This is a genomic window from Paenibacillus sp. sgz302190, assembly GCF_059820445.1.
The window spans coordinates 1-55,373 of sequence record NZ_JBZYAO010000007.1; the positions used below are offsets into that span (position 1 = coordinate 1).

Annotated in this window: 61 protein-coding genes, 1 pseudogene and 2 riboswitches (1 of these 64 running past the window's edge); of the genes and pseudogenes, 42 read left to right on the forward strand and 20 right to left on the reverse strand. The window is 51.0% G+C overall.

The features are described from left to right. Both AC6RNO_RS10335 and AC6RNO_RS10340 read left to right on the forward strand, forming a co-directional pair. The coding region (locus AC6RNO_RS10335; protein WP_497105397.1) for a hypothetical protein at positions 1-180 on the forward strand (180 nt) is incomplete at its 5' end. Further along, on the forward strand, positions 173-286 hold the full coding sequence (locus tag AC6RNO_RS10340; protein WP_497105398.1) for a stalk domain-containing protein: 114 nt from the start codon (positions 173-175) through the stop codon (positions 284-286). The genes AC6RNO_RS10335 and AC6RNO_RS10340, both read left to right, overlap by 8 nt. Before the next feature lie 233 nt (positions 287-519). Here the strand turns inward: AC6RNO_RS10340 and AC6RNO_RS10345 are convergent, their stop codons facing one another. The 3 genes from AC6RNO_RS10345 to AC6RNO_RS10355 form a co-directional block, all read right to left on the reverse strand. Then, positions 520-729 carry a type II toxin-antitoxin system antitoxin gene (locus AC6RNO_RS10345; protein WP_474680089.1) on the reverse strand — a complete coding sequence of 70 codons (210 nt, stop codon included), beginning with the start codon at positions 727-729 and terminating at the stop codon, positions 520-522. 12 nt (positions 730-741) lie between these two features. Continuing rightward, entirely contained in the window at positions 742-1,581 is an 840-nt protein-coding gene (locus tag AC6RNO_RS10350; protein WP_497105399.1) for an SPFH domain-containing protein, read from the reverse strand. A gap of 215 nt (positions 1,582-1,796) precedes the next feature. Next, positions 1,797-1,949, reverse strand: a complete 153-nt coding sequence (locus tag AC6RNO_RS10355; RefSeq protein WP_474680091.1) for a DUF1540 domain-containing protein — start codon at positions 1,947-1,949, stop codon at positions 1,797-1,799. Between the two features lie 255 nt (positions 1,950-2,204). Here AC6RNO_RS10355 and AC6RNO_RS10360 point away from each other — a divergent pair, with 255 nt between their 5' ends. The 6 genes from AC6RNO_RS10360 (at position 2,205) to AC6RNO_RS10385 (ending at position 6,468) form a co-directional block, all read left to right on the forward strand. Next, entirely contained in the window at positions 2,205-2,549 is a 345-nt protein-coding gene (locus AC6RNO_RS10360) for a thioredoxin family protein (protein WP_474680092.1), read from the forward strand. 235 nt (positions 2,550-2,784) lie between these two features. Next, positions 2,785-3,696 carry a COX15/CtaA family protein gene (locus tag AC6RNO_RS10365; protein ID WP_488435211.1) on the forward strand — a complete coding sequence of 304 codons (912 nt, stop codon included), beginning with the start codon at positions 2,785-2,787 and terminating at the stop codon, positions 3,694-3,696. Positions 3,697-3,782: 86 nt separating this feature from the next. Next, complete coding sequence (locus tag AC6RNO_RS10370; RefSeq protein WP_474680266.1) at positions 3,783-3,968, forward strand: hypothetical protein; 186 nt, start codon at positions 3,783-3,785, stop codon at positions 3,966-3,968. Next, complete coding sequence (locus AC6RNO_RS10375; RefSeq protein ID WP_497105400.1) at positions 3,965-4,918, forward strand: EamA family transporter; 954 nt, start codon at positions 3,965-3,967, stop codon at positions 4,916-4,918. The genes AC6RNO_RS10370 and AC6RNO_RS10375 overlap by 4 nt, the downstream gene beginning before the upstream one ends. Positions 4,919-4,952: 34 nt before the next feature. Further along, positions 4,953-5,663 carry a Cthe_2314 family HEPN domain-containing protein gene (locus AC6RNO_RS10380; RefSeq protein WP_488435209.1) on the forward strand — a complete coding sequence of 237 codons (711 nt, stop codon included), beginning with the start codon at positions 4,953-4,955 and terminating at the stop codon, positions 5,661-5,663. A 7-nt stretch (positions 5,664-5,670) separates the two neighbouring features. Further along, positions 5,671-6,468, forward strand: a complete 798-nt coding sequence (locus AC6RNO_RS10385) for an SDR family oxidoreductase (RefSeq protein WP_474680096.1) — start codon at positions 5,671-5,673, stop codon at positions 6,466-6,468. Between the two features lie 184 nt (positions 6,469-6,652). Here AC6RNO_RS10385 and AC6RNO_RS10390 read toward each other — a convergent pair whose 3' ends face one another. Further along, the gene (locus AC6RNO_RS10390) at positions 6,653-6,898 is read right to left on the reverse strand and encodes a NifU family protein (protein ID WP_134751012.1); all 246 of its coding nucleotides are present in this window, start codon (positions 6,896-6,898) and stop codon (positions 6,653-6,655) included. A 101-nt stretch (positions 6,899-6,999) separates the two neighbouring features. Between AC6RNO_RS10390 and AC6RNO_RS10395 the strand changes: the two genes are divergently transcribed. Further along, positions 7,000-7,254, forward strand: coding sequence for a YuzB family protein (locus AC6RNO_RS10395; protein WP_474680097.1), 255 nt, complete (start codon positions 7,000-7,002; stop codon positions 7,252-7,254). Between the two features lie 3 nt (positions 7,255-7,257). On the opposite strand, the gene AC6RNO_RS10400 is transcribed toward AC6RNO_RS10395, so the two are convergent. Then, positions 7,258-8,322 carry an NAD(P)/FAD-dependent oxidoreductase gene (locus tag AC6RNO_RS10400; RefSeq protein ID WP_474680098.1) on the reverse strand — a complete coding sequence of 355 codons (1,065 nt, stop codon included), beginning with the start codon at positions 8,320-8,322 and terminating at the stop codon, positions 7,258-7,260. A 48-nt stretch (positions 8,323-8,370) separates the two neighbouring features. Then, on the reverse strand, positions 8,371-9,471 hold the full coding sequence (mqnE, locus tag AC6RNO_RS10405; protein WP_474680099.1) for an aminofutalosine synthase MqnE: 1,101 nt from the start codon (positions 9,469-9,471) through the stop codon (positions 8,371-8,373). A 201-nt stretch (positions 9,472-9,672) separates the two neighbouring features. On the opposite strand from mqnE, the gene AC6RNO_RS10410 reads away from it, so the two are divergent. From AC6RNO_RS10410 to AC6RNO_RS10440, 7 genes are all read left to right on the forward strand, one after another. Beyond that, positions 9,673-9,855 (forward strand): aspartyl-phosphate phosphatase Spo0E family protein, encoded by a 183-nt coding sequence (locus AC6RNO_RS10410; protein WP_474680100.1) that lies wholly within the window; start codon positions 9,673-9,675, stop codon positions 9,853-9,855. A gap of 87 nt (positions 9,856-9,942) precedes the next feature. Then, complete coding sequence (locus tag AC6RNO_RS10415; RefSeq protein WP_474680101.1) at positions 9,943-10,305, forward strand: HesB/IscA family protein; 363 nt, start codon at positions 9,943-9,945, stop codon at positions 10,303-10,305. Between the two features lie 773 nt (positions 10,306-11,078). Next, positions 11,079-11,600, forward strand: coding sequence for a GNAT family N-acetyltransferase (locus tag AC6RNO_RS10420; protein ID WP_474680103.1), 522 nt, complete (start codon positions 11,079-11,081; stop codon positions 11,598-11,600). Positions 11,601-12,062: 462 nt separating this feature from the next. After that, entirely contained in the window at positions 12,063-13,454 is a 1,392-nt protein-coding gene (gene fumC, locus AC6RNO_RS10425; protein ID WP_497105401.1) for a class II fumarate hydratase, read from the forward strand. Positions 13,455-13,460: 6 nt separating this feature from the next. Next, on the forward strand, positions 13,461-13,835 hold the full coding sequence (locus AC6RNO_RS10430; RefSeq protein WP_488435205.1) for a hypothetical protein: 375 nt from the start codon (positions 13,461-13,463) through the stop codon (positions 13,833-13,835). Between the two features lie 68 nt (positions 13,836-13,903). Continuing rightward, complete coding sequence (locus tag AC6RNO_RS10435; RefSeq protein WP_488435204.1) at positions 13,904-14,077, forward strand: hypothetical protein; 174 nt, start codon at positions 13,904-13,906, stop codon at positions 14,075-14,077. Positions 14,078-14,153: 76 nt separating this feature from the next. Continuing rightward, positions 14,154-14,717, forward strand: coding sequence for a hypothetical protein (locus AC6RNO_RS10440; RefSeq protein ID WP_488435203.1), 564 nt, complete (start codon positions 14,154-14,156; stop codon positions 14,715-14,717). 55 nt (positions 14,718-14,772) lie between these two features. Here the strand turns inward: AC6RNO_RS10440 and AC6RNO_RS10445 are convergent, their stop codons facing one another. Next, the gene (locus AC6RNO_RS10445) at positions 14,773-14,934 is read right to left on the reverse strand and encodes a mechanosensitive ion channel protein MscL (RefSeq protein ID WP_474680108.1); all 162 of its coding nucleotides are present in this window, start codon (positions 14,932-14,934) and stop codon (positions 14,773-14,775) included. Between the two features lie 348 nt (positions 14,935-15,282). On the opposite strand from AC6RNO_RS10445, the gene sda reads away from it, so the two are divergent. After that, positions 15,283-15,438 (forward strand): sporulation histidine kinase inhibitor Sda, encoded by a 156-nt coding sequence (sda, locus tag AC6RNO_RS10450; RefSeq protein WP_474680109.1) that lies wholly within the window; start codon positions 15,283-15,285, stop codon positions 15,436-15,438. A 24-nt stretch (positions 15,439-15,462) separates the two neighbouring features. Here the strand turns inward: sda and AC6RNO_RS10455 are convergent, their stop codons facing one another. Beyond that, a complete protein-coding gene (locus tag AC6RNO_RS10455; RefSeq protein WP_488435202.1) occupies positions 15,463-15,705 on the reverse strand; it encodes a hypothetical protein in 243 nt (80 codons plus the stop codon). Between the two features lie 62 nt (positions 15,706-15,767). Then, a complete protein-coding gene (locus tag AC6RNO_RS10460) occupies positions 15,768-16,769 on the reverse strand; it encodes an FAD-dependent oxidoreductase (RefSeq protein WP_497105402.1) in 1,002 nt (333 codons plus the stop codon). Positions 16,770-17,167: 398 nt separating this feature from the next. Here AC6RNO_RS10460 and AC6RNO_RS10465 point away from each other — a divergent pair, with 398 nt between their 5' ends. Then, positions 17,168-18,358: an NAD(P)/FAD-dependent oxidoreductase gene (locus AC6RNO_RS10465; RefSeq protein ID WP_474680112.1), complete on the forward strand. Its 1,191-nt coding sequence runs from the start codon at positions 17,168-17,170 to the stop codon at positions 18,356-18,358. Positions 18,359-18,391: 33 nt separating this feature from the next. Next, positions 18,392-18,676, forward strand: a complete 285-nt coding sequence (locus AC6RNO_RS10470; RefSeq protein ID WP_474680113.1) for a hypothetical protein — start codon at positions 18,392-18,394, stop codon at positions 18,674-18,676. 80 nt (positions 18,677-18,756) lie between these two features. Here the strand turns inward: AC6RNO_RS10470 and hemQ are convergent, their stop codons facing one another. Continuing rightward, positions 18,757-19,503: a hydrogen peroxide-dependent heme synthase gene (gene hemQ, locus AC6RNO_RS10475; RefSeq protein WP_474680114.1), complete on the reverse strand. Its 747-nt coding sequence runs from the start codon at positions 19,501-19,503 to the stop codon at positions 18,757-18,759. A gap of 166 nt (positions 19,504-19,669) precedes the next feature. Here hemQ and AC6RNO_RS10480 point away from each other — a divergent pair, with 166 nt between their 5' ends. The 4 genes from AC6RNO_RS10480 to dnaI all read left to right on the forward strand — a co-directional run bounded on the left by AC6RNO_RS10480 (position 19,670) and on the right by dnaI (position 23,554). Beyond that, on the forward strand, positions 19,670-19,954 hold the full coding sequence (locus AC6RNO_RS10480; protein ID WP_474680115.1) for a YuiB family protein: 285 nt from the start codon (positions 19,670-19,672) through the stop codon (positions 19,952-19,954). Positions 19,955-20,007: 53 nt separating this feature from the next. Continuing rightward, a complete protein-coding gene (locus tag AC6RNO_RS10485; RefSeq protein ID WP_488435200.1) occupies positions 20,008-20,883 on the forward strand; it encodes an alpha/beta fold hydrolase in 876 nt (291 codons plus the stop codon). A 168-nt stretch (positions 20,884-21,051) separates the two neighbouring features. Then, a complete protein-coding gene (locus tag AC6RNO_RS10490) occupies positions 21,052-22,569 on the forward strand; it encodes a replication initiation and membrane attachment family protein (RefSeq protein ID WP_488435199.1) in 1,518 nt (505 codons plus the stop codon). Positions 22,570-22,600: 31 nt separating this feature from the next. Next, complete coding sequence (dnaI, locus tag AC6RNO_RS10495) at positions 22,601-23,554, forward strand: primosomal protein DnaI (RefSeq protein WP_474680118.1); 954 nt, start codon at positions 22,601-22,603, stop codon at positions 23,552-23,554. A gap of 77 nt (positions 23,555-23,631) precedes the next feature. On the opposite strand, the gene AC6RNO_RS10500 is transcribed toward dnaI, so the two are convergent. Beyond that, entirely contained in the window at positions 23,632-24,636 is a 1,005-nt protein-coding gene (locus tag AC6RNO_RS10500; protein WP_497105403.1) for a protoglobin domain-containing protein, read from the reverse strand. Between the two features lie 172 nt (positions 24,637-24,808). After that, positions 24,809-24,955, reverse strand: a complete 147-nt coding sequence (locus tag AC6RNO_RS10505) for a YqzM family protein (protein ID WP_474680120.1) — start codon at positions 24,953-24,955, stop codon at positions 24,809-24,811. A gap of 201 nt (positions 24,956-25,156) precedes the next feature. Here AC6RNO_RS10505 and AC6RNO_RS10510 point away from each other — a divergent pair, with 201 nt between their 5' ends. From AC6RNO_RS10510 to uvrC, 3 genes are all read left to right on the forward strand, one after another. Then, the gene (locus AC6RNO_RS10510; protein WP_474680121.1) at positions 25,157-25,546 is read left to right on the forward strand and encodes a MerR family transcriptional regulator; all 390 of its coding nucleotides are present in this window, start codon (positions 25,157-25,159) and stop codon (positions 25,544-25,546) included. Between the two features lie 137 nt (positions 25,547-25,683). Further along, complete coding sequence (gene trxA, locus AC6RNO_RS10515) at positions 25,684-25,998, forward strand: thioredoxin (RefSeq protein ID WP_474680122.1); 315 nt, start codon at positions 25,684-25,686, stop codon at positions 25,996-25,998. Between the two features lie 206 nt (positions 25,999-26,204). Further along, the gene (gene uvrC / locus AC6RNO_RS10520) at positions 26,205-28,463 is read left to right on the forward strand and encodes an excinuclease ABC subunit UvrC (protein ID WP_497105404.1); all 2,259 of its coding nucleotides are present in this window, start codon (positions 26,205-26,207) and stop codon (positions 28,461-28,463) included. A gap of 981 nt (positions 28,464-29,444) precedes the next feature. Here the strand turns inward: uvrC and AC6RNO_RS10525 are convergent. Continuing rightward, positions 29,445-31,040 (reverse strand): CPBP family glutamic-type intramembrane protease, encoded by a 1,596-nt coding sequence (locus AC6RNO_RS10525; RefSeq protein WP_497105405.1) that lies wholly within the window; start codon positions 31,038-31,040, stop codon positions 29,445-29,447. A 238-nt stretch (positions 31,041-31,278) separates the two neighbouring features. Then, positions 31,279-31,428, forward strand: a riboswitch (cyclic di-AMP (ydaO/yuaA leader). A 69-nt stretch (positions 31,429-31,497) separates the two neighbouring features. Between AC6RNO_RS10525 and AC6RNO_RS10530 the strand changes: the two genes are divergently transcribed. The 4 genes from AC6RNO_RS10530 to AC6RNO_RS10545 all read left to right on the forward strand — a co-directional run bounded on the left by AC6RNO_RS10530 (position 31,498) and on the right by AC6RNO_RS10545 (position 35,719). Next, a complete protein-coding gene (locus AC6RNO_RS10530) occupies positions 31,498-32,847 on the forward strand; it encodes a TrkH family potassium uptake protein (RefSeq protein ID WP_497105406.1) in 1,350 nt (449 codons plus the stop codon). A gap of 12 nt (positions 32,848-32,859) precedes the next feature. Next, positions 32,860-33,522 (forward strand): potassium channel family protein, encoded by a 663-nt coding sequence (locus AC6RNO_RS10535; protein WP_474680126.1) that lies wholly within the window; start codon positions 32,860-32,862, stop codon positions 33,520-33,522. After that, positions 33,522-34,772, forward strand: coding sequence for a cation:proton antiporter domain-containing protein (locus tag AC6RNO_RS10540; RefSeq protein WP_497105407.1), 1,251 nt, complete (start codon positions 33,522-33,524; stop codon positions 34,770-34,772). Before AC6RNO_RS10535 ends, AC6RNO_RS10540 begins: the two co-directional genes overlap by 1 nt. Before the next feature lie 224 nt (positions 34,773-34,996). Then, positions 34,997-35,719, forward strand: a complete 723-nt coding sequence (locus AC6RNO_RS10545; protein WP_474680128.1) for a response regulator transcription factor — start codon at positions 34,997-34,999, stop codon at positions 35,717-35,719. A gap of 62 nt (positions 35,720-35,781) precedes the next feature. Here AC6RNO_RS10545 and AC6RNO_RS10550 read toward each other — a convergent pair whose 3' ends face one another. Further along, positions 35,782-36,678, reverse strand: a complete 897-nt coding sequence (locus AC6RNO_RS10550) for a LysR family transcriptional regulator (RefSeq protein WP_474680129.1) — start codon at positions 36,676-36,678, stop codon at positions 35,782-35,784. Positions 36,679-36,946: 268 nt separating this feature from the next. Here AC6RNO_RS10550 and AC6RNO_RS10555 point away from each other — a divergent pair, with 268 nt between their 5' ends. The 5 genes from AC6RNO_RS10555 to AC6RNO_RS10575 all read left to right on the forward strand — a co-directional run bounded on the left by AC6RNO_RS10555 (position 36,947) and on the right by AC6RNO_RS10575 (position 42,443). Then, complete coding sequence (locus tag AC6RNO_RS10555) at positions 36,947-37,606, forward strand: succinate dehydrogenase cytochrome b558 subunit (protein WP_474680130.1); 660 nt, start codon at positions 36,947-36,949, stop codon at positions 37,604-37,606. Positions 37,607-37,622: 16 nt separating this feature from the next. Next, positions 37,623-39,386 (forward strand): succinate dehydrogenase flavoprotein subunit, encoded by a 1,764-nt coding sequence (gene sdhA / locus AC6RNO_RS10560; protein WP_497105408.1) that lies wholly within the window; start codon positions 37,623-37,625, stop codon positions 39,384-39,386. Positions 39,387-39,388: 2 nt separating this feature from the next. Further along, positions 39,389-40,153, forward strand: coding sequence for a succinate dehydrogenase iron-sulfur subunit (gene sdhB / locus AC6RNO_RS10565; protein WP_474680132.1), 765 nt, complete (start codon positions 39,389-39,391; stop codon positions 40,151-40,153). Positions 40,154-40,273: 120 nt separating this feature from the next. Next, the gene (locus AC6RNO_RS10570) at positions 40,274-40,831 is read left to right on the forward strand and encodes an RNA polymerase sigma factor (protein ID WP_474680133.1); all 558 of its coding nucleotides are present in this window, start codon (positions 40,274-40,276) and stop codon (positions 40,829-40,831) included. After that, positions 40,767-42,443, forward strand: coding sequence for a DUF4179 domain-containing protein (locus AC6RNO_RS10575; RefSeq protein WP_488435191.1), 1,677 nt, complete (start codon positions 40,767-40,769; stop codon positions 42,441-42,443). Before AC6RNO_RS10570 ends, AC6RNO_RS10575 begins: the two co-directional genes overlap by 65 nt. Before the next feature lie 128 nt (positions 42,444-42,571). On the opposite strand, the gene AC6RNO_RS10580 is transcribed toward AC6RNO_RS10575, so the two are convergent. Both AC6RNO_RS10580 and AC6RNO_RS10585 read right to left on the reverse strand, forming a co-directional pair. Next, entirely contained in the window at positions 42,572-42,739 is a 168-nt protein-coding gene (locus tag AC6RNO_RS10580) for a hypothetical protein (RefSeq protein ID WP_474680135.1), read from the reverse strand. Positions 42,740-43,538: 799 nt separating this feature from the next. Next, positions 43,539-44,411 carry an NAD(P)-binding domain-containing protein gene (locus AC6RNO_RS10585; protein WP_497105409.1) on the reverse strand — a complete coding sequence of 291 codons (873 nt, stop codon included), beginning with the start codon at positions 44,409-44,411 and terminating at the stop codon, positions 43,539-43,541. A 90-nt stretch (positions 44,412-44,501) separates the two neighbouring features. Between AC6RNO_RS10585 and AC6RNO_RS10590 the strand changes: the two genes are divergently transcribed. The 4 genes from AC6RNO_RS10590 to AC6RNO_RS10605 all read left to right on the forward strand — a co-directional run bounded on the left by AC6RNO_RS10590 (position 44,502) and on the right by AC6RNO_RS10605 (position 48,198). Continuing rightward, positions 44,502-44,879, forward strand: coding sequence for a MerR family transcriptional regulator (locus tag AC6RNO_RS10590; protein ID WP_497105410.1), 378 nt, complete (start codon positions 44,502-44,504; stop codon positions 44,877-44,879). 467 nt (positions 44,880-45,346) lie between these two features. Continuing rightward, positions 45,347-45,463: riboswitch (guanidine-I (ykkC/yxkD leader) on the forward strand. Positions 45,464-45,522: 59 nt separating this feature from the next. Then, entirely contained in the window at positions 45,523-46,545 is a 1,023-nt protein-coding gene (locus tag AC6RNO_RS10595; protein ID WP_497105411.1) for an aliphatic sulfonate ABC transporter substrate-binding protein, read from the forward strand. A 21-nt stretch (positions 46,546-46,566) separates the two neighbouring features. Next, positions 46,567-47,385, forward strand: a complete 819-nt coding sequence (locus tag AC6RNO_RS10600) for an ABC transporter permease subunit (protein ID WP_497105412.1) — start codon at positions 46,567-46,569, stop codon at positions 47,383-47,385. A gap of 3 nt (positions 47,386-47,388) precedes the next feature. Further along, positions 47,389-48,198, forward strand: coding sequence for an ATP-binding cassette domain-containing protein (locus AC6RNO_RS10605; RefSeq protein WP_497105413.1), 810 nt, complete (start codon positions 47,389-47,391; stop codon positions 48,196-48,198). Between the two features lie 11 nt (positions 48,199-48,209). Here AC6RNO_RS10605 and AC6RNO_RS10610 read toward each other — a convergent pair whose 3' ends face one another. Both AC6RNO_RS10610 and AC6RNO_RS10615 read right to left on the reverse strand, forming a co-directional pair. Further along, a complete protein-coding gene (locus AC6RNO_RS10610; protein WP_497105414.1) occupies positions 48,210-48,683 on the reverse strand; it encodes an EamA family transporter in 474 nt (157 codons plus the stop codon). Further along, a complete protein-coding gene (locus AC6RNO_RS10615; RefSeq protein ID WP_497105415.1) occupies positions 48,680-49,090 on the reverse strand; it encodes an EamA family transporter in 411 nt (136 codons plus the stop codon). The genes AC6RNO_RS10610 and AC6RNO_RS10615 overlap by 4 nt, the downstream gene beginning before the upstream one ends. Positions 49,091-49,209: 119 nt before the next feature. Here AC6RNO_RS10615 and AC6RNO_RS10620 point away from each other — a divergent pair, with 119 nt between their 5' ends. Then, positions 49,210-50,265: a substrate-binding domain-containing protein gene (locus AC6RNO_RS10620; RefSeq protein WP_497105416.1), complete on the forward strand. Its 1,056-nt coding sequence runs from the start codon at positions 49,210-49,212 to the stop codon at positions 50,263-50,265. A 51-nt stretch (positions 50,266-50,316) separates the two neighbouring features. Here the strand turns inward: AC6RNO_RS10620 and AC6RNO_RS10625 are convergent, their stop codons facing one another. Further along, positions 50,317-51,282 (reverse strand): cation diffusion facilitator family transporter, encoded by a 966-nt coding sequence (locus tag AC6RNO_RS10625; RefSeq protein WP_497105417.1) that lies wholly within the window; start codon positions 51,280-51,282, stop codon positions 50,317-50,319. A 395-nt stretch (positions 51,283-51,677) separates the two neighbouring features. Further along, positions 51,678-51,869: pseudogene (locus AC6RNO_RS10630) on the reverse strand (tyrosine-type recombinase/integrase); the annotation flags it as partial. 480 nt (positions 51,870-52,349) lie between these two features. On the opposite strand from AC6RNO_RS10630, the gene AC6RNO_RS10635 reads away from it, so the two are divergent. Both AC6RNO_RS10635 and AC6RNO_RS10640 read left to right on the forward strand, forming a co-directional pair. After that, complete coding sequence (locus tag AC6RNO_RS10635) at positions 52,350-54,509, forward strand: CHAT domain-containing protein (RefSeq protein ID WP_497105418.1); 2,160 nt, start codon at positions 52,350-52,352, stop codon at positions 54,507-54,509. Positions 54,510-54,907: 398 nt separating this feature from the next. Next, positions 54,908-55,373 carry the beginning of a GmrSD restriction endonuclease domain-containing protein gene (locus AC6RNO_RS10640; protein ID WP_497105419.1) on the forward strand. It continues 650 nt past the right edge of the window, so only the first 466 of its 1,116 coding nucleotides appear in the window; the start codon lies at positions 54,908-54,910; its stop codon lies beyond the right edge, outside the window.

Below are 55,373 nucleotides of genomic sequence, written 5' to 3' on the forward strand. Positions count from 1 at the left end.
TACAGACCTCATTCAAACCCTCATTTCCCCTCCCTGAAATACTTTTTTTCCCAAATGATTCGTTATGCTTTCGTAAACAAACAGGGGTTTCTCAACAGCCTGACTTTTGCAGGTTTTTCCCGCCAAGCCGCTTTGTCCTCCCACTTCAGGGCTGCAACCTGTGCAGTATCCAATGATTAAAAACGATCTGACATTCTTGCCTGTCAGACAACTTGCAGAAATACTGGGTGTTAAAGTTGACTGGGATGGAAGCACAAGGACCGCAATGTTTGCGAAAAAAGAATAGATTTATTTCGAATTTACCAGTCTCTCTAAACGCAAAATAAACCTCCATCCCCACTTTTAAGCGCACCGTTCGCAATCACGCTAACGCAACGCGCACGGTTCTCGCGACCCGCGGTTCTCGCAAGCGTAACGCGCACGGCTCTCACGGCGAGCGGTGGGGCGCTGCATGATGGCGGCTGGCCGCATGCAGTGGTTTTGGAGATTTATTCGTTGTTTCCGGACAGCGCAGGTACGCTACTCGGTGTCGTCGGATGGGCGCGAAGCTGGAGCCGCCGTATCGGGAACAGCTCCCGGCTTCGGCAGGCGGCCCGCGCGATGGAGCGCGTCGCGCAGCACGTATTCGATATGGCCGTTCACGCTGCGGAATTCATCTGTAGCCCATCGCTCCAATGCTTCGTACAATTTTGGATCGAGCCGGAGCGGGAAATTCTTTTTTGGAGCCATAGCTCTGTACCGTTAGTACAGCGTACCGGTATTGATGACCGGGCTCGCCGAGCGGTCGGATACGATCGCCACGAGCAAATTGTTGATCATCGCCGCTTTTTTCTCTTCGTCGAGATGTAATCCTTCGGCTTCCAACTGGCTGATCGCCATTTGAACCATGCCTACCGCGCCTTCCACGATTTTTTGCCGTGCGGAGAGAATGGCGGAAGCTTGCTGGCGCTGAAGCATGGCGCTGGCGATTTCCGTCGAGTAGGCCAGATGGGTAAGACGGGCCTCCACCACTTCGACGCCTGCGACGGAGAGTCGTTCCTGCAGCTCCAGGCTCAGTTCGGCTGCGACTTCGTCGGCATTGCCGCGCAGCGAATAGCCCTCGCCTTCATAGCGGTCGTACGGGTATTTGCTGGCGACGTGGCGCAAAGCGGCTTCGCTTTGAATTTCCACGAACTTGTCGTAACTGTCGACTTCGAACAAAGCTTTGTACGTGTCGACAACTTTAAACACGACGACGGCCGCAATCTCGATCGGATTTCCTTCGACATCGTTGACTTTCAGCTTCACGCTGTTAAAGTTGCGGACCCGCAGCGAAATTTTCTTTCTTGTCGAGAAAGGAACGATGAGCCAAAGCCCGCTTTTGCGGATCGTGCCGGAATATTTGCCGAAAAAAGTAATGACGGACGCCTCATTCGGCTGAACGATCGTGATCGTCGTGCTGAACAGGAAGCCGAGGATGGAAACAATGATGCCGGGAGCGACCGATCCCAGGGCGAGCAGCACGATGCCGATACCAACAGCAATCAACGACAAAACGAAACCAAGAAATCCGTTTACAGACCAAGCTTTTGCTTCTTTCATGAGTTCCAACTCCTTATGCAATAAAGTTTATATTAATTTGATATTTTAATGATATCACTTTTTACTTTTAATGTAAATACACCAAAAATAATTTAAGTAATTGTGATAATAATTATCATTCTTGATTACACTATGAGGTAGACATAGAATGCGGATTTTACCGACGCAGTAAAAAGAAAGAAGGAACCACGAGGTCCCTTCTGACGGATTCCATCTTATTTAGTTTCAAAAGTTTTGCAGTCGGTTTCTCCGGAAGTGTCCGCGTTTTTTGCAGCGTGGTTCACAATGTAAATGGACGATGCGGTGCATTTGTTCTGGTTAGCCCAGTAGCGGCAGGAATCTACTTCGCACAAAACGTCTTTGGCCATAATCGCTCACCTCCTCGCGCCAAAAGCTGCAGCACAAAACGTTCTTCCCGAACCAGGTGGCTCTGATTCGTACAGGCGATTTTGCGCTGTATATAGTATGGACAAAATGACACATAAAAATAGGATCATTTGTAAATTTTTAAAAAGAAGAAGCCGCTTGTCCTTTCTGGGGCTCCATTCCCGGCTTCAATCCCTTGACACTGCCGTTCGGTCGTGATATACCTAAGTAAATTCCAATGCAATGAGGTGGATATCATGCGTAAAATTTCGAACGAACAACAGTTTCAGGAGCTGATCGCTCAGCCTTCCTTAACCGTAGCCGTTTTCAAAACTACCTGGTGCAAAGATTGCCATTATATCGAACCTTTTATGCCGGACATCGAGCAAGCATATGCGGACCGCATTGCTTTTATCGAGCTGGATCGCGATGAGGTGCCGGATTTGTGCGAGCAATTGAACATTCTCGGCATTCCGAGCTTTATCGCTTTCCGCGAAGGGCAGGAATTGGTTCGCTTTGTCAGCAAGCTGCGCAAAACCCGGGAAGAGATCGAGCAGTTCCTGGACCGCGCCGTAGAAGTATCGGGTGCGCTGGCCAAATAAGGCGCCTGCTGCCCGGATCATATGGAAAGACGGCTCCCGGAAGGAGCGTCCGCTATCGATGCATGATTGTCGGCGGACGGTTCCCGGGGCCGTCTTTCTTTATTTTTCGCGGCCTGACGGTTTCAAGGCTTTGTAACATTTGCGAATGGATTTGCCCGTCAATTAAGGCTATAATTGAAAACGGATAGTACGATTCGACACATCTTTTGGAACAATGACATTCAAAGTAGGTGCCATGATGCAGCAAAAAATAATTCAAAGATTTGCGAATCTCTCGGCAATCGGCATGTTTCTGATTCTGGCCATGGGCGCGCTTGTTACTAAAGCCGATGCAGGCAGAGGCTGCGGAGACGAATGGCCGTTATGCCACGGGCAATTTGTGCCGGCGCACACGATCTCTTCGTTTATCGAATACAGCCACAGGCTCGTTGTCGGCATCGTTACGCTGGTGCTGATCGTTACGTTTTACCTCGTATTTCGCTATGTGAAGCGCAGCGACGCCAAATGGTTCATTACCGGCACAGTCGTGATGACGCTGATCCAGGCGGCTATGGGAGCTATGGCTGTCGTTTGGCCGCAGTCTTCCGTCGTGCTGGCGCTCCATTTCGGGCTCTCGCTCCTGGCCTTCGCTTTCTCGCTGCTGCTCGCTCTTGTATTTACGCCTTACGGGCAGTATCAAGGCAAGGGAATCGTCAAAAGCGGGTTTACAGCGCTTGTCTGGGTAACGACCGTGTATACTTATGTCGTCGTATATTTGGGAGCTTTCGTGCGCCATACGACATCGTCCGGAGGCTGTACCGGCTGGCCGCTGTGCAACGGTCAGGTCATTCCCGAGCTCAGCGGAGCGACCGCCATCGTCTTTGCCCACCGCGTAGCCGCGCTGCTGCTGTTCATATGCATTTTGGTTCTGTACCTTCGGGCGAAAAGACAGTATGGCGAAGCGGATACGATGTTTCTAGGCAGCAAATGGGCGCTGATTTTCGTCCTGCTGCAAATACTAAGCGGCGCCGTAGTTACCTGGTCGATGGGCAACGAGCTTGCTTACTTATTGACCGGCATGGTCCATGCGGTTATCGTAGCCTGTTTGTTCGGTTTCCTCAGTTATCTATGTGTTTTGACGCTTTATTACCGCAAAGAGAAAAACTAAGCCGTGCCATGGAAGCCTTCGTAAGAAGGCTATTTCCATGCTAAGGCGAATAAATTGTGCTAAAAGTCGAAAAGGTGGGAACATAGATGGTACCTACAAATTTACGAGCCTACCTCGAAATTTTACGCCGGGAAAATCAGTTGATCGAAATATCGGCTCAGGCGCCAATCGTCATCGATGCCCGCATGAAGCCCGGTTACCCGGATGAGCTTGTGCCTCGGGAAGATATCGTGGAACTGGTAGACAACCGCTGGAAGGAATATTTTGCATGAATTCCGGTGATTCGAGCAAGCTTCTCCCACATTTGGGGTTCGTCCTTGTTTACATTCTCTGGGGAATTAACCTGTCTTCGATGAAAATCGGGGGACAGGAATGGGACCCTCTCGTGTTCAACGGGCTCCGTTTTGCGAGTATGATTCCGATTTTGTGGGTATATACTTATTTCTATTATCGATCGCGGAGGCTCAAAGCGCATATCGCCGGCCGCGACTTGCTGCTGATATGCGGTCTGGGCGTTCTGAACGCCGTCGGAATGGAAGCGATGCTGCAGTATGCGCTGCAGTTTTCCAATTCCGCCAACGGCGCTGTGCTGGGCCGGGGCTTTATGCCGGTTATTACCGTGATCATTGCTCTGGTAGCCAGGCAGGTGAAGCTGACATGGCGGATCGCGGTCGGCATACCGCTTGCCCTTTGCAGCGTGATCATTATCGTATCCGGCGGCGCGGAAGGCTTTCATCTGGGCGCGGATACGCTGCGCGGCGACATTTTGCTCCTGATGCGGAGCGGGATGGGGGCCGTTTATTTGATCGGCATGAACCGGCTGGTGCAGCGCTATCCGCTGCCGCTGCTGATTTCGCTGGAAATGACGGCCGGCGCCGTGTCGCTGCTGCCTTTCGTGCTGTGGAACGTCGATGGCGCCTACTTGGCCGGCATATCGCAGACCGGATGGATCAGTCTGATCTACACTTCGTTGCTGGCTACGGCGTTAGGTTTTTCCATCCATAACTGGAGTCTGGGCCGTCTGGGACCGTTCAAGTCATCGGCTTACGGATACTTGCTTCCCGTGACGGCGGCGGTGGGGGGAATATTTTTACTGAACGAATCCATCTCCCTGAATCAGTACATCGGCGGTGCAGGCGTGCTTGTTGCAATGTATTTGGTGCAGCGCGACCGCGGCCGCGCCGGCAAAGTTTCTTCCGCGCCCCAAAGCGCGAAGCTTTAAAACAACATGGAATCTGAACAATGGGGTGAGGGGTATGCTTAGAATGTTATTTGGCGAGCCCAAACGTTCGGATAGCGGGCTGTTGCTCGAAGCAGGCGATGCGGTGAGGAGCTATATCCGCTCCCTGCAGGCCGGAGGCCGCGATGGACATGCTGTTTCAAGCAAAAAGCATCACCGGCTGTCAATCTGGAGCAAAGGGTTCCTGGACGCGCTGGATGAGCTTGAGCAAAGCAAGTACTGCTGTGAACGCTATGCGGCGAACATTCATAAAGCCTATTTGGAGGAAATGAACCCGCAGGAGCTCGAAGATTACCGCCGTTTCGTTTACTTCTACAAAAATGCATTCATTCGCGTGTTTTCCATATTGGACAAGCTGGGAACGTTTATGAACGATTTGTTCGACATGAAGACCGAAGCTGTCAAAAGCCGGTTTTCCTATTTTACCGTCCTGCGGCGCATGCATGAGAACCATATCCACAGCTCGCTTGAGCTCCAACTCTACAATTTGAAAATGGAATATAAAAGCCCTCTGGACCGCCTGCGGAATCAGCGCAACATGGAGATTCACTACATTAATGCGGAAATGCTGGATGATTTGATGCAAAAGGAGCCTGTTCCGGGCGACCGCATTCACGTAGAAAATGTGAAATCGAACGTGGACGATCTCCAGCAAGGGTTTGACATGGTGTGCCGCACGTTGATCGTGGCTTTTTCGTATATAACGGCAAAGATCGCAAAGGGGTAAGATAACCATGGAACTGAGAGGGCGAACAGCTCTGATTACAGGCAGTGCCAAAGGGCTCGGGAAAATGACCGCGCTTGCGCTTGCGGCGCAAGGCTGCGACGTTGCCGTCAACTATGTAACCAGCGAGGCGGAAGCATCCCGGCTCGTTCAGGAACTGACGCAGCTCGGCGTTCGGAGCATTGCCGTTCAAGGGGACGTCGCCAAGCGCGAGGATATCGTGCGAATTGTGGAAACGGCGGCCTCCGGACTGGGGCCGATCGATATTCTTGTGAACAATGCCGGGCCCTTTTACAGAGAAAGGCGCTTTTTTGCCGACTATAGCATGGACGAGATCGAATATTTGACGCGCGGCAACCTGCTGGGGGTCATGGAGCTCGATCATCTCGTTCTGCCGATGATGAGAGCGCGCCGATGGGGGCGGATCATTCATTTCGGCTTCGGCAAAGCCGCGGAGGCCAGAGGCTGGACGCACCGGGCCGTCTATGCGGCCGCCAAGGTAGGACTCGTTTCCTTCACGAAGACGCTGGCGGAAGAGGAGGCCGAAAGCGGCATCACGGTAAATATGATATGTCCGGGCGATATTCGCGGCCATAACAAAGAGCGGACGATGCAGCAGGCCCGCCTGGAAGCGGACGGCGAAACGCCGGTCGGACGTCCGGGAACGGGCGAAGATGTCGCCCGGGCCATTTCCTTCCTGTGCTCGCCGGACTCGGACTTTATTACCGGCAACATCATGGACATTTCCGGCGGGCTGGACCCGATCCAGCCGCTCCCCGTTTTAAAGCAGCGCAAGCTGGACTCCTAGGAGTCTGTCCGATGCACCACGTAGAAGGTATATATACATGCAAAATGACAGTAATTATGCAGCGTGAACGGAAATATAAGGGTCATTATTCACACCGGCATGCACAAAAGCAGCTCCGCCCGCCAGACTCCTAGCCGCAGCAAAAAGAGCTTACCGCAGAGGTAAGCTCTCTTAATTTTAAAGCTTAGAATACTTGTACGACTTCTTGAACGCCTTCGACTTCTTCAACCAGCGCTCTTTCGATACCGGCTTTGAGCGTGATCGTGGAGCTCGGGCAGCTGCCGCAGGCACCCATCAGCTTCAGCTTAACGATTCCGTCTTCCACGTCGACCAGCTCAACGTCACCGCCGTCGCGTTGGAGAAAAGGACGAAGCTTATCTAAAACTTCAAGGACTTCATCATACATTGTTTCTTTTGTATTTTCAGTCATATTGAATCATCTCCTTTCTTTTATTATTATAGTACAATAAAGTACAAATGAAAATGGTTTTCAAGAAGCATGGAAAATCAAAAGTTAGGTGGATTTGTCCAATGAGACCGATTATTGAATTTTGCGCCAGCAACATGCACCACGGCACAGATAAAGTTATGAAAGCACTTGAGCAAAATCCGGAATACGATGTCGTCGAATACGGCTGTCTTGGCAATTGCGGGCAGTGCTATATGGAACCTTACGCGTTGGTGAATGGCGAAATCGTCGCCGCGGAAAGCGCGGAACGCCTTCTTGACGTTATTATACAAAAAATCGGCGAGCTCGAAGCGATGTACGATCTTCTCGGCGAATAAACGTCAGCCGAAGTGGTGCTTGGATTTCCAGAGCACACCGCTTTTAATCGCCCGGGCAATTTTGCCGGTCATGAGGGTGCGCTTGCCCATGATGCCGAATCCTGCTTTTTTGCCGAGCGAACCGAGAACCCCTTTGAGCTTGATTTTGCCGAGCCGAGGGGTATCGCCGTTCCAAATCGCCAGCATAACCTCGGCAATTTGCCTGCCCTGCGCTTCGGCCGCCTGAGCGCTCGGAGCGAACGGGAGCGAGGCGCAGTCGCCGACGACGTACACGTCCGGATAATCCGGGATCTGATGGTACCCGTTGAGGATCACACGGCCCTGCTTGTCTTTGGGAACGTTCATAGCTTGAACGATCGGGCTTGGCTGGATGCCTGCGGTCCAGACCGTCACATCGGTTTTGATGATTTCGTCCTGATTGTACAGATCTCCGCCGTCCAGCCGGACAAGCGACACATTCGGTCTGAGCTCAATGTCATGCTCTACCATCCAGTCTCTTACATACTGCTGCAGATTGTTAGGGAAGGAAGACAACAGACTAGCTCCGCGGTCGATCAGACGGATGTTCAGGTCCGGTCTGCTCTCGCGAAGCTCGGATGCCATTTCGACACCGCTTAATCCGCCGCCGATAATCGAGATTTGACCGTATGGCGCGACATCGTTCACCTTTTGATAAGTAGCCCGTGTCTGGCAGAAAGTCTGAATGCTGCAAGAATTCTCCTGGGCGCCGGCGATACCGTGATAACTGTCTACGCAGCCCAAGCCGACAACAAGCCAATCATACGTTAACGGTTCTTTGTCGGCAAACAGTACCTGCTTCTGATCCAAATCCACTTCCGTTACCTCTCCGTAAGTAAGAATCAGGCGAGGATCCACCGGATAGGCAACACGTACGTGTGTCTCTGCAACGGTGCCTGAAGCAAGCGCATAATATTCCGTTTTTAAACCTTGAAATGGACTGCGATCCACCAACACGACAACCGTATCATCGGGCAGCTTCTTTTCCAGCAATTGTAAGGCTATGGTCAACCCGCCATAACCCCCACCGAGAATGACAAACTTTTTCATCTGTGCCAATATCCCTTCTAGTCTCTAGATCTACGTATAATATTATGACTAATAAACCTTAATTTCATTATAAAAGGTATCGCGTTCCACCGGAATGCGGCCGGCGCCTTTGATCAGCCAGACAAGATCGTCCTTGGTCAAGCCCTCGGGCGACGTGGCCCCGGCCGCGTGCGAGATCCGTTCCTTCACGATCGTACCGTGCGCATCGGATGCGCCGAAAGCGAACGACAATTGGGTCAGCTTGGTGCCGATATTAATGAAATAAGCCTTGATGTGCGGGAAATTATCGAGCATCAAGCGGCTGATAGCGATCGTCTTCAGCTCGTCAAAAGCCGGCACGCGGCGCTTAATTCCGGCATTTTTGCTGGCCGGCTGAATCGAATTCGGAATAAATACGAGGAATCCGCCCGTCTCGTCCTGCAGCTCGCGCAGCAGCGTCATATGATGAACGCGCTCCTCCAACGTTTCAATCGAGCCGTACAGCATGGTCGCATGAGTTTTCATGCCAAGCTGGTGCGCTGTACGGTGCACTTCAAGCCATTCTTCCGAAGAGGCTTTTTCCACCCTCATCTTGGACCGGTAGCGCTCGGTTAAAATTTCCGCGCCGCCTCCAGGCAGCGTCGAAAGCCCCGCATCCATCAGCGTCTTCAGCACGTCGCGGTAGCTGAGCCCGCTGATCCGCGAGAAAAATTCAATTTCCGCCGCGGTATGCGCCTTAATGGTAACATCGGGATAAGCCTGCTTCAGCTGGCGGATGCAATCCACATAGTATTCGAACGGTACGTGGGGATTATGCCCCTGGCTAATGTGAAACTCCCGCAGCTCCGGATGATAATGCTCCGCAACATACTCCAGCATTTGTCCGGGCGTAAGCGTATAAGCCCCTTCCTCACCCTCATCGCGGCGGAAATGGCAAAATGCGCAGTGCTCCTCGCAAACGTTGGTGAAGTAGAGGCTCATATTCTCGACAAAGTAAACCTTTTTTCCGTTCAAGCGCAGGTTCACTTTATTTGCTAATTGACCAATGGTCGGAAGATCGTCCGACTGATAAAGGAACAAGCCGTCTTCCAGCGATAAGCGTTCTCCGTGCTCCACTTTATCGGCGATTTCGGCCATCCGTTTTTCAGGGTTCGTGATCACGACACTCATGATTTTTCCCTCCCCATCTCAATATAAACCTTTATTATTATAAACCTATGGGCAGAGAGGGGCAATATGTACAGGGCGATAATCTGGCGGCAGACCCCAAACTATTAGCCTTTCCACAACCTGCCATGAAGATATTCCCAATAAGTGAAGATTCCTGTATACTAAATTATTGTGAGAATGTTAGATTAAGGTGATAAAATCGTGCTAACGACTTTCCTAACCGAACCGCAGGAGCGGCTTCATATACAAATCGAACAGCTTAGAGACCAGATGGTGCGGCTTGGCAGTCGGCACGGCCTTATGCATCCCGAAGTTCTGCAGTGCAGCAGAAACCTGGATCAATTGCTGCTCCAGTATTACGCGCTAAGCCGAAACAACAAATGAAGGAACGAAGGACGCCCGAGCCCTTGAGCATTCTTCTCATTAGGAGTATACTTGTTAGTAAGCAATACGAATAGGAGGGATTTCCTAATGATCACGATCAGCGAATCAGCGTGCGATAAAATTAAAGATCTTTTGGCTTCTGAAGAATCACCGAACCTGTTCCTGCGCGTCGGCGTCAAAGCCGGAGGCTGCAGCGGCTACTCTTACGGGATGGGGTTCGACGACGATCAGAAGGATGACGATAAAGTAATGACCATTCATGGCCTGAAGGTCGTCGTAGACGAAGACAGCGCGAAGTACTTGTACGGCGTCGAAATCGACTACCAAGACTCCGGCATGGGCGGCGGCTTCACCATCAACAATCCGAATGCGGTAGCATCCTGCGGCTGCGGACAGTCGTTCCGCACGAAGGAAGAGGACGCGGCGTTAGCGCAGCCTTGCGAGGATTAAGGGTTGTCCTTCTGACACTGAGGCGATAACCGAGGCACCTAGCGATTACGGCCTCCTGACGAAATATTCTACGTGAATATTCCATCAGGAGGTTTTTGTTTTTACATCCGCGGTTAGTTTATTTCAAAGTTGGCAATTGGCGGAAAGTAGGAAACGCGCTTGCAAATGGTTGGCTTATCAAGGTTAAGCGTAACGTGAAATTTGCACTATACATGCGTGATGAGTAGTTTTCGCCCTGAAATCGGCCGAATAACGCCAAAAGCTTAACGCTGTTAAGGCGATAGCAGAAAAACTCGCTAGCCAGGACATCGTCTGGCGGCTGACGGAGCATTTGCGCAGAAAAACTGCAAAAGTGCAGGAATTTTCGGCCGTAGTGGCACGATTGGGAGAAAAGCCTGCGATTGTGCAGGAATTTTTGCCGAAAACGGGTCTGAGCAAGAGTTTGGGCGGAAAAGCCTGCACATTTGCAGGAATATTTTGCATCGAGCCCATCGAGGACGTAAAAAGATGTACTTTTGCAGGTTTTTGCGTGCGGTGCTGATCAGTAATGCGTTAGTGCAGGATTTCTCCGTGATGCTCGATCGGGAAGTGCTGGCGGGTGAGGGGGCGGAAGCGTGGCATGGGACTAGTGAGGGTATGTATGGCGAAAGCTGTGCCCGGTTACGTTATGATTGGGCGAAGAAAAACAAAGTTCCTGTAAAAAATACCATTTTTATAGTTGAATTTTGCAGGTGCGGCAGGATGCAAGCCCCAAGTGTTGGGAGGATTTTTAGTTGGGAGAACTTTTAATGGTAGAAATACGTAAATTGACTATTCGGGATGCCGAAGCTTTTCGGGACATTCGTTTGCAGGCGCTTGGGGATTATCCCGAATCTTTCGGTTCTTCCCTGGAGGAAGAGCAGCATGTTACCGCCGAGAACTTGAGGGAGCGCTGGAATCGAACTCATTCGGACAACAATTTTATTTCGGGAGCTTTTGAAAATGGCGAATTAATAGGCGTTGCCGGATTTTTTCAATATCATCAAAACAAATCCAAGCATAAAGGTTATATTTGGGGTATGTATGTCAAATCCGACGCGCAAGGAAATGGAATCGGCACGCAAATCATGGAGTTTGTCCTGCACTATGCCAGGCAGGTTTCAGGGTTAGAACAAGTGCATTTATCAGTCGTAGGCAATCAGAAGGCAAAATTGCTTTACGAGAAAATAGGATTTAAAACATATGCTGTTGAAGAACGCGCCCTAAAAATAAACGGCCAATATTTCGATGAGCATCACATGGTCTATTTTCTGTGAAAATCATAAATTGCAGACGCTCCGGGCCGCGGTCCTGAGCGTCTTTTTGCGCGGAAAAAGCTTCCGGGATCACGTTTAAGACTTGTACGGTTCGTTGCAGTTTGATCGTATGCTTGTCTATGAATCTGTGTGTTTTTTCATATACAATTTGTCGGAATCGACAGAAATGAGGAATTCTATGCGATTTTTCGTACAGATTTTCGATTCCGGCTTTCCAAGGCTAAATTGTGCACGAATTTTCATACACAATCCCCGCCCATATACCAAGATCAGCGTTTGGATGGTTCCGTCATCATCGTAGGCGACGTATTTCCGTCAGGATGGCTCTGGTTTACTGGCGCGCATTACTGTAGGCGAGCGGTCATCGCCATCTTCAATTTGACAATGATAATCATTATCATTTATCATAAAACCAACATCGATGTCATACATAACACAGAAGTCTATATCAGGAGGTTAACGATGGATTATCGTATTGAAAAAGATACATTAGGGGAAGTTCAGGTTCCGGCGGATAAATTATGGGCCGCTCAAACGCAAAGAAGTTTCGTCAATTTTCAAATCGGCACGGAAAAAATGCCGCTGCCGCTCATCCGGGCGTTCGGCATTTTGAAGCGGAGCGCCGCAGCGGTGAACGCACAGCTCGGCAAGCTGAACGCCGATAAAGCGACGGCGATTCAAGCGGCGGCGGACGAGATTATTTCCGGCACGCTGAACGAGCATTTTCCGCTTGTCGTTTGGCAGACGGGCAGCGGCACGCAGACGAATATGAACGTCAACGAAGTTATTGCGAACCGCGGCAATCAGCTGCTGGAGCAGCAAGGGCTTGACGGGCGTATTCATCCGAACGACGACGTCAACCGCTCGCAAAGCTCGAATGACACGTTCCCGGCCGCGATGCATATCGCCGCGATGCTGGCCGTGGAGGATGAGCTGCTGCCCGCGATCGGAGCCCTTCAGGCAACGCTTCGCGCCAAGAGCGAGAGCTATGCGGCCGTCATCAAAATCGGCCGCACCCACCTGCAGGATGCGACGCCGATCACGCTCGGACAGGAGATCAGCGGCTGGGTCCGCATGCTGGAAAAATCGGAGGCGATGCTTCGCCAAAGCCTGGAGTTTTTGCGCGAGCTGGCTATCGGCGGGACGGCCGTCGGCACGGGGATTAACGCCCATCCCCGGTTCGGCGAGCTGGTCGCCCAGGAGATCGGCCGGCTGACAGGCAAAACATTTGTTAGCGCCGCGAACAAATTCCATGCCTTAACGAGCCATGACGAGCTCGTGCACGTTCATGGCGCTTTCAAGGCGTTGGCGGCCGATCTGATGAAGATCGCCAACGATGTGAGATGGCTCGCCAGCGGGCCGCGCAGCGGGATCGGCGAGCTGACCATCCCGGCCAATGAGCCGGGAAGCTCGATCATGCCTGGCAAAGTGAACCCGACGCAGAGCGAAGCGCTGACGATGGTGGTGTGCCAGGTCATGGGCAACGATGCGGCTATCGGTTTTGCAGCGAGCCAGGGCAATTTTGAGCTGAACGTTTTCAAGCCGGTCATCATCTACAATTTCCTGCAGTCAGCCCGGCTGTTGGCTGACAGCATCCGTTCTTTCAACGAGCATTGCGCGGTTGGCATCGAACCGAACCTTGCGGTCATCAGCGGCCATCTGGAGCGCTCCTTAATGCTCGTTACGGCATTAAATCCGCATATCGGCTATGATAACGCGGCCGCCGTCGCCAAACTGGCCCACAAAGAAGGCATTACGCTAAAAGAAGCCGTTCTCAAGAACCATGTTTTGAGCGAAGAGCAGTTCGACCGGATCGTCCGTCCTGAACTTATGATCGAACCGAAAGCGGAGTGAGCAGCGATGTGGAATGCAATAGCAATATCGGATACTCTGTACGGATTTCAACTGGAGCAAGGCTATCTGGAGCCTTGGGGCGCCGTAGGGCAAGTATCGGCCGGAGCGGGACGCTTGGAGCTTTGCGTCGATCTTTATTTGCTTGAACTGGAGTCGGAAGATCAGTTCGAGAAGCTGCTGGACGCGATTCGGCAGTTTGCCGGACATAAGGCCGAGCAGCTCGGTTGTTCGGCTTGCCGGGTCGTATTTTCGTGCAAAGGGCTGGTCGAAGCCGACGCGAATCTTCCGCTTCCTTCCGCGCCGCATTCCAGCGGTTTGCTGGCCGTCGATTATCAATTTGCCGAAGAAATCGCCATGGACAACCGTTTGTTGAGCAAATAAGTATAGTCAATCTTATGATTTCACACATATAATTAACGAATTCATTTTTAGATGGAAGGTGATCTTGTTTGGGCATGTTGTATGAAATCGTCTGCCGCTCGAAGCAGCAGCCGGGCGATTATCATGATTTTGATGACAAAGGAGCGGAATTAGAGGTCGAGGCTATTATGCGCCTTAGCCATGATATTGCGGATCAAAAGTTGAAAGCTTTTATTTTGGAGGAAACAGAAGTTCTGAAATAACTGGGGTTTTTGCCTGGAGCAACAAAATCGCCTTCATCTGCGTTTAAAAGTAAACGTTAGATTGGAGGCTTTTACCATGCGAAAAATTGTGTATGCCATGCTTGTGCTTGGTCTGCTGCTGCCATGGCTGGATGTTCGTCAGGCTCATGCCTGCTCCTGTGCGCAGCCTCCGGAACCGGCGGTGGCATTGGCAAAGGCGAACGCCGTATTTTCGGGAAAAGTGCTGCGGGTGGAAGAAGGAAGCCCGTTCAGATTGATGCGCAGCTCGGCGGATCCGGTTCGGGTCGTCTTCGAAGTTGCCGGCAATTGGAAAGGGGCGGAGGATTCGCAGATGGCCGTTTATACGGCGATGAGTTCAAGCTCCTGCGGGGCTGAGTTTGTCAAGGGACAGTCGTATTTGGTGTACGCCTACGAGAATGAGGAGCGCCGTCTCGCCACCGGATTGTGCACCAGGACGACGGAGCTTTCTTTGGCTTCTGCCGATCTGCAAAAGCTGGGACAAAGTTCAGCGCCAACTCATCGTGTGAACTTGGCGGGTTATGGGGGGGCTTGGGGCTATTTTGCCATCATCGCCGTTGTGCTGCTCGGCTTGTTTGGAATCGGCGTGCTGATCAAGCGGAAATGGGGCGCGTCCAAGTAAAAAGCCCCATGATGCGAAAAAAGAAAGGCCGTAGTGCCAGGGGAACTGCATTTCCCTAATACACCATGCGGCCTTTAATTTTTACGTTTTCGCCGTATTTGGCTCTCATCAGTTTGCTTTGCTCCAGCATGTATGCGTAAATTTCTTTCAGACGGCTTTTGCGAGGTTTGATAGTTTCCTTGATTTCCCCATTCAGTACGATATCGTACACGATCATTGCTCATTCACTCCTTTCCTGGAAAATTACCTTATGGACTTATTGTATGCGGACAATATTAAATGACGATTAAATTAATTTTTCAAATTTGTGAACAAGATTACGGTTTTGTTAATTCTATGTTGATTGGTTCCTGTAGAACTGATCATTTTTTTTTATCGGATGAGCGAATCCACCGGCTGTGAATAACTTTATTCACATTATCCCCTTTGCCAGCAGACAGTTTATGACACCTATCAACATGTTACCCACAGGTTATTCACAATCTTCTGTGGATAACGGAACGCTTGTTCTAATGTTAAGCCCATGATAATATAATTACAAATTCTAGGAATAAAGGTGATTGCGGTGAGATTAATTAGTGATGAAACGTTGATCGACTCTTACTACAAGGCACTGGATTTAAAATTGGAAGCGGATTTCGTAGACTTGCTCTTTGCGGAAATCAAGAGGCGCAACTTGAAGCTGGATATATACTTGAAGGATGAGGCTCCGCTGAACTGAGCTTCTTTTTTTTCGGGCTGCGTTCTATGCATGGATTTCCACAGTAAAGCTGCGGCCGCATTCGGGGCAGTTGACCAGATGAACGCATCCCTCTTCACCTGTACCGCTAAAACCGTCCGTCATCGACAGATCGTCGATTTCGCGGTACGGAGAATAAGGACCCAAATAATCGAGCCATCTTCCGTAATCCTGAACCTGGCTGCGGCATTCGGGGCACTCGGCGCTCAGCGCCTGCATACCGTTGCAAATCGGGCATACATATGACAACGGGGTATTCCTCCTAATCAGGTGATTAGGCATAGAATACCCCGTTTTATAAATATTAACGATTAAAATTTCAAGCTGCTGCTGTGGCCCGGTGACAGTTTGGCTGTCGGATCGATGTATACTTTGGCGTTGTTGATAGCCGTAGGCGCTTCGCCGAAGCCGACAGCGATCAATTTCAGCTTGCCCGGATAAGTAGTGATGTCTCCCGCTGCGAAAATGCCGGGTATGTTCGTTTCCATTCTGGAATCAACGACGATTGAGCCGCCGTCGATGTTAAGTCCCCACTCGGCGATCGGACCCAGCGAGGATACGAATCCGAAGTTAACGATAACGGCGTTCGCGTCGACGACGGTTTCTTCACCGGATTTGATATTTTTCAAAGTAACCTGTTCGATGGCGCCGCTGCCGTGAAGTTTGGTGATTTCCGCAGGCGTAACAATGTTTACTTTGGATTTCATCAAGTTTTCAACGCTGTGCTCATGCGCACGGAAATTGTCTCTGCGGTGGATCAGCGTTACTTTTTCGGCGATCGGCTCAAGCATCAGCGCCCAGTCAACGGCCGAATCACCGCCGCCGCTGATCAACACTTTTTGGCCGGCGAATTTGTTCAAGTCACTGACGAAGTAATGCAGGTTTTTCTTTTCGTATTGAGGAGCTTCGGGAAGCTCGAGACGGCGAGGCTCGAATGCGCCGACGCCGCCGGTAAGAATGATAGCGCGGCTGTAATGCACGCCTTTATCGGTACAAACTTCGAAAAGACGCTCCTCCTTTTTGCTCACTTGATGCACTTTCTCTTCGAGCCGGACATCGATCGGGAAATGCTTCATTTGCGCCTGGAGATTGTTCACCAGCTCTTGGGCGGTTACTTTCGGGAACCCGGCGACATCGTAGATGTATTTTTCCGGGTAAAGAGCGGCAAGCTGCCCGCCGAGCTGCGGCATGCTTTCGATAACTCTTACGGATGCCTGGCGCATCCCCGCATAAAATGAAGCGAACATGCCGGCAGGCCCTCCGCCTATGACAATAATGTCGACCAAATCTTGGTTCGTTTCTCTCTCAGTCATGTGTTCCACCCTCCGATTACATTCCTTTAGATGCGGTTTCTGCACAATGTTAGTTTATTATAGACATCTCCACTATAGAAGGAACCAGAAAATTGTGATTTCTTTATGTAAAACGCTTATGTATATGATAAATTCTACTTACATTGTCAAGACAAGCATTATTCGCCTATATGCCCTATTTTCGGGTAAAATAAGGCTTGATATTTGACCGCGAACTATTATATCATTACCTGAGAATGGGTTTATGCATGTTGTGATCAATCTCATGGCTGTTTCATCATATTTAGCTGTGAAGAAGTGCAAACTATAGGTTGTATACTACATTTGAAGCCATTTGTGTAATATTTCACAATATAGAGAAAACCTTTAACAAAATCGGACATGGAAGTGAGAGAAACATGAGTCGCATACCAAGAATCGTTATTTTAGGAGCAGGTTATGGCGGTATTTTGACGGCTATTCGTTTGCAAAAGGAATTGAACTATAACGAAGCTGACGTGACATTAGTCAATAAGCATGATTATCATTATATTACTACCCACCTTCATATGCCCGCTGCAGGGACTGACAATCCTGAAAATGCACGCGTGAACATTTTGAAGCTCATCGATGAATTTAAAGTGGATTTCGTGAAGTCCACAGTGACCCAAATTCGTCCGCATGAAAAGAAAGTCATCCTTGAAGACGGAACCCTCTCTTACGATTACTTGGTAGTTGGTCTCGGCGGCGAACCTGAAACTTTCGGCATTCCGGGGTTAAAAGATTATGCGATGAACATCCGCAGCATCAACAGCGTCCGGTTTATCCGCGAACATATCGAATATCAGTTTGCCAAATACAAGCGCGAGCCTGACCGCAAAGATTATTTGACTTTCGTAGTCGGCGGCGCGGGTTTTACGGGCATCGAGTTCATTGGCGAGCTGGCCGACCGCGTACCGGAACTTTGCAAAGAGTTCGACGTAGATCCGGCGCTTGTGAAAATATACAATATTGAAGCCGCGCCGACCGCGCTGCCGGGCTTTGACCCCGAGTTGGTCGAATACGGCATGAAAGTTTTGGAAAACAAGGGCGTCGTGTTCAAAATCGGCACGGCAATCAAAGAATGTACGCCTGAGGGCGTTCTTATTGCCGGCGACGAGTTCATCAAGTCCGCCACTGTCGTATGGACCGGCGGTATCCGCGGCAACCATATGCTCGACGAAGCCGGATTCGAGACGATGCGCGGCAGAATCAAAGTGGACGAGTACTTGCGTTCTCCGCAGTTTGAGAACATTTATGTCGTCGGGGACTGCTCGATCGTCATGAATGACGAAGGCAGACCGTTCCCGCCTACGGCGCAAATCGCGATGCAGCAGGGCGAAGCTGTTGCGCACAACCTGATCGCTTCGATCCGCGGCTCGCAAATGAAAACTTTCAAATTCTCGAACAAAGGCACCGTAGCCTCCCTGGGCAGAGGACAAGCCATCGGAATCGTCGGTTCCCGCAAGCTCAAAGGCAACATGGCGGCGATTATGAAAAAGATAGTCGATATCCGTTACCTGTATATTATCGGCGGCATCCCGCTCGTTATTCGCAAGGGCCGATTCTAAAATAACAAGTTTGGCGAATCTGGGGGGATAGCCGTGCGGCACTGCAGTGTCCAAGTAAGAGGTCTTCTAACCCGGGATGAATTGGACCGTTACAACGCTTTGATGGATGTAGGCCGTCATTTGGAGTCGGAGAAGCGCTACGACCTTGTAGCCACGATTCAAAAGGAAATCGATATCCTCATTCTTCCGGCGATCGAGCGGCTGAAGGAAAAGAGCCGTCAGCGCGACCGCGACACTGAGGCATATTTGGCCCGCAAAGCGCAGATGGAAGCCGAGCTCGCAGCCGCCCTTCGGGACGATGAAGAGGATGAGAACTAGGCGTCAAAATAAGAAAAAGGAAGCTTCGCTTGTAAAAAGCGTGCTTCCTTTTTTGGCGCGTTCGGGAGCGGAGCTCCGGTTTACAGACGAATGAGTTCGGCAAATTTGTCGGGTGTAAGCAGGTTGCCGACGTAGAATTCGCCAAATTCGCCGTAGCGGGCGCTGACTTCGTCAAAGCGCATTTCATAGACAAGCTTCTTGAATTGCAGCGCATCGTCGGCGAACAGCGTAACGCCCCATTCCCAATCGTCGAGGCCTACGGAGCCTGTGATGATTTGCTTCACTTTACCGGCGTATGTGCGGCCGATCATGCCGTGGGAGCGCATCATCGTTCTGCGCTCGTCGGCGCTGAGCATGTACCAGTTGTCGCCGCCGTCGCGGCGCTTGTTCATCGGATAGAAGCAAATATGCTTCGCTTTGGGCAGTGTCGGCTTCAATCTGGCGGCCAGCTCCGGATCTTCCAGCGGATCGACGCCCGGTTTGGCCAGGTAGCTGCTTAATTCCACAATCGATACGTAGGAATAAACGGGAATCGTGAACGCGGCAAAAGCCGATTTGTTAAACTCATTTTCCAGTTCGTTCAGTTCTTCCAACGTTTCACGCAGCTGCATAAAGACGAAATCGGCTTTTTGCCCGACGATGCTATATACGGCAGTGCTGCCTAATTTGTCATTTTCTACCTGCTGCCATTTGGACAGAAACGAATTCAGCTCGTCCGCAGCGAACTTGCGCTCTTCCGAAGAAGCGGCTTTCCATGCGTTCCAGTCGATCAGACGGAAATCATGCAGCGCATACCAGCCTTCAAGCGTTTGTACAGCTTCACTCATGAGTAATGAACCTCCTCGATCACGGCTTTTTGTCCCCTACATTGTATCCAATCCTTGGAGAAAGGGCAAATGAACAAAGGGTGACGATGGAAAAATTGTATCCGCATGCACTTTACCTGCGCTTGTCCGTAGATTAAAATATAAAGGAAAAAGGGGGTAGATTTCGTTGCTGCAAATGATCGTAGCCGCAGTCCTGATGCTCGTGCTGTTTTTCGGACTTGGCTTTATTTTGAATATGCTGATGAAAACAACATGGTTTCCGCTTTACGCTTACATAGCCCTGATCATCGGGGTCATCGTTTACGGTACGATGGGTACAGCTTCGTTTTTGTCCGACAATACGGGGTTTACGGTCGTGGATTCCGTGCCGGCTGTCGGCGGCCTTGTCGGGGCGGTATTGAGCGGTTCGGCCATCAAGGCGCTGCGCATCCGAGGATTTAAAATGTTTTAAAATGGGCACTCTATGGTGAAGTAGTCGAACTTGACCATTCGGAGGAGAGAACTTTGCCTTTCGCTCATATTAACGGAACCGTCCTGCATTTTGAAACGACCGGGAACGGGACGCCTGTCGTCTTCATCCACCCTCCGCTGCTGACGCTTGAAACGTTCAATTATCAGAAAGAGCAGCTTTCGGACCGGTTTCGGGTGATTACTTTCGATATTCGGGGGCATGGGGAGAGCAGGCCGTCGGAAAGGTTGCTCACCTATTCGCTCATCGCCCAGGATATCCGGCACCTGCTTGACTTTTTGGGCATCGACAAGGCTTATATATGCGGCTATTCCACCGGCGGTTCTATCGTACTGGAAGCGCTGCTTGCGTATCCGAAGCGATTTTTGGGCGGCATCGTCGTCAGCGGCATGTCCGAGATCAGCGATGCTTTTAACAAAAGCTCGATTTGGACGGCTGTCCAGATGGCTGACCGCGGAGTTCTCCACAAGCTGCTGTCCAGAGTCATTACAGCGGGCAACGCCGATAAGGATGAAACTTTTCGGACATTGTTTCAAACTTCACTTCGCGGCAATCCGAACCAGATCAAGCAATATTTTGAGCTGTCCTTAACCTATAACTGCACGCACCGGCTGGCGTCCATTTCGCATCCGATGCTTCTCATCTTCGGGCAAAACGATATTCGCTTCAACAAGTATTCGTATATGCTGCAAGACAAGCTGCGGAACAGCTCGCTTTATTTTATTAAGGGCGCGAAGCATCAAATTCCGCTCAAAAACGCTCCGCGAATGAACGATTTGATCCGGCTGTGGATTGAGAGCCTGGAGGACCGCGAGACGGAGCGCGGGAAGCTGGACCTGGAAATCGCCAAAAAGCTCAACCCGGCCATGTACGGGCATGATGACAACGAAAGCGGGCTGCCGTTAAGCTGACGGCCCGCGCGAATGAAGCCGGCCTCCGGGGAGGGGGCTTTATTTTTTTGGGTAAAAATCCTTCGGCTCATCCACTCCAAGCGTGTCGTTTTTTGTGGTAGACTGATAGAGTATGGCTGAAAGGCTGACAGATAGATTCGGCCGAAGGCAGGATGGAGCGATTGCGCAATGCAAATGACGAATATGCTGCATTTTACGGAAAATCACCGGTTTTACGTCAACCGTGATTTTTCTTTGAGCAGCCTGGATTATAAAATGCTTACGATGATGTACCAGCCGATGATAGGCGGGTACGCCGTAAGCCTGTACCACGCGCTTTATCAGCAGATCGGCGCGGATCGGGCCGGCTATTCGCCGCTGGAGCAGCAGCGGAAGCTGTTTCTGCTGTTGGAGCTTGAGCAGGGCGAGCGCGGCCGCAAATATTTGATCGAGCAGTCGTCGAAGCTCGAGGCGATCGGGCTGCTGCAAACGACACGCAAGTTTTTGCCGGGGGACGAGGACTACGTGTTTGAATACACCCTGTTTGCTCCTTTGGGGCCGAACGAGTTTTTTCGCAATCAGCATTTAACGCTGCTGCTGCGCGATAAAGTGGGCAAATATATGCTGCTTTCCCTTCGGGAAGAGCTGCTTGCCCCGGAGCCGGAGGAATGCCTGGACGCCAGGGGCGAGAACTTGTCCGTGCCGTTCTACGACCTGTTCCGCCTGAACACGCAGGTGATCGACTACGAGCTGGAGCAGGCGCTGTACGAAGCTTCGGCGTCGAAGCACGGCGGCGAGGCGGGAATCGACGTGACGACCAAGGGCTTCCAGTACGCCGACATCATCATGCGCTTTCCACGCGGCGCCAGCAACCGGGTATTTGTCGAAGCGCTGAAGCATAAGCCCGATCAGATGGCGGCTATTAACATCGTAGCGAAAAAGTATAATCTGTCGCTGCAGGAGACGTGCCGGCTGCTGGATGAAGACGGCATGTTCACCGAAGAAGGCGAACTGGAGATGGACAGGCTGCAGTACAACGCGAATTTGTTCTACCGGCAAAGCAAGAAGCGCGGCGAGGAGCGGGAGCGCGCGCTGGCCCGGCCTGCGGAGGGAAGATCCGGCGAAGAGCAGGCCGAGGAAAGGGCCGAAGACAGACCGGTCGAGATGCAGTATTACCTGGAGGTGCCGCAGATGCTTCGCGGCGAGTGCACCGATCACCAGTACAACTATATTTTGCGGAATGAGCCTTATATGGCTGTTCTGCGCATGTTTTTTACGCAAGGTTCGATTCCGGACGGCGTGTTGAACATTTTTGAGAAAATTGACTTGAACTACAAGCTGAAAGAGGAAGTCATCAACGTGCTCATCCACTTCCTGCACATCGACCGGCGCTCCTGGGCCAGATCGTCGATCGAAGCGGTCGCGTCGGATATGCTGGGCAAGCAAATCGCGACGTACGAGCAGGCGGTCGAGTATGTGCGGGAAAAAATCCGCTTCAAGCAAAAAGCGGCTTCAAAGGTGGAGGCGGCCAAGGCGGGCGGCGGCTCTGCGACAAGAGGCCGGCAGGGCAAGCAGCAGAAGCCGCGCATTCCGATTGCGGTGCAGGATGCCGATTCCGCCGCGTCTTCCAGACTTACGGAAGAGGAGCTGGAAGCTGCGCTCAGAAAGGCGCAGAAGCTGGACGAGCGCTTCAACCGCAAAAGTTAGCACGAATACGCTAAAGGGGGGTGTTGCCTGAATGGAATCCCTGTCTAAAATACTTAAATCGCTGCCCGATTCGGAATGGAGAAGGAATGCGGAAGCAAAAATTCAAGCCGCTATGCAGGATGCTCTGATCGGCAAGTTCCGCCAAAAATATCCGTTTCTCGATGATCATGCGATTAAACTCAATATGAATAAGCTTTACCAGTATGTGACGGAGTACAAAGTTTGCTCGAACTGCCCTGGTCTGGATCGCTGCCCTAACGATATGACCGGCCATTATACGATGCTGACGGCGGAATTGGCAAATGGAACCCCTTTTATTCATGAGGAGAAGGTCGCTTGCAAAAAATTCACCGCCAAGCAGCTGCAGGATGCGATCGGAAGCCGAATCCGGACGTTTCATGTCGATCCCGGCATTCTCAGCCAGAGCTATTCGTTTGAGGATATCCTTCGGACAGATCTGGATCGCGCGAAAGCGGTCATTCAAATCAACAACTATGTGGAACGGACTATAGAAGACGGCTTGCAAAAGAAAGGACTGTTCTTGTCCGGCCCGTTCGGCACGGGAAAGACGTTTCTGATGTGCTACATGCTGTACCAATTGGCTAAAGTGGGGATGACCGGCGCTATCGTCTACATGCCGGACTTCGCGGAAGATTTGAAGGGCATGTTCCAGGAGCCCTACAAGCTCAAGGAGACGATCGATCTGCTCAAGGAGACGGATCTGCTCGTATTCGACGATATCGGGGCGGAGAACCTGAATCCGTGGCTCAGAGACCATGTTATCGGCGCGATCCTCAATTACCGGATGAACCGCAAGCCGACTTTCTTCACCTCGAATTACGAGCTGTCCGGGCTGGAGAAGCATTTCAGCTTCACCAACAAGGACGGTGACGAGGAGTACAAAGGGCAGCGGATCATGGACCGGATCCGGCCTTTCGTCGATGTCGTCGCCGTCAACGGCGCGAACAAGCGGGGCTACGCTTAGCGCGGACAATAAAAAGGCCGGAACGCCGACGACGCATTGGATGTCGGCGGTTCCAGCCTTTTTCGCTATGTAAGAGATTAGTCCTTTTTCAGCTGTTCCAGCTCTTCGGTGACATTTTCGATCATTTGCACAAATGAGGTCAGCTCTTCGGCGCTGGCCGCTTGCGTCCGGGCGTACAGCGTCGTTTCTTCGGAGCCTTGCTTGACCATCTCCAGCTTATCGGAGATTTGTTTCAGCTTGCTCTGGATCAAATTGAGCGATTCCCTGGAGTGGGAAGCCAGCTTGCGCACTTCGTTGGCGACGACTTCGAAGCCCCGTCCGTGCTCGCCGGACCGCGCGGCTTCGATGGCCGCATTCAGGCCGAGCAGGTGCGTCTGATCGGAGATTTCTTTCATGACCGAGCCCATTTTCTCGATATCTTTGATCTCGAAGTGCAGCTCGTCGATGCGCTGATTGGACAGCTCCTGCGATTCGGCCGTCTGGATCGCGGTATCGGCGACGGATTGGCTGCTGCCGTTCAACTGGACCATCATGGAGGCAAGATCCTGCACGGCTCTGCTGATCGTCGTCAGCATCAGTTTTTGCTCGTCGGCGAGATTTTGCACCTTCGCTTTTTCGTCCTGTTCATAGGCTTCGAGCACCAATTGGGAATCGAGGTTGAACATTTTGCTCAGCGAGTTGATGACATGGGTCCAATTGTCCGGCAGAACGGCGGCAAAGTGCCGGGAAGCCAGGTTCGTATATTTGAGATAAGTGCCCAAATACCAGGCGGAAGTCAGCCCGATGCGCGAATGCACTTTCCCGATGTGCAGCCGCTTTTCGATAAACGAATCGTCGATCGTGCCGGCCGCCATGGACATAAAGTACCAGCGCTGGGTTTCCTTCAGGCGCTCGATGGTGCTGTGCTTTTCGATAAGCGCTTTCAACTCCGGCCATTTGATAATATCTTCATATAATTGATCGACCAGTTCATCCACGACTTGTTTGAAAGCGTTCTCGTTGCTTTTGAGCAGGGCTAGATCTTCCTCTGTTAAACCGATAAAGTCCAGCATTTGCTGCCGCGCTTGATTAACTCGAATCATCTGTTCTCTTAGCTCCTTTGCATGCAGAACGGCAGATAAGGCGCTTCCTGCGAATAAGAAAACAGAACCGCTTCGCCAGAGGCCGGGAAACGGTTCTGTTGTTCCGATCGTACTAATCTAGAAGTCTGTCCGAAACTGCCTATACCTTCTACTGAGTTCGTCGGACAGATTCTTAGACTCGCGCAACTTGGATGATCGTTGCAATAACCGCCACCAAGAGCAGAACTCCAAAGAAAACGCCGAAGCCCATGCCAACGTCCATAAAGTCGTTGCGCGGTTCTTCGTAGACGTGAAGCTCAGGATGTTTAGGATCGCTCATATTCGTACCCCCTGCCGTCCATCATTAGCATGATTGTAAGCCTAGTATACCCAAACTTTTAGAAAGTTGTAAAGCATTTCGTCATGATAAAAGTGGAAACTGTCCGTTTTTTTTGAAAATAAGAAAAAAATGCTTGACTATAACATTAGTGTTATGGTTTACAATAAGTTTAACCTTACTTGATCAAGAAGGAAAAGAAATGTGGTGAACGCCATGCGGATCAGCGAGCTTTCCAAGCTTACCGGTGCCAGCATACGCTCCTTGCGTTACTACGAGCAAAAGGGTTTGATCGCTACGGAACGCGAAGAGAACGGGTACCGGGTGTTCAATCAAATGGCTGTAGAGCGCGTCAAGACCATTCAGTTTTATTTGAGCCTGGGCTTTTCCACCGAGCAAATCGAAAGTTTTCTGAACTGCGTTATGAAGCACCCGGAGTCGCATTGCGACGATCTGCTGCCGCTTTATACGGATAAGCTCAGAGAAATTGAAGGGCAGATGGAAATGCTGATGCTGCTGCAGGCAAATCTGAAGGATCGGATCGCATACTTGGAGCGGCAGAAGCAGGAACGTGAAAAGGCGGCGACGACTTGACCGGTCATGCCGGATGTCGATTTGCGCTATAGCGGGTTCGGTTGAAATGGCCGGGCACTGTGGTATACTTTACATGTTGACGCTCAGTAGAAACCTACTTGATGCTATAAATTCATTTTCATGAAGGAGGATTTAACATGGCAATTGTGAATGTATCCGACCAAAGCTTTAAAGCTGAAGTTGAAAGCGAAGGAACTGTCCTTGTAGACTTTTGGGCACCTTGGTGCGGGCCTTGCAAAATGATCGCGCCTGTCCTGGAAGAACTCGATAAAGAGGTTGAATCTTTGAAAATCGCCAAAGTAAACGTCGACGACAATCCGGAATCCGCTGCGCGCTTCGGCGTGATGAGCATTCCGACGCTGATCGTATTCAAAGACGGCCAGCCGGTCGACAAAGTCGTGGGCTTCCAATCCAAAGACGCGCTGAAAAACGTAGTAAGCCGTCATCAATAATAGGCTCCGCCGCACAAAATTCGTGAGAAAAAGCTCTTTTTCTGCTATGCTGAGAAAGAGCTTTTTTGCATGAGCACGGCCCGGTCCGGCCGAATGAGCGGCGAGTAGGGAGTTCCGCCGCCGTCGGGGCGACGGGCAGGGAAGTACCTGCTGCCGCTGGGCGATGGGCATTTTGGGGAGATCGTAAGAAGGGGGAACTGTCTGCAATGGAATACGAGGACCGGGAAGCCCGGGAACAAAGCCAGGAAGCGATCCGTAACAAGCTGGCGCTGCTGCCGGACAAACCCGGCTGTTATTTGATGAAAAACCGCGAAGGAACGATCATTTACGTAGGCAAAGCCAAAGTTTTGAAAAATCGCGTGCGCTCCTATTTTACAGGCAGCCACGGCGCCAAGACGCAGCGGCTGGTCAGCGAGATTCGCGATTTTGAATATATTGTTACGTCAAGCAATATGGAAGCGTTGATTCTCGAATGCAACCTGATCAAGCAGCACCATCCGCGCTACAACGTGCTTTTGAAGGACGACAAGACGTTCCCGTATATCAAAATCACGCACGAACAGCAGCCGCGTCTGGAGGTCACGCGGCGGGTGATTAAAGATAAGGGCAAATACTTCGGCCCTTATCCGAACGCTTTTGCCGCCCAGCAGACGAAGAAGCTGCTGGACCGGCTGTATCCGCTGCGCAAGTGCAGGACCCTGCCCGATAAAGTATGCCTATACTATCATATCGGGCAGTGTCTGGCGCCTTGCGAATATGAAGTATCCGCGGAGACGAACGAGCGGATGGTGCAGGAGATCACTCGTTTCCTCAACGGAGGACACGTGGAGATCAAGGAAGAGCTGACGGCCAAAATGCACGCCGCAGCGGAGGAATTGAACTTTGAGCGCGCGAAGGAGCTGCGCGATCATATTTTGAACATCGACGCGGTCATGGAGAAGCAGAAGATCACGACGAATGATGCGGTCGACCGCGACATTTTCGGCTATGCCGTGGACAAAGGCTGGATGGCTGTACATATCCAGTACATGCGCCAGGGCAAGATGATCGAGCGCCACGTTTCGCTGTTCCCTTACTATGGTGACGAGTACGGCGACTTCATCACCTATGTGACACAGGTGTACAGCGACAATCCGGCGCTGCCGAAGGAGATTTTCCTGCCCGGCGTGCCGGAAGCGGGGGCGTCGGCGCAGCCTGGGGCAGCGGCTGCCTCGCAGGCCGGAGGCGTAGCGGAAACCGGGAGCGCTATACGGGTGGAAGGAGCTGCTGAAGCTGCAAACACTATCCAGGTCGAGGGAGCTGGGGAAGTTGGGGGTGCCGCACAGGCCGAAGCTGTAACGGAAGCAAGTGGTACTGTACGGGCCGAAGTCGTAGCGGAGGCTAGGAGTGTTATGCAGGCGGAAGGAGTTTCGGAAACTGATGGCACTGCACAGGCTGAAGCCGTAGCGGAGTCTGCGGGCACTATACAGGCCGAAGGAGCTGGGGAAGTTGGGGGTACCGCGCAGGCTGAAGCTGTAGCAGAAGCCGGGAACGCTATACAGGCAGAAGGAGTTGCGGAAGCTGGTGGTGGCGCTGCCCAGGCTGAAGCCGAGGAGAAGGACGTGCGGGAAGCGCTGGAGTCGTGGCTGAAGGTGAAGGTTCATTTTCCGCAGCGCGGGTTGAAAAAGCAGATGGTCGATATGGCGAAGGATAACGCCCGCATGGCGCTGGAAGAGAAGTTCAGGCTGCTTGAGCGCGATGAAAGCCGTTCCGTCAAAGCGGTGCAAAATCTGGGCGAATGGCTGGGAACGGGTGCGATTCACCGCATCGAGGCGTTCGATAACTCGAACATTCAAGGGACGAATCCGGTCTCGGCCATGGTCGTGTTCATCAACGGCAAGCCGGATCGCAAAGAGTACCGCAAATACAAGGTGAAAACCGTTCAGGGGCCGGACGATTACGAAACGATGCGCGAGGTGATCCGCCGCCGCTACGAGCGGGTGCTCAAGGAAAATTTGACGATGCCCGATTTGATCGTCGTGGACGGAGGCAAAGGGCAAATCTCCGCTGCGGTCGATGTGCTGGAGAACGAATTGGGGCTGTACATCCCGATTTGCGGCCTGGTGAAAGACGCCAAGCACAAAACCGCGCAGCTGATGATGGGCGACCCGGCGGAAGTAATTCCTCTGCAGCGGGACAGCCAGGAGTTTTATTTGCTGCAGCGCATCCAGGACGAAGTGCACCGCTTCGCGATCACGTTTCACCGCGAGACGAGGGCGAAGTCGATGGTCGTCTCCCAGCTTGACGCGATACCGGGCATCGGCGAGAAGCGGCGGAAGGCGCTGCTCAAGCATTTTGGCTCGGTACGCAAAATAAAAGAGGCCAAAGTCGAAGACTTCAAGCCTCTGGGTATCGGTGAAAAGCTGGCAAATAAAATTATGAAAGCTTTGCAAGGCGAAAATGAGGCGGCGGTTCCCCAGGAGTAAGGGGGCCCCGCTTTTTTGTCGGTTTACGTGAAAGGTGTGCACCTCGCGCAGCTCCTATCGGGGGCTGCGCTGCATGACGGCGGAAAAGTGTTGTTCCGGAGCCTGCCGAAAACCTGCGCAAACTCCTATAACGTTGTGGACGCCGGTACCAAGTTTCCTGCGTTCTATTTTCGTGTAAAGTGGGAGGTTTTTTCAACGGAATCGGTCCATTTGGCGGAAAAAGCTGCGATTGTGCAGGAATTCTCGCCCAGGATGGTTTGAACGAAACTACCTGCAGATTTGCTGGTTCCTGAGAAGCCCACACGCCAGAGTCGGTCGCACCATTTGCCTAGTTGCGCGAAAAAACCTGCAAAAGTACAGTTTTTGCGCGGTTGATCCACTGTCCACGAAAAATTCCTGCAAATGTGCAGGCTTTTCGCCGCGAACATGGGCTCAGACCTAATTTCATCGAAAATTCCTGCACAATTGCAGGCTTTTCGCGAAAATGAACCATTTTTAAGGAAAAAACCTGCACTTTTGCAGGTTTTTGTCTGTCAAGCTGCCATGCGCCCCATCCCGTGTAGGAGAGGCGTGACTTAGGGTAGAGCGGCTGCGTCCCCTGGTTTCGCTAGCCTGTCACTTTATCTCCGATTTGATTATTGCAGGATATCAGCGCTGGGAACTGCCCAACGAGCGCAGACCCTAGTGGGCGTTCGAAGGCTCTCAGCACCGCGAGTGCCCAGCGAGCGTTCGGAGGTTATCAGCACCACGGGCTGCCCAACGAGCGCGGACCCTAGTGGGCGTTCGAAGGCTCTCAGCACCGCGAGTGCCCAGCGAGCGTTCGGAGGTTATCAGCGCCACGGGCTGCCTAACGAGCGCAGACTCTAGTGGGCGTTCGGAGGTGCGCCGCGCGCAGCCCGACGAGCGCAGCCCAGCGAGCGTCCGCAGGTTCTCAGCGCCGCACGGGGGCTATCCCCGCGCACCGCCAGCCATGCGCTGGCTCTACCCCGGGCTTGGCGCGAGGCGCCGCCGGTGCCACCATGCCAGCAGCAGCGCGGCGAGGGCCGGCAGCAGGATGTAGAAGATACCTGCGGCAACATCGCCCGCCTGGTCCAGCGAGAACAGCGACAGGCCCATCAGGATGCTGTCCATGCAAGCATGGGCGAATACGGCGGTGATGAAGCCGTATTTCAGGAACACATAGCCGAGAATGATGCCGATGACGGTTACCTCGATCAGGCGGGTATACACCGGATAGATCGGGTATTGCGTATGGCTCGCGGCCCAAATGATGCTCGGCAGCAGAACGGCGATGAAGTTCGAGCGGAACAGCTTTTTGAACAGCAGGATGCCGAGCAGCCGGTAAGCGGCTTCTTCCGATATTGCGGCGGCCCACGCCATCAGCGGAAACAATTTGGGCTCCAGCATATTCAATACGGAATCCCCCGGATCGTTCACGGCCCATACGTCGAAGCGGACCTCGCCCGCATAGAACAGAACTTGCTGGACCCCAAGGATGAACAGGGCGAGCAAGTAGCCCCGGCCCATTCCGTGAAACACTTCCGATCCGAAGCGCGATTCCCGCCAAGCCGGCCAAGGCTTCCACCCGTTCGACTCCCACCACCGGCTGCCGGAAGCAAGCGAGATGTAGACCGATAGACCGAGCAGCAGCGTGACGACGTTCATGAACAGCGAGCCGGCCAATGTGGCGGTTCCGTTGTCTGCGATATCGCCGGACATCGTTTTGAAAGCCGGATACATATTGATGTTGTTGGCGATGTAAATCGTCGTAAAAATAACAGTGAGCAGCAGGCCCTTGCGAAAATCCATCTGCTTGCGGTGCCTGACGGCATATACGATGGCCGCAACGGACATCAGGAACGTAAAGCCCATGCTGATCCAGGTCATGAACGAGGCGGATTGATCCTGCGAGTCAAGCCATGCCTGATGGTCCTCTGGGATGCTGAATTGCACGGCATAGCCGACCAAAGCGTTATCGTCAAAATCGATCCGCAAGCGCAGCTTGGAACCGCCGATGGCTTCCGCTTTCTTTTCGTAAACGTACGTGTTCGCGCCGGCCGCTTTCTTCGGCTCCTCGACAAGACTGAAATCGTCGGGATTAAAGCCCTGCCGGCTCATCTCCTCCTTGGCCAGCTGGTCCGCTTTTTGCCTGCCGATCGCTGCGGCGGTACCGGTGAGCGTCTCGCGCCAGCCGACGATTTGCAAGCTTTTGTAGTTGACGTCAACTTCGAATTTGCGCTTGCTGCCGGGATCGACGGCGCTGACCTGATAGAAATCGAGCGGGAAGCGGTCCCCGTATTTCAGCTCATACTCGTGCAAAAGGTGTTCTTTCTGCAAGTATCCGCTTCTCGACTTTTCGGACTGGTATACGACGAAAGTACTCGGCTGGCCGATGCCGTAGCGGCTTTGCAAAAACTGCCCGGCCGCGTCGGCCGCCTGCTGCTTCGTAACGGCCGGACTTTCCGCCGGGGCCGCTTCTTCCGTTTGATATCCCGCAAGCATATTGACCCCCATATACAAGGCCACGCCGATGCACGCGAGGATCAGCAAAGTTCGGTTCAATTTCATTCGCATCATGGGATAAAATATCTCCTTGGATAATGTTGGTTCGCAAATACGCTAAATTAAAAGTATCACAGATGTTAAGGAAAACCAATTCATGCAAAATAAAACGTAAACCGGGGCAAATTCGCGATTTCGAATCGTAACGCCCTCTCCTGCTTGCCAGACACGATGGAATGCTGCGAAAACCCCCGCAAATCCGCTGAAAACAACTTTGTGCGGAACAATAAATCAGATATATAATTCATATCAATTGAATAAAAAGCCGAATTTCTTGTTGAAAACGGGGGAACCATGTAATTTGGGGTGAATTTTGTCTCCGGCGTCAAAAAACCGGACAAATAGGGTGACTGCGCGCACCCGAATCCGTCAGCTAACCTCGTAGGCTTTACGTCAGGAACCATTTCCGAATAAGGCATTGGATTTCCAGTGTCTTTTTTTGCGTGTTCAATTGATGACAACAGGGGGATTTATGAAAAAAATAAGCATTTGGCAGCTTACGCCTCCGCAAATTCTGGTCCTTGGATTCGCCGCCATTATTTTGATCGGAGCGGGGCTGCTGACGCTTCCTTTTGCCTCGACGAGCGGCCGGTCGCTGCCTTTTATCGATGCGCTGTTTACGGCCACATCGGCGACCTGCGTAACCGGCCTCGTCGTGGTCGATACCGGGTCGGCATTTACCGTGTTCGGACAAGTCGTCATCGTCAGCCTGATCCAGATCGGCGGTCTCGGCTTCATGACGATGGCCACGCTGTTCGCCTTCGTGCTGCGCAAAAAAATTACGCTGAAGGAAAGATTGCTGCTACAGGAGGCGTTCAACCAGGGCAGTATGGAAGGGATTGTGCGGCTGATCCGCAAAGTACTTATTTATTCATTAAGCATCGAAGCGATAGCGGCGATTTTGTTCACGATCCGTTGGTCGTTCGACATGGAATTTTCGAAGGCGCTGTACTTCGGCATCTGGCATGCGGTTTCGATGTTCAACAATGCCGGATTCGACCTGTTCGGCACCGCCGATGCTCCTTTCGTCTCGCTGACCGGATACGTCAACGATTTCACGGTGAACGTCGTCGCGATGGCGCTGATCGTGCTCGGAGGTCTCGGCTTCATCGTCTTGTCCGATTTGATGGAATATCACAAAACGAAGAAACTTTCCCTGCATTCCAAAGTCGTGCTTGCCATGACGGGATTTCTGATCGTTTTCGGCGCGCTAGTGATATTTATATTCGAATACACGAACACCAAGACGTTAGGACCGCTGAATTTCGGCGGAAAAATGTTGGCTTCGTTTTTCCAATCCGTCACGCCCCGGACGGCCGGCGCGAATACGGTGGACATCGGCGCCATGCGTCAGGCGTCGCAATTTTTCATGGTGATTCTCATGTTTATTGGGGCTTCTCCCGGCTCGACGGGGGGCGGGATCAAAACGACGACGTTCACCATTCTCATTGCCGCCATCATCACGATGATCCGAGGCAAGGAAGATATCGTCATTTTCCGTTTCCGTCTGGCGAAGGACCGCATTCTCAAAGCGATTACGCTCACGATGATCGCGCTCTTTCTCGTCATATTCGTGTCCATGCTGTTATCGACGACGGAGTCCGTGCAGTTTTTGAAAATATTGTTCGAAGTGACGTCCGCCTTCGGTACTGTCGGCTTGACTATGGGGCTTACGCCGTCGCTGACCGTTTTCGGCAAAATTATGCTCAGCCTGACGATGTTCGCCGGCCGGCTCGGTCCTATAACGCTCGCTTACGCGCTGCAGCCGAAACAGGAAAAAGAATTATATAGATACCCTGAGGGTAAAATTACGATTGGTTAGGGGATACTGGAGATGAAAAAAAATCAATACGCGGTAATCGGTCTGGGCCGATTCGGATCCAGCTTGTCGAAGGAGCTGATCAAGCTGGGCTATGAGGTGCTCGGCATCGACAAGGACGAAGAAGCGGTCGACGAGATGAGCTCCGAGCTGACGCATGCGGTCGTGGCGGATGCCACGGACGAGGAAGTGCTGAAGTCGCTCGGCGTGCGCAACTTTGACTGTGCGGTCGTCGCGATCGGCGACGATATTCAGGCCAGCATTTTAACCGCTATTGTGCTGAAAGATTTGGGTGTCAAAATGGTCGTCGCCAAGGCGCTGTCCGAGCTGCACGGCAAAGTGCTGAATAAAATCGGCGTGGACCGCGTCATTTATCCGGAGCGGGATATGGGCATCCGCGTGGCGCACCAGCTCGTATCGCCTAACCTTCTGGATTACATCGAGTTGTCCAAAGATTACACGATCGTCGAGCTGTCGGTGCCCAAGCGCCTGTGCGGCAAAACGATCAAGGATCTGGACCCCCGGGCCAAATACGGATGCAGCGTCGTTGCCATCAACAAGCAAAGCGGTGTGATCATCGCGCCGCTTGCGACAGACGTTGTCAATGAAAAGGATGTTATGGTGATCATCGGGACGAATGAACAAATCGAAGAATTTGAGAGCGAAGTTATCGGATAATGGAAAATGCGTCTGCCGTCATGATTGAGCATGTCATTTTGCTGCTCTTTATTATTTTCAGTCTGGGCATGCTGCTGGGCAAAGCTGCACACCTGTTGAAGCTGCCGGATGTCGCGCTTTTTCTCGTAGGGGGCATCATTGTCGGGCAAGGCCTGGGCTGGATACAGGAATCCAACACTTCATTTACGAACCAGTTCATTCTTGCGATCGGTTCCGCTCTCATTTTGTTCGACGGCGGGCGCAACATCCGCCTCTCCGGCCTTCGCAAAGTGTGGATCACCGTCAGCCTGCTCAGCGTCCCCGGCGTTATGATTACGTGCGGGGTAGTGGCCGTGGCGGCGCACCTGCTGCTTGGCCTGCCCTGGATATACGCGATGCTGCTCGGGGCGGTCATCAGTTCGACGGACCCGGCTACGCTCATCCCCGTGTTCAAGCAGGTGAAGATCCGCCCGAAAGTCAGGGAAACTGTGGAAAGCGAATCGGCCTTTAACGATGCGACGGGATCGATTTTGACCTTTTCGCTCATTGCGGTCATCCTGGGCACCCGGGAAGTTTCGGTTGGCTCGGGAATCTGGGCGTTCGTCAAAACGGCGGCGGGAGGGCTTCTCGTCGGCGCGGCGATCGGCTTGGCCCTTGCATACTTGACCGCGCATCTGAAGCTTGGGCTGCTGCGCCAATATGCGACGATTGCGATGATCGTTGCGGCTCTCGGAGCATATATGGCGGGCGAAGCCCTCGGCGTCAGCGGATTTATGGCTACGTTTACGGCCGGGCTTATTTGGGGGAACGTGGAGACGTTCAAGCTGGACATGCAGGACAAGCTGCAGGAAATGGGCCATTTTTCGGAAAATATAACGTTAATGATGCGCATGCTCATCTTTATTTTGCTCGGCAGCCAAGTGAACTTCGCGCTGATTGCCGAACATTTATGGACGAGCCTGGGGGTTATTTTTGCGTTTATTTTTATTGCGAGGCCGTTTGCCGTGCTGGCATGCGCGCTGCCGGACCGCCGGGCGAAGTGGACGAGGAACGAGATTTTGTTCATGTTCTGGGTGCGGGAAACGGGAGTGATTCCGGCCGCGCTGTCCGGCATGATCGCCGGCGTGGGAATCAGGCACAGCGAGCTGATCGCCAGCGTAACGTTCATGGCCGTGCTGATCACGATTCTGGTCCAGGCAAGCACGACTGCCTTCGCGGCGCGCAAGCTGGGCCTTGAGGTAACGAACGGCGCTGCGGAAGCCGAACATTGAGTATGCCGTCTCCGAATGCACGATGTGCACAGGGGGCGGTTTTTTGTGTTCTAACAATAAACTAACATTTTGCTTGTTGGTTCCTGGTTTTCTATAGTATATTAAAAATGCAGCTGCTATTTTTCGACAGGTTTTTGCGAAATCTAACTGCAAGTGTAGGCTGACCTAACAAATTTCCTCACACTTTTCTAACAATAAGCATTTTGAAACAAAGGTGGGCGGACATGGACAAGGTACTGGTTATTGAAGATGATGTGATGGTTGGCGACATGGTTTCGATTTATTTGGGTGAGGAAGGTTTTCAGGTCATGAGAAAGGGGAGCGGCGAAGAAGGCCTCGATGCCGTGGGTTATTTTGAGCCCGACGTCATTTTGCTCGATTTGATGCTGCCCGATATGGACGGTTTGGAATTGTGTAAGCAAGTCCGAAAAACATCGATGGTACCTATTTTGATCGTATCGATGAAAAACAAAGTAATTGAACGTGTAAGCGCTTTAATGGCGGGGGCGGACGATTTTTTGAGCAAGCCGTTCAGTTTGCACGAGATGAGTGCAAGAATACAGGCGCTGATTCGCAGGGCCAGGGTGTATCAGGAAAGCTTGCCGGCAGGACCGGCGCTGCTGGAGCTTCCCGCCTATAAGATGAAGTCCGACGAAGGCATACAGATCGTGCACCTCGATCCGGAGACGCGGTCGATGTGGGTGCGCGGAGGGCTGGTCAATACGACCTATTCCGAATTCGAGATCATGACTTGCTTTGTCAAACACCCGGGGCGCGTGTTCAGCCGGGAAGATTTGATCAACACGGTGCGGGGATTCGATTCGTATGTAACCGACCGCGCTATTGACGTACATATTGCAAACCTGCGCAAAAAAATCGAGGATAACCCCAAGCAGCCGAAGCGGATTCGAACCGTATGGGGTGTTGGATACAAATTCGTTTTATGAAAAAAGCCTCCAAATCGCCGAACTGCCTCGCGTACACGCGGACAGCAGCGGCGGTCGGAGGCTCATTCGTTGTCCGCGAAGTAGCGGATCGCCCGGTGGGCAAAATTCATCGCCACGGGATTGTCCGAGGCTTCGACCGAGTAAATTAGCGACGTCGTCCGCTTCGTCTGCTCAAGTTCCGGCAAATTGCGCAAAATCAGCTCATTGTTCAGAATGAGATCTTCCCGCAAATAGGAGCGGGGCAGCAGCGTCGCCGTTTTGCAGGTGGACACCAGGCGGAGAATCGCTTCGAACGAGTCGATTTCCATCTGCACATTGGGAAAGACGGAGAACCGGTGGAACAGCTCGTCCATCAGAACCCGGTACCAGGTTCCCTTGGAGAACAGAATCATCGGCAGTTCGTTCAAATCGCTGACCGCAAGCGCGGGGCGGTCGATGTAGCTGTGCCCGAGCGGCAGCACGAGACACAGATGGTCGTCAAACAGCGGCTCGCAGCGCAAGCCCGAGGCGTTGATCTGCGAAGCGATCATGCCGATATCGACTTTTTTCTCTTTGACCATCGTGACGACTTCGTGCGTCTTGCCGGTCAGCAGCTTGATCTCGGTCATCGGCTGGTCTTCCAAAAAGGTTGTGATCAGGTCGGGAAGCGTGGCCTGCAGCGTTGTCAGACTGGCGCCTATCGTGATCGACACATGGTTTCCGGCCGCTTTGTACGTTTGAATCTCCTGCATGAACTTGCGCTCCAGATGGCGCAGTTCAAGGGCGTGGTCGTAGCAGAACCGGCCGACTTTCGTCAGCTCAAGCCGCTTGCCTTTGCGGATAAAGAGCTCGACGCCAAGCTCCTCCTCCAGCTTCATGATTTTGCGGGAGAGCGCGGGTTGTGACAAGTTCAAAATTTGCGAAGCTTTATTCAAGCTCGCCTGCTCGACAACAACTGCAAAAACGTCCAAAAGCTCCACAAAAAGCGCCCCTTTCCGTTATGATCGATATGCAAATAAGTTATAAGGGTATATAAAGAATCGGCACTTCCATTATAAGCGAGAAAGAGGTACCATGTATATGTCACTTCTTGTTCACAATTTTTGGGCGATCCTGCATAAACGCTCTGTATGATGGAAAAATAGGCGTGGATGAATCTGGGTTGACGCTTGTATACCGCAAGAGTACAATGGTATGTGGCTTGTCTGAAAATGTCGGATGTACTATTTTAGGGGAGGAATTGGTTCAATGACGGGTAATTCGTATTACTTTCGAAAGATCCACTCTTTGCTTGGCGTAATTCCAGTGGGTTTCTTTCTCATCGAGCATCTGCTCACGAACTACGAGGCGGTTAAGGGCCATGCCGCTTTCATCGATCAAATCAACTGGCTGAACGGGCTGCCTCTGAGGCTGTTTCTGGAAATCTTCGGCATCTGGCTGCCGCTTCTTTACCATGCCGTTTATGGCCTCTACGTAGCTTATCAAGCCCGCCATAACGTAAGCAATTACGGATACTTCCGCAATCAAATGTTTTTCCTGCAGCGTATAACGGGAATTCTTACGTTCTTGTTCGTCGCATGGCACTTTTTCGAGACACGCCTTCAAGTGGCGATCGGAAATGTGGATCATGAGGCGTTAGGCACGACGATGTATCAAATTGCGACGAATCCGGTTATGTTCACGATCTATCTGATCGGAATCCTGTCGGCTACGTTCCATTTCAGCAACGGCATGTGGTCTTTCCTGGTCAGTTGGGGAATTACGGTCGGCCCGCGCGCTCAGCGTATTTCTACCTATGTATGGCTGGGTGTGTTCGTCGTTATGTCAATCATGTTTATTATGTCTTTGACCGCATTTACGGATACTCAATTTCAGCATTTGCCTGCAGAGACACGGGCAGGGCATTAAGGGAGGGTGAACATCAATGGCTAATTCGAAAGTTATTGTCGTCGGCGGAGGCCTTGCGGGACTCATGGCGACCATTAAAGCGGCAGAAGCCGGAGTTCACGTTCAGTTGTTCTCCTTGGTTCCTGTGAAACGTTCGCATTCCGTTTGCGCGCAAGGCGGCATTAACGGTGCGGTAAATACAAAAGGTGAAGGCGACTCCACTTGGGAGCACTTTGACGATACGGTTTACGGCGGGGACTTCCTGGCCAATCAGCCGCCGGTTAAGGCGCTGTGCGATGCGGCCCCCGGCATTATTCACCTGATGGACCGGATGGGCGTTATGTTCAACCGTACGCCGGAAGGTCTTCTCGATTTCCGCCGTTTCGGCGGCACGAAGTATCACCGCACGGCATTCGCCGGAGCGACGACCGGGCAGCAGCTGCTGTACGCGCTCGACGAGCAAGTACGCCGCTGGGAGACCGCGGGTCTCGTCACCAAGTTCGAGAACTGGGAATTCCTGGGCGCTGTACTCGACGAAGAGAACATTTGCCGCGGTATTGCGGCGCAAAATCTGCGCAGCATGGAAGTGGAAACATTCCCTGCCGAAGCCGTTATTTTGGCGACAGGCGGTCCCGGCATTATTTTCGGCAAAACGACCAACTCGGTCATCAACACAGGTACGGCGGCAAGCGCGGTTTATCAACAAGGCGTAAAATACGCGAACGGCGAAATGATCCAGATTCACCCGACTGCGATTCCGGGAGACGACAAGCTGCGCTTGATGTCCGAATCGGCGCGCGGAGAAGGCGGCCGGATCTGGACGTACAAAGACGGCAAGCCTTGGTATTTCCTGGAAGAGAAATATCCGGCTTACGGCAACCTCGTTCCGCGCGATATTGCGACGCGGGAAATTTTCTCCGTCTGCGTAGACCAGAAGCTGGGCATTAACGGCGAAAACATGGTTTACCTCGACCTCTCGCATAAAGATCCGAAAGAGCTGGATGTCAAGCTCGGCGGTATTATGGAGATTTACGAGAAATTCATGGGCGACGACCCGCGCAAAATTCCGATGAAAATTTTCCCGGCGGTTCACTATTCGATGGGTGGCATGTGGGTCGACTACAACATGATGACGAACATTCCGGGGCTGTTCGCGGCCGGCGAGTGCGAATACCAGCATCACGGTGCGAACCGTTTGGGCGCCAACTCGCTCGTTTCCGCGATTTTCGACGGCATGGTTTCCGGTCCGAAAGCGGTCGAGTATATCCGCGGCTTGAGCAAGAGCTCGGAAGATATCTCCTCGACGGTGTACGACCGCGAGAGAAAACGTCATACGGACCGTTACGAGAGCCTGCTCAAAATGAACAGCGGCACCGAGAACGCATATGTGCTGCATAAAGAACTGGGCGACATGATGAATGCGAACATGACGGTAGTCCGCCACAACGACCGCCTGCAGGATACGATCAACCGGATTAAAGATATGAAAGAACGATACAACAACATCAACATCACGGACACAGCGAGATGGAACAACCAGGGCGTCGCGTTCACGCGCCAGCTGTGGAACATGTTCGAGCTGGCCGAGGCGATGACGGTCGGAGCACTGCTGCGCAACGAGAGCCGCGGCGCGCATTACAAGCCGGAATTCCCGGATCGCGACGACGAGCATTTCATGAAAACGACGATCGCCGACTGGACTCCGGACGGACCGAAAATCAGCTACGAAGATATCGACGTATCCCTGATTGCGCCGCGTAAGCGCGACTATTCGACGGACAAGAAGAAGGGAGGAAACTAATCATGGCGGATACACAAACGGCGCAAAAAACCGTGAAGTTTATCGTTACACGTCAGGAAAGCCCTGAATCCAAGCCCTACACGGAAGAGTTTGAAATCCCGTATCGCCCGAATATGAACGTGATCAGCGCGCTGATGGAAGTACAGCGCAATCCGAAAAACGCTAAAGGCGACAAAACTACGCCCGTGTGCTGGGAATCCAACTGCCTCGAAGAAGTGTGCGGAGCCTGCTCGATGGTTATCAACGGCAAGCCGCGTCAAGCGTGCTCGGCGCTGATCGACAAGCTGGAGCAGCCGGTCCGCGTAGCTCCGATGAGCACGTTCCCGGTTATGCGCGACCTGGTTATCGACCGTGGGCGTATGTTCAACGCTTTGAAAAAGGTTAAAGCGTGGGTGCCGATCGACGGTACTTACGATCTCGGCCCTGGTCCCCGCATGGCGGAATCGAAGCGTCAATGGGCGTACGAGCTTTCCAAATGCATGACTTGCGGCGTCTGCCTGGAATCTTGTCCGAACGTGAACGAAAAAACCGATTTCATCGGCCCTGCGGCGATTTCCCAGGTTCGTTTGTTCAATGCTCACCCTACGGGCGAGATGAACAAAGAAGAGCGTCTGGAAGCGCTGATGACCGACGGCGGCATCGAAGGCTGCGGAAACTCGCAAAACTGCGTGCGCTCCTGTCCAAAAGGCATTCCGCTGACGACTTCCATCGCAGCGATGAACGCCGATACGACGAAGCACTTATTCAAAAAATGGCTGGGCGTGTAAGCTGACCCCACAAAGCCCGATTCCCGTAACGATAACGGGGATCGGGCTTTTTTTACGCTCGTAATGAACCTTTTTGGCGGAGGGATTGTTTATAAGGTAAAAGCAGGAAGGAGGGGGACTATGACTGAGAGGGAACTATTCGAAATTTATAAAAAAGACGTCTATAAGACATGCTTCTTCATGCTTCATCATCCCGCTGATGCGGAAGACGTGTGCCAGGACGTATTCATGACCGTGTTCCGTCACGACTGGAGGCGGGTTGAGCATTTGAAGACTTGGTTGATGCGGGTGGCGGTGAATCACTGTTTGAATCATTTGAAAAAAATCAGCCGCTCCAAAACAAAGGAGAATAAGCTCCGGCTCCATTCCGCCACGGGTGCGGAGAAAGCCGCGGAGACGATTGCCGAAGAACGGGAATCCGCTATGGAATGCGTGCGCCTGCTTCACAGGCTGCCGGGGAAGATGAGGGCGGTCGTATCGCTCCGGTTTTTGAACGAATGCAGTTTGAATGAAATTGCGGAAATTTTGGGCATTCCGATGGGAACGGTGAAATCCCGGCTCAATAAAGGGTTGAAGCTGATGAAACATATAGTGGAAGCCGATGAGGCCAACTATGGAAAAGGCGGTGAGGCGCGTGGACAAGGTGCAGCAAAAGTTTTCTCGGTTTTTAGACGATGATGATGCAGGGCTGAAATACCCGGATTTCGATGCGATGTGGAGCCGGCTGGAACGAAGTTTGCCGGAGGCGGACGCCGCTCTGCTGCCTGTAGATATGGCTGCGCCCAAGCGGAAGCGGCACCGGAAAGTGGCTGTCCTCTCCGTTCTCGCGGCAGTTCTTGTGGCTACGCCGGTCGTTGCGGCCATCGGGAGCAAATGGGACAGCATTTTCGATCATAGGAGCGGCATCCAATCCGCTTTGCAAAAGGGTCTGGGGCAAAGCATCGAGAAATCGGTGACGCACGAAGGCGTGACGCTGACCGTACATACCGCGATTGTGGACGATAACCGGACGGTGCTGCTTTACAGCCTGAGCTCGCCGTCCGCAGCCCTTGGGGAAAGCTTGCAATTTGCCAAGATGGAGCTGCAGGACGCCCAAGGACGAGTTATTGAAGGGCGGCAAAGCTTGTTTTGGGACAAAGAAAGCAAGATGTGGAGCGGCTATTTCGAAACTGAATGGACGCCTGACGGTGTGGAAGCGGATGTGCGGTTTACGGCGAAAAACTTGCAATCTTTTTCCCGGGCGGAGCACGAGCTTGCATTTAATCCTTTTGCCGACAAGAAGCAAACTTTTGACATTCGGCAGGACGGCATTGAACAGTTGACGCTGGAGCCTTTTGTCCAGGGAGATAAATTGATGCTGGTTTCGTCGGTCAAGTTCGATCGGCCCGAGGTAAGGGGATGGATGTTTCCGCATATTGCCGCTTACAATGGGGATGCGATAATCAAGGAAGCGGGAGGCGGAGTATACGGCACTCCCGGCGACAATGGCGAGTATACGAGCCGGCAGTTTTTCCCCATTGGCGATTTGCAAAAGAGCAATGTGAACTACAAGCTCCTGTATACGAAGGAGGAGCAGCGGATCGACAAGGACTGGATGTACGAGTTGCGCTTGAATAAAGAGCAGATGATTAGCGGGACCGTGAAGCGCAGCTTGAATGTTCCGTTGGAGCATGCCGGCTCGCGAATCGTGCTGAAGGAGATGATTATAACGCCGACGCAGATCAGAATCAAGGCTAGCCATGAAAAATATGCGGGCTTCCCGTTCCTGAACTATGCTTTGGAAGTTAACGGGAATGTCCTGCCGGGCGGTATTTGGTATGAAGAGGGGCAGAACAATCCGGAAGAAACGGTTTACCGGTTCGAGGTTCCTCCCGGTGTTCAGGTGACGGCGCAAACGCCGATTACTTTTATCGCCAAGTACGAAAATATCAAGCACAAGGATGCTAAGGATCCAATCCGGCTAGAAGGGATCAGCGAAGAGAGGCAGACGATGACAACCAAGGTTGGCGGTTATGACGTCAAGTGGACCTATTACAAGCGGGACGGGAATCTCTACGTGGAGAGCGAATGCGCGGATCCGGCTTTTGGCGGCGTCAATCAGACGTATATGCGGAGTGTAGGCGAGAAAGGTCTCGTCGGCAAGCAGGTAACCGTCAATTTTGCCGGGGACGGCAACAATAAAGCGGTAGATATGTACGAGAATTATAAAGGGACGGATGCGGAACTGTATATTTACTGGTACTACACGGAAAATCCGGACAAGGAGCTGCGGGCTGGTCTTAACGAGTAGGAGATATAAAAAACACCTCAATGATGAGGTGTTTTTTTGCTTGAATGGTTTTACGTGCGACACCTCTGTGGGGGTTTGCGCGTTGGCGAATGAAGAAGCGATGATGCCGGGGTTAGCGGGAGATGAGATTATCGCAGGAAGTAATACCAGTAAGCCATTTCAATCGCTTCTCCGAGCGTTTTCGGTTCGTATGCCGCTGCATGCGTTTCAGGCGCACCGATGTTTGCAGCTACGATTGCAAAAGCCGCTACAAGCGCAATTTTGGAAATTTTTTGCACTACGGGGTGTTTGAACATTTTTTATTCGTCCTTGTATTTGTGGTACAAATGAATAATAGCACGGAAGGGACCGTAATTCTATTTTGTATGACACAAAAAGGAAATAAACTTGCAGTTGCTCGTCCGCATGATGCGGCATATCCTGCATCTGCTTGGTACCGCCTCCGCCGCATGCGTGAGAAAACTAGCATCTACTTGGTAGCGTCCCTGCGGCACGCGTGCAGAAAACCTGCATCTGTTTAGTACCACTTCGCCTCATGCATGGAGAAAAGTTGCATCTACTTGGTGCCGCCTCTGCCACATGCGCACAGAAAACCTGCAAAAGTACAGTTTTTTGCTCGCGGATGCGGCCGCATCGTAAAATTCCTGCGATTGTGCAGGTTCTTCAGCCCATCCGTGGGATTGGGCCCGTTTTAATCAGGAATTCCTGCGCAATCGCAGGCTTTTCCCGAAAACGGACCGTTTCCATCGAAAAAGCCTGCACTTTTGCAGGTTTTCGGGTTGTCAAACGAACTGCGCACAGAAAACCTGCAAAAGTACAGTTTTTTGCTCGGTGGATGCGCCCGCAACGCAAAATTCCTGCGAATGTGCAGGTTCTTCAGTCCATCCGTGGGGTAGGGCCCGTTTTAATCGGGAATTCCTGCACAATCGCAGGCTTTTCCCGAAAACGGACCGTTTCCATCGAAAAAGCCTGCACTTTTGCAGGCTTTCGGTTCACCAAACGAGCCGCACCCATGGAAAAAGCCCGCGAGGCACAATCGCAGGCTCCCCGGGCGGGCCGGGCTGCCTAGCGGTTGTGCCCATCTATCCGTACTCGTCAAGCTTCTTCGCGCAAAACCTTGATGATCGCGGCAACTTTCTCGCTGCCGTAGCCTGCGGCCATCGCTTTCCCGAAGAGTCCCGCGGCGAACTCGGGAAACTCGGCGTTGATCTTCGCTTCCCGGGCTTGCTTCAAGAACATTTCCAGACCGACCGCAGAAGTTGCTATGGAACTCTCCGGGTTTCCGAAGTCTCCGTGCTGGACGGCTTCGCCCATTCGCTTGATCATTTCCCCGATCATCGGGGCGATCGTGAACAGCATCGATCCGAGGGCATCCACGCGCAGCCCCTCCGATTCGAGAATGCGCGCGCCGTGCAGGAATCCGAGGAACGAGCCGTACAAATAGGAGAGAAACCCCAAGTCGAACGCCGACGCTGCTCCGGCCTGCTCTCCCAGATAGGGCGCGTTCCCGGCCAAACTTTTGAGTATGGGCTCGGCTTGCTGAAAAGCGGCGTGCGCGCCGGATACGAAAATAGTCGTATCAGGCCTTCCCATCTGCTGCGGAGTTGCGGCTATGGCGCCGTCGAGATAGCTGGCGCCGCGCTCCCGCGCCCATGCCTCAAGGTCTCTAGCCTCCCGTGGGCTGCCGGTGGTAAGCTGAATCAGCAAGCGGCCGTCAAGGGCGGAAACAACTTCTTGCGCTTCCAGTATGCTGTATGAAGTTTCATAATTGGCTACGCATACGATCGTGACAGGGCTTGCGCCAACCGCGGAGGCCGCACTCAAAGCCGGCATCGCTCCTTCCTCTGCAAGCAGGAGGGCTTTATCGCTCGTCCGGTTCCAGACCGTGACGCGGCAGCCGCTCTTGAGCAGCGCCCTGGCAATCGCTATGCCCATGGGTCCCAAACCGATAACGGATATATCGTTCATCACTATTTTCCTCCAATATTTGTAGTGACCTTGACATTATTGTTATGCTTTATAATAGAGTTCGACATTTACGGCAAGGGGGTATGCTCGTTGAAAATCAGTCAATTGTCGAAAACAACCGGCGTCAGCGCCAGATCAATCAGGCATTATGAAAAGAAAAAACTAATTCTTGTCAGGCGCCTGGATAACGATTACCGGGAATTCGATGAATCTGCGGTCGAGCGCATCCGAACGATCCGGAGCTATCTGGGCATGGGTCTGACTACGGAAGAAATCGGTCAAGTTTTGAGCTGTAAGGACCGTTCGCCCGAAACAAACGGATTTTGCGAAGAAATGCTGACAGCTTACGAAGATAAATTGGATAAAATCAATCAGCAAATGAACTCTCTGGCCGCACTGCAGCGCCGGTTGGAGAAACAAATCCGCATCATGAAGAAAAAGCGGGACCGACTAGTCGCACAGCCATAATGGCCAATCATCAGCCTCCTTTTATACGTGCTCAAAACGTATTCTAAAGCATGGCACTAATGTAAACGTCAATAGGTCATATAAAAAAGAAACATGCAGCCGTCTTCCCGGGGGAAGGCAGAGTGCATGTTTTTTTGTGTCATACCTTTTTGGATTCGGCGGCAGAGCCGGTAAACTGCGGGGGAGAAGATGAAACTGCGTATAGTTTTTCATACTGCTTGCTTGCTGCTGTAAAGGGATGCGGGGACGGGGGAGCAGTTACAGGGGATGTTGCAGGAGTATTATCTAACATGCTAATGTGAAAGTGAACGGAATACATCAAATCCACCTCCAAATAGGTCTTTATATGTAATATATTATTACATTATCAAGCAAAATTCAATAGTAAAATAAATTTATGTTATGTATATTGACATGAACGAAAGTTCTCAGTATGATAGAAACAAATCCATTCGACAACCGCATAGCATTATGTTTTCTAGGGTTCCGCGAGCAGCGTCGTTCTGCCGGTCTGGTCCAAGAGAAGACACACGGTGGCGATCACTCAATCACTGTGCACACGGAGGGACAAAAGCCCGGGAGGATATCAGAACTTGATATCGTTCCGGGCTTTATTTTTTTACTAGGAGAGAGGGAGAACGGAATGAAAAAAAGTCGGGTATGTTTGATGCTGGTTCTTGTATGTATGATCTTGGTAGCAAGCGCCTGTTCAGGCGGCAAGCAAGCGAACGTGGCGCAAGCCGGGGGGAAAGAACCGATAAAAATCGCGCTAAGCCCTTGGCCGGGCTGGTTCGTATGGTATTTGGTCAAAGAGAAAGGCTTTTTCGAGAAAAACGGTGTTAACGCAGAGCTGGTCTGGTTTCCGGTATACAGTGACTCCTTGTCGGCTCTGGCTTCGGGCAAGGTGGATGCGAACAGCCAAACGCTCAGCGACACGCTCGCGCCCGCCAGCAAAGGAATCGGCGTGAAAGCCGTTCTTGTGAACGACAATTCCAACGGCGGCGACGGGGTCGTCGTGAAGCCCGGAATTACGTCTTTGCAGGATTTGAAAGGGAAAAAGGTCGCCACCGAGCTGGGCACGGTTGACCATCTATTGATGCTGACGGCGCTGGAAAAAGCCGGGCTGGCCGAAAAAGACGTTGCCTACACGAATATGACGGTCAATGACGCGGGTCCAGCCTTTATTTCCGGCAATCTCGATGCGGCCGTGCTGTGGGAGCCGTTCTTGAGCAAAGCGCTTCAGGAGGGCAAAGGGAAGCTGCTTTTCTCGTCGGCGGATACGCCCGGGCTCATTCCCGATCTGCTCGTTTTCAAAGAAGAAATTACGAAAAACAGGCCGGACGATGTGAAAAAAATACTTAACGCCTGGTTCGACGCTTTGGATTACTGGAAGGCGAATCCCGAGGAATCGCTGCAAATTATGGCCAAAGCCGCGGAAACGCCGCTGGAGGAGTACAAGGCCGGAGTGAACAGCGTGAAAATTTTCCAGATTGACGATAATGTGAAAGCTTTTCAAAAAGCCGACTCGTTGACATCGCTGCATTTCACGGCGCAAAAAACGGCGGAGTTTCTGAAAGGGCTGGATATGCTGTCCGCCGTTCCGAAGCCGGAGTCGTTCCTGGATGGGCACTTTGTCGAGGAAGTGGCGAAAGAACGCAAGAAATAACAGGGGAAGGCGGAGCATCGTATGAACACAACGGTAAAAAAGAAACGCAGATCCTCCCTGTTCGCCATACGCGGGGACATCAGCCGCAAAGCGTACATGTCGGGCATCGTGCTGGTCGCTGCAGCGTTTCTCGTGCTTTGGAGCGTGCTCAGCTACGGGGAACTCGTGAACCGCACCTTCCTGCCGACTCCCGGCCAGGTGCTGAGCCAGTTCGCTGCGCAAGTGCAGACGGCCGCGTTTTGGCATCATGTGGGCATCAGCATCTACCGCGTCGGCATGGGCTTCCTGCTGGCGTGCATCATGGGCATTCCGCTCGGCATTCTCGCCGGCACCTTCCGGTTCGCCGAATCGCTGTTCGTGCCGGCGGCCGAGTTTATCCGCTACATGCCGGCCACGGCGTTCATTCCGCTCATCATGGTGTGGGCGGGGATTGGCGAAGCGGCGAAAATTCTCGTCATTTTCATCGGCTGCTTTTTCCAGCTCATGCTGATGGTCGCCGACAACACCCGCGCGGTATCGAACGATCTGCTGCAAACGTCGTATACGCTTGGGGCGAACCGTCGGCAGGTCATCGAGAAAGTGCTCATTCCGGCACTGCTGCCGGATCTGATGAATACGATGCGGCTCATTATCGGCTGGGCGTGGACCTATCTCGTCGTGGCGGAGCTCGTTGCGGCGAGCAGCGGCCTCGGGTTTTCCATTATGAAAGCTCAGCGGTTCCTGAATACGGACATTATTTTCGTAGGCATCATTGCGATCGGGCTCCTTGGCTTATTGACGGACAGAACATTTGCCTATTGCCATCGCAGATTTTTTCCATGGCAGGAAGGGGGCCGCTAACATATGCTGCATGCCGTGCATTCCGTTAAGCCCGAGTCGGCTCGGGAAAATAAAATTACAGCTATCGATGTCAGCAAAACGTACAGCACCAAAAAGTCGCAATTCCTCGCGCTGGACCGGGTCTCGTTTCATGTTGAAGCCCATGAGTTCGTCAGCTTCGTCGGCCCTTCCGGCTGCGGCAAATCGTCGCTGCTGCGCATCATAGCGGGCTTGGAGGAGATGACGAGCGGCTCGATGAGCATCTCCGGGCACGAAATCGACGGCCCCGGCGCCGACCGGGGCATGGTGTTCCAGACGTATACGCTGTTTCCGTGGCTGACGGTCCGGGAAAACATCGAATTCGGCCTGACGCTGAAAGGCGTGCCGATTTTTGAAAAGCGTGCGATCGCCGACCATTTCATGGAGCTTGTCGGGCTTAAGCGCTTCGCCCGGTCACTGCCGAAGGAGCTGTCCGGCGGCATGAAGCAGCGCGTCGCCATCGCCCGGGCGTTGGCGAACAACCCGGAAGTGCTGCTGATGGATGAGCCGTTCGGCGCGCTCGATCCGCAGACGAAAAGCACGATGCAGGAGCTGCTGCTCCGCATCTGGGAGAAAGAGAAGACGACCGTCGTCTTCATCACCCACGACATCGAGGAGGCGATTTTCCTGTCGCAGCGGGTGTACGTGATGCAGGCGCATCCCGGCACGATCCGCAAGGAAATCGCAGTGCCTCCCGGTTTGCGCAGCGCCGGCGACGCGAAGGATTCGGAACCTTTTATCAAGCTGAAAAAGGAAATTATTGCGCTCATCGGCGAGCAGCGGCATGAGGAATGACGGAATGATGGCTACATTTTGACCAGAATGAGGCCCGCAAAAAGCAGCGCAAGCGCGAGGCTTTGCGGCTTCGTGAGCTTCTCTTTGTAGACGAGTACGGAGCCGACGACAACGACGAGCCCGTACGTGGAAAAAATCGGCGCGGCAATCGAGCCTGGGCCGGTTTCCAGCGCAGCGGCGTACAACTGCAGGCCTCCGTAGGAGAAGCAGCCCGCAATCAGTCCCCATATGAGTCCCGTACGGCGTGACGTATCGTTTGCTTTTGCTGCGATATGGGCGTACTGTGCGGGATTTTGCCGTTCCCGGACGGCGGCGAAGGCGAACCATGCGGCCGAGAGCAGATAGCTGATGAAAAGGATCGGCGTACCCGCCAGCCCCAGCTCAGCGGTGACCTTCAACCCTCCGTTGCGAAAAAAGAACAACAGCCCGCCCAGGGCGACGAGCCCGAACCATATGCGCTCTTTGATCGTAAGCGGTTCTTTCAATCGGATTGAAACGAGCACGGCCGAAGCGAACAGCAGCGCGACTCCGCCAATTTCGATGGCGCTGATGCTTTCCCCGTAGATCCAGAGGACATGAGAATGACGAGTACAATGTTCAGGTTCATCAGCGGAGCGGTCAAACTCGCCGGACCATGATCGAGCGCTTTCATAAAGACGACATTGCCCCAGCCCGAGCCTATGCCGATGACGATTCCGGCCGCCCACAGCCGCCAATCTCCGAGGTGCAAGGAGCCTTCCCACAAGCTGCCTGCGAAAAAGCCTATCGTGCCTGTGATGTACAGTCCGAGCAGCAGATAAGTTGCGGAGCCTTGGCGCATTTGGCTCGCTTTCATAAAAAAGCCGGTCAGGCCAAACAGAACGGCGCTGGCTACGGCTGCAAGAAACCACATGAACGTATCTCCTTTATATGTAGTGGCTTCATTATATCGGAACGCGCCTCGATTGACGAGGGTTGGGCTTCCCGATACAATGAGTTCAAAAGCTGCAACATGAATGAGAGAGGAATCCGATGAGCAAACACAGACAGCCTACGATCGTCGACGTGGCCCGGGAAGCGGGCGTTTCCATAGCGACGGTCTCCAACGTGCTGAACCGCAAAAATGTGCCGATGGCCCAGGATACCATACGCAAAGTGGAAGAGGCCGTCCGGCAGCTCGGTTATCGCCGGAATGCGCTGGCCGCAAATTTGAGCCGCCGCAGATCGTATGAGTTGGGGCTGATCATTCCCCATTTTGGCGGCTATTACGGCCGCTTTGCCGAAATGCTCGAGCAGAAGGTGTTCGGCTTCGGCTACCATTTATCCGTGTTTTCCGCCGCAGGCATGAATCCGCAAATCGAAAAAAGACACCTCGAGCTGCTGCTGCAGCGCAGGGTGGACGGGCTCGTATGCCACGGCTTGGCGATGAGCACGGAATCGACGAGCCAAATCGTCGGCGAAGGCACGCCGCTCGTCGTCTTCAACGGCTGGGGCTGGCCGAGCGATATCGTGAACATGGCGATCAATCTGGATTTCGCCGGAGCTTCCTCGGAAGCGGCGCGGCATTTGTACGGCAGCGGCTGCCGCGCTATCGTCTATGCGGGAAGACGCAACGGCTTGGGCGCCAACGACCAGCGTATACAAGGCTTTACCGCAGGTATTCGGGACTGCGGGGAGGACTGCGTGCACGCGCTTTTGGATGCGGGGGAGCTCGGCGTCGAAGGCATCCTGGACGAAGCGCTGCGGCTCAGCGGCGGAAGGAGGCCGCTCGGCATCTACACCTTCAACGATGCGCTGGCTTTGGAAATTTTGTCCGTGTGCCATGCGCGGAGCATCCGTGTGCCGGAAGAGGTGCAGCTCCTCGGCATGGACGACGAATTTTTTGCCGAGGTCAGCTATCCCTCGATTACCAGCTTTCATATGCCCGTCGAGCTGCAAACGCACCTTGTGGCCTCTTTTCTCATGAAACAGATCGGGGAAGAAATGAACGCCGAAACGATGAAGCTGCTGGACGCCTACTTGCCGGAAACGGGGCATGAACTGTCCATACCGCTCAAGCTGATGGCCCGCCAATCTACAGCCACATGAAAAAAAGACCGTTTCGCCCGCGAACTGACGGAACTGAAACGGCCTTTATTTTTACGTGCGTTCGCCTTTTAAAAGAGCCTCTTCCTTATGCTTCAAAAACTCCCTGCCATACTCCCCGTGCGGGTTAATATTGGCATTCTCGATCTGAATGGTCGAATGCTCGATGCCGTATTTGGCCTTCAGCATTTCATTAATCGCCAAAATGATGCAGTAAGGCTGAACGTCAGGATCGGTAAAAATATGCGCAGTCAGCGAGTAGTGGTTCGTAGAAACCGACCATAAATGCATCTCATGCACATCTTCCACACCTTCGACCCGACGGATATTGCCGCGGATTTCATCGAGATCGAACTGCTCCGGAACGGATTCCATCAGAATCAGGTAAGACTCTTTAATAATTTTGCTGCCGCCGACAAAAATAATGCCCCCAATAACGATACTGATCAGCGGATCAACCCAGAGCAAATCGGTAAAATAAATAATGACCGAGGAGACGATAACTCCGACAGAGCTGAGCAGATCGCCGATGAAGTGCCAGAGCGCGCTTTTCACATTCAGGTTCTCTTCTTCTTTCACACTATTGTGGAGCACAAGCGTAAGCACAAGATTCACGACCAGACCGATGGAGGCGATGCCGAGCATAAGCCCCAGCTTAATCGGCTGCGGATGGACGATGCGCCCAATCCCTTCAATGAAAATGCCGAGCGAAATGACACACAGCGCCAGACCGTTGAGGAAAGAAGCGATAATCTCAAATCGCAAAAAACCGAACGTAAACCGGGCATTCGGCTGCCGGGTCGCCAGATGGATAGCGAACATGCTGAGCCCCAGAGCGATGACATCGGAGATCATATGCGCGGAATCCGAGAGCAGCGCCAGAGAGTTGGAAAGGAGTCCCCCGACAATTTCAACAGCTGTAAAAAAGGCAGTCAGGATCAGCGTCACCCATAACGTTTTCCGGGATTTGCTTTGTTCTTTGACGTGGTGGAGATGGTGGTAATCATATTCGATAACCATATGTGAGCCCTCCTTGTTGGCCTTAATGAGAATGAGAATTACTCTCTTATTTAGAATTATTCTAATTAAGTAATTTCAGTATATGCCACTTCACGCCAAGGCGCAACCGTTAATTTTACAGGACCAATTTATGAATGCGTTTCCAATTTTGTTACACAAATGAAATATTTTTGTTATGGTTTGATAATGTAAGTGAGGTAATATAATAAACAAGACCCCCTTTTTAATATATAAACTTTTGAACCTGGCCCCGTTGGCTGGGTTCCTTTTTTTTGTGCGATGGGAATGAGCATTGTGGGATAAGGGTTTACGGGGCGCAGGTGTATGTTGAAAAGGGAATAAAAGAGCATTTGAAATGATTTTGAAATGATTTCGTTTTTGAGATGATTTTTTGGTTATTCTAATAGATCTTGCAGGGCGTTTGCTGCGTCTTGCTGCATATCAGGTGCAAGGTGAGAATAGGTGTCTAGAGTGATCTGTACGGATGAATGTCCGAGCCGTTCTTGAACGACTTTCGGATGTACACCGAGTCCTAACAAGAGCGAAGCGCACGTATGCCGTAAATCGTGAAATCGGATTTGTCTGACTCTAAGTAGGGGTGATTTTTGTGAATCATGCCACGCTTTTATTGACTCACAATAAAAAATTACTAACGTTAGTGCTCCTATTGTTGGTGTCGATTTTATAGCTTCTATCCAGTAATTGGTACAATGAGGTCAGTGTATAAATTTGAAACAATTTGAGCGATTGGTCTTTCCGCGGCGCATTGAAAATGTATTCACTTCATTTTCAGAAAATCGTTCAGGCCCTTGCTACACAATGCTTTACGCCTAAGTTTTCCTTATCTTTCAACCCTTAAAAGCCACCAAAATCTCGGAATCTGCGCCTGTTGGTCGAGTATAATATAGTATAATATAATATAATATAATATGTAGAATCTGGATATAGTGGTTGGGGTATTTTAATTCTTTAATTGGAACAAATTGTTCTAAAGTAATGCGTGCTAACGAGGAGTATCTTAAAATCAATTCATTCACAATTTTTCACGACAAGGAGAAGATATCAATTTGGCTTTAATTCATTTTTTTATTGTATTACCAAATTTTAATTATACAGATAATGTATTTAGATCTATTTCCGCTGTCAACAGATTTGATAAAACAATATTAGAGAATATAGATTTCTATAGAACGTTATATAAATTACCAGCAACATCGGAAGAATTGATTGGTGATAATTACCAATATGAATTGGGCAAAATAATGATGAGGGAAATTTATTACGATATTACAACAATTAGGGAAGATGATTTTCTCGGGAAATTAAAGTTATTTGAGAGTAATACATTAGCTTGTATCTTTATTTGTCAAGGAGTGTCTACAGAGAGTGTTAAAGAAATCACAATGGAGACTACTAACCCTGTAATATCAAAAGATGTTATTAAGGATACATTGCTTTTCTCGCAAGAAGATTTATTAATTCAAGTCTACAAGCAATGGTATAGAATTTTAAATCTACCTTTTGATAGTGGAAAATTCATGCAAATTACCGAGGGAAGAAGTTTACAACTTGTTGAAGATAGTTTTAAATTCCAAGTGTGCGAGAGGTATCTACTTATATTGATTTCGTTTGTAAAGTATAAGATTGACCCAAATGGCTCATTTGTTAACATGAATAATTTATTATCAGAACTTTTAAAAAGAGTTAAGATAGATCAAAAAATTTTCCAACGGTATTTAAAGGAATCAAATAAAAATGACTATGATTTAATGTTAAATACTGTGATAAATAATTTTGATTGTATAAAAGATTTTTTTCTGGATGTCGTTGTATGTATTCCATCAGTAAATAAAGATGAAATAATGCATAACTTCACATTAGGTAATAATAATCCTGCTGCGAATCATTCTATACAAAACAAAGTAGAAAGATTCTCAAAAAAACTAACTAGAAATGAAATACCTTCTGATTCTTTGGGAATAGAAAATGATTTTATGATAGAAGTTATAAAAGATAGACGAAAAGAGCTCGATTTTCTAAGCATACTTGATATATTTTTTACTTATGCTCGAAGTAATCCATACATTATTACAGATAACATTCCGACTAATGAATTAGTTCTGAGAATAAAGGAAATGAAAAAAGCAAATGTTTATTTATCTGTCAGTACACAGGTATTTAATAAGAATATCTATCAAATATCAGACATTCTTTCTGAATACTTAAATGCCAATAAGATACATGATATTATCAAAATTGCAAAGCATTTGAAAGTCATTTCTGATTTACCAATTGAATGGCTACAGGTCAATCGAGTACCACTAGCCATTCTTGTTAGTATGAGTAGAATTCCTATTACTCCATTCAATAGCGTTTTAAGACATTCTTCATTGCAAAATTTATATATTATTAAAAAGAAAAGCTTATCGATTTTTTTAATAAATGCAATAGATAAAAATGATCCAGATGACAGCTCCTTGTATTATTTAGCAGTAGGAATAAAAAGATTTATAGAAGATTTTATTTTGGAAAATCAGTTGGACGTATCCTTCCATTATTTTGAGCCTAAAAATAAAGATGAGTTTTTTAGGGCATTTAGTGAAAACGATCCCTCTAATTTATTGATTTATTTTGGGCATGGTTCGTTTAAAGATGAGGACGAAAATGATGTAGGGTTTTTGCAGATTGGAGAAGACCGAGTCTTTTCTTTAGAGATAGCAAACAAAATAGATAATGTTCCTGAGATAGTAATTTTAGGGGCTTGTGAAACACAAGTAAATTGGGGAACTTGTTATGATGTAGCCAATAGCTTTATTAGTGCAGGGGCGTTATCAGTAATAGGAACGCATTTTGAGGTTCCGGGAGACTACACTCATCATTTGATTTTACAAGTCTTATATCATATTAGTCAAGCAAGAAAGATGGAGCAGAGTGTATATTGGAGTGAAGTATTACATTCATGCTTTAAGGCAATGTATTTATTTGATAGCTTTGATTTTGTTTGTAGTAATGATGAGTCTATTATTGAAAAGTACAGAACTTACTGTGTGCAAAGAAACCTTAATGATGTAAGTTTAGATTTCCATGATCAAGTTGAGGAATTTTTAACGAAATTAAATGACAGCCATGGCAAAATGTACAGAAGGCTTCTTGAAAATAATAAAATTACTTATAGAAGTCTATTATATGTGTCTTTAGGGTCACCAGAATTAATATTATTTGAATAGCGGTTCATTAGTGGTCTGTAATCATATTACGATTGCTCTTTATGGGGAATGGTTAGGATTGGATACTGAGCAGTGATAGATTTGAAAGTTTGAGCGATTCGGCTTTCCGCGGCGCATTGAAAATGAACTTTCTTCATTTTCATAAAGTCGATCAAACCCTTTCCACACAAGGATTTGCGCCTTAGTTTTCCTTATCGCTCAACCCCTAAAAAATCACTAAAATCTCGGAACCTACGCCTCGGTGCTTTGGGTTCCTTTTTTGTGTAGGGCGGATTACGAGACTATGGACACATCTGTAAGAAACTGTAGACTTGTACTTTATGTAAACAGTTTGAACTAATGCAATTTAAATAATATACCCAGTATGTTAAAATGATTTACATAAGGGGGGGGAAATTTTGACAGACTACTTTAAAGATATGTATCGAGATTCTAATGATTATTCTTCTGATGAACCCTTTGATATAGATCAAATTCGTGTAAACCTGAGAATGGTTTCAGTAATGCAGATTATAAACATGATTAATGAGAATTCAATTAATCTGTATCCAGATTTTCAAAGATATTATGTTTGGAAAGAACCAGAACGAAAATCTCTACTTATTGAATCACTAATGCTTTTGTATCCACTCCCCATATTTTATGCTGCTGAAAATCAAAATGCTCAATGGGAGATTGTAGATGGATTGCAGCGGTTATCAACTATATATGAATTTATTAACGATGGGTTTACTTTAAAAGGGCTACAATACTTATGGAAATGTGAAGGATATAGGTTCAATGAACTTCCTTTAAAATATAAGCAACGCATATTTAATGCTAACCTCACATTTAATGTGATTGACTCACGGACTCCATTACAAG

What these genes read in the sequence shown, in the direction of transcription:
- AC6RNO_RS10555 (WP_474680130.1), top strand. Translation starts at nt 36,947, where the DNA reads ATGACGGGTAATTCGTATTACTTTCGAAAGATCCACTCTTTGCTTGGC.
- sdhA (WP_497105408.1), top strand. Translation starts at nt 37,623, where the DNA reads ATGGCTAATTCGAAAGTTATTGTCGTCGGCGGAGGCCTTGCGGGACTC.
- AC6RNO_RS10575 (WP_488435191.1), top strand. Translation starts at nt 40,767, where the DNA reads ATGGAAAAGGCGGTGAGGCGCGTGGACAAGGTGCAGCAAAAGTTTTCT.
- AC6RNO_RS10530 (WP_497105406.1), top strand. Translation starts at nt 31,498, where the DNA reads ATGAAAAAAATAAGCATTTGGCAGCTTACGCCTCCGCAAATTCTGGTC.
- trxA (WP_474680122.1), top strand. Translation starts at nt 25,684, where the DNA reads ATGGCAATTGTGAATGTATCCGACCAAAGCTTTAAAGCTGAAGTTGAA.
- AC6RNO_RS10380 (WP_488435209.1), top strand. Translation starts at nt 4,953, where the DNA reads ATGCTTAGAATGTTATTTGGCGAGCCCAAACGTTCGGATAGCGGGCTG.
- AC6RNO_RS10600 (WP_497105412.1), top strand. Translation starts at nt 46,567, where the DNA reads ATGAACACAACGGTAAAAAAGAAACGCAGATCCTCCCTGTTCGCCATA.
- AC6RNO_RS10360 (WP_474680092.1), top strand. Translation starts at nt 2,205, where the DNA reads ATGCGTAAAATTTCGAACGAACAACAGTTTCAGGAGCTGATCGCTCAG.
- AC6RNO_RS10500 (WP_497105403.1), bottom strand. Translation starts at nt 24,636, where the DNA reads ATGATTCGAGTTAATCAAGCGCGGCAGCAAATGCTGGACTTTATCGGT.
- uvrC (WP_497105404.1), top strand. Translation starts at nt 26,205, where the DNA reads ATGGAATACGAGGACCGGGAAGCCCGGGAACAAAGCCAGGAAGCGATC.
- AC6RNO_RS10440 (WP_488435203.1), top strand. Translation starts at nt 14,154, where the DNA reads ATGCGAAAAATTGTGTATGCCATGCTTGTGCTTGGTCTGCTGCTGCCA.
- AC6RNO_RS10445 (WP_474680108.1), bottom strand. Translation starts at nt 14,934, where the DNA reads ATGATCGTGTACGATATCGTACTGAATGGGGAAATCAAGGAAACTATC.
- hemQ (WP_474680114.1), bottom strand. Translation starts at nt 19,503, where the DNA reads ATGAGTGAAGCTGTACAAACGCTTGAAGGCTGGTATGCGCTGCATGAT.
- AC6RNO_RS10465 (WP_474680112.1), top strand. Translation starts at nt 17,168, where the DNA reads ATGAGTCGCATACCAAGAATCGTTATTTTAGGAGCAGGTTATGGCGGT.
- dnaI (WP_474680118.1), top strand. Translation starts at nt 22,601, where the DNA reads ATGGAATCCCTGTCTAAAATACTTAAATCGCTGCCCGATTCGGAATGG.
- AC6RNO_RS10355 (WP_474680091.1), bottom strand. Translation starts at nt 1,949, where the DNA reads ATGGCCAAAGACGTTTTGTGCGAAGTAGATTCCTGCCGCTACTGGGCT.
- AC6RNO_RS10585 (WP_497105409.1), bottom strand. Translation starts at nt 44,411, where the DNA reads ATGAACGATATATCCGTTATCGGTTTGGGACCCATGGGCATAGCGATT.
- AC6RNO_RS10345 (WP_474680089.1), bottom strand. Translation starts at nt 729, where the DNA reads ATGGCTCCAAAAAAGAATTTCCCGCTCCGGCTCGATCCAAAATTGTAC.
- AC6RNO_RS10615 (WP_497105415.1), bottom strand. Translation starts at nt 49,090, where the DNA reads ATGTGGTTTCTTGCAGCCGTAGCCAGCGCCGTTCTGTTTGGCCTGACC.
- fumC (WP_497105401.1), top strand. Translation starts at nt 12,063, where the DNA reads ATGGATTATCGTATTGAAAAAGATACATTAGGGGAAGTTCAGGTTCCG.
- AC6RNO_RS10385 (WP_474680096.1), top strand. Translation starts at nt 5,671, where the DNA reads ATGGAACTGAGAGGGCGAACAGCTCTGATTACAGGCAGTGCCAAAGGG.
- AC6RNO_RS10535 (WP_474680126.1), top strand. Translation starts at nt 32,860, where the DNA reads ATGAAAAAAAATCAATACGCGGTAATCGGTCTGGGCCGATTCGGATCC.
- AC6RNO_RS10415 (WP_474680101.1), top strand. Translation starts at nt 9,943, where the DNA reads ATGATCACGATCAGCGAATCAGCGTGCGATAAAATTAAAGATCTTTTG.
- AC6RNO_RS10505 (WP_474680120.1), bottom strand. Translation starts at nt 24,955, where the DNA reads ATGAGCGATCCTAAACATCCTGAGCTTCACGTCTACGAAGAACCGCGC.
- AC6RNO_RS10390 (WP_134751012.1), bottom strand. Translation starts at nt 6,898, where the DNA reads ATGACTGAAAATACAAAAGAAACAATGTATGATGAAGTCCTTGAAGTT.
- AC6RNO_RS10395 (WP_474680097.1), top strand. Translation starts at nt 7,000, where the DNA reads ATGAGACCGATTATTGAATTTTGCGCCAGCAACATGCACCACGGCACA.
- AC6RNO_RS10400 (WP_474680098.1), bottom strand. Translation starts at nt 8,322, where the DNA reads ATGAAAAAGTTTGTCATTCTCGGTGGGGGTTATGGCGGGTTGACCATA.
- sdhB (WP_474680132.1), top strand. Translation starts at nt 39,389, where the DNA reads ATGGCGGATACACAAACGGCGCAAAAAACCGTGAAGTTTATCGTTACA.
- AC6RNO_RS10525 (WP_497105405.1), bottom strand. Translation starts at nt 31,040, where the DNA reads ATGATGCGAATGAAATTGAACCGAACTTTGCTGATCCTCGCGTGCATC.
- AC6RNO_RS10545 (WP_474680128.1), top strand. Translation starts at nt 34,997, where the DNA reads ATGGACAAGGTACTGGTTATTGAAGATGATGTGATGGTTGGCGACATG.
- AC6RNO_RS10365 (WP_488435211.1), top strand. Translation starts at nt 2,785, where the DNA reads ATGATGCAGCAAAAAATAATTCAAAGATTTGCGAATCTCTCGGCAATC.
- AC6RNO_RS10460 (WP_497105402.1), bottom strand. Translation starts at nt 16,769, where the DNA reads ATGACTGAGAGAGAAACGAACCAAGATTTGGTCGACATTATTGTCATA.
- AC6RNO_RS10625 (WP_497105417.1), bottom strand. Translation starts at nt 51,282, where the DNA reads ATGGTTATCGAATATGATTACCACCATCTCCACCACGTCAAAGAACAA.
- AC6RNO_RS10570 (WP_474680133.1), top strand. Translation starts at nt 40,274, where the DNA reads ATGACTGAGAGGGAACTATTCGAAATTTATAAAAAAGACGTCTATAAG.
- AC6RNO_RS10430 (WP_488435205.1), top strand. Translation starts at nt 13,461, where the DNA reads ATGTGGAATGCAATAGCAATATCGGATACTCTGTACGGATTTCAACTG.
- AC6RNO_RS10350 (WP_497105399.1), bottom strand. Translation starts at nt 1,581, where the DNA reads ATGAAAGAAGCAAAAGCTTGGTCTGTAAACGGATTTCTTGGTTTCGTT.
- AC6RNO_RS10580 (WP_474680135.1), bottom strand. Translation starts at nt 42,739, where the DNA reads ATGTTCAAACACCCCGTAGTGCAAAAAATTTCCAAAATTGCGCTTGTA.
- AC6RNO_RS10370 (WP_474680266.1), top strand. Translation starts at nt 3,783, where the DNA reads ATGGTACCTACAAATTTACGAGCCTACCTCGAAATTTTACGCCGGGAA.
- AC6RNO_RS10490 (WP_488435199.1), top strand. Translation starts at nt 21,052, where the DNA reads ATGCAAATGACGAATATGCTGCATTTTACGGAAAATCACCGGTTTTAC.
- AC6RNO_RS10595 (WP_497105411.1), top strand. Translation starts at nt 45,523, where the DNA reads ATGAAAAAAAGTCGGGTATGTTTGATGCTGGTTCTTGTATGTATGATC.
- mqnE (WP_474680099.1), bottom strand. Translation starts at nt 9,471, where the DNA reads ATGAGTGTCGTGATCACGAACCCTGAAAAACGGATGGCCGAAATCGCC.
- AC6RNO_RS10620 (WP_497105416.1), top strand. Translation starts at nt 49,210, where the DNA reads ATGAGCAAACACAGACAGCCTACGATCGTCGACGTGGCCCGGGAAGCG.
- AC6RNO_RS10340 (WP_497105398.1), top strand. Translation starts at nt 173, where the DNA reads ATGATTAAAAACGATCTGACATTCTTGCCTGTCAGACAACTTGCAGAA.
- AC6RNO_RS10540 (WP_497105407.1), top strand. Translation starts at nt 33,522, where the DNA reads ATGGAAAATGCGTCTGCCGTCATGATTGAGCATGTCATTTTGCTGCTC.
- AC6RNO_RS10375 (WP_497105400.1), top strand. Translation starts at nt 3,965, where the DNA reads ATGAATTCCGGTGATTCGAGCAAGCTTCTCCCACATTTGGGGTTCGTC.
- AC6RNO_RS10605 (WP_497105413.1), top strand. Translation starts at nt 47,389, where the DNA reads ATGCTGCATGCCGTGCATTCCGTTAAGCCCGAGTCGGCTCGGGAAAAT.